We start from the raw sequence: 42948 nt of genomic DNA, 5'->3' as shown, positions 1-42948 counted from the left end.
CACGGTGTGGAATATAAACTATCAGATTATCAAAAAAAATAATACAACAACGCAAAAAAAGGCATCGGGGTGGTTTTCCCCGATGCTTTTCTTATGACCGGCATTTCGTTGTACTGCAGGATCATTGCAAGCGCGGTGACTTCGCAGCCGAGCAGCAGGGCAGGCGAATCCAGTTGATTCAGGAGCGGCACATCCAGCCGCACAGCAACAGAAGGTTCGGTTTGCAGCGTCATGCCGGATTCTGCGGTCACTTCTTCGGATTCATCGGGTTCCATGCGAATGAGACTCAGCGGAAACAGACTGAGTAATATGCCAGAAAATAGCGTTATGTTGTTGAGCCTGCCTTTTTTCATATGGATTCTCCTTATCCGGCATGCCTGGCTGTGCATTTCAATACTCTATACGTTTATATTTTAGCATATTCTGCGGTGCAGCCCGATTGAAATGTCCTGACGCGACAGCGTGACGGTAAAGCATATGGGCCATGCGATCGCCGGATGGCAAAGACCAAAAAAAAGATGATTCGCATGCCTAAAAGGCTTGACCCAGCCTGGTTTTTTTGGCAATAATGAAAGAAGTCAGATTGAAGAGGAATGGACAACAGAAAGGTTGTCTGATGGAGGATATAAAATATGATTTGGAGCAAAATGAAGCAGCAGTTGGAGAATTTCCTTGCGCCGGCGTTGGCGGGAAGAGTGGGGTACTTATCCACCAGCTACCGCTATACACCCGATAAAAACGGCCAGTGCTGCATCGCAGTGGACAATAAAAAAATCTTCAATATGAAGGACGTAACGACAGGGATGAAGTGGTACCAGTCGGAACAGGATATCAAAAATGATTCCGCTGTCGTAATTCCACTCAGTGAAGCCGAAATTGAGCATATCCGGATGGAAACTGGCGGAAAAGTGCCGGAAGAACGGTTGGCAGTGATCGCGAGGGACCGCAAACTGTTGGCCTACGCGAAGGAAACGATGGCCGCCCAGGTGTCCTTAAGCAAAGCCGATTTCTACAAAACCGCAAATGTTTTTCTGACCCAACCCATTGAAGCCAGCCTTGCCAGCACGGACATCCTGTTGAACTGCTTGGCTTTGGTGGACAGGCGCGTCGGCAAAAAGCGGATCATGGATATGGAAAAATCAGTGAAAATGAAGCATCCGATTGTGCAATACTTCTATAGGTTAAGGCGCAGTGCTATATAGTGTCAGCTGAAGAATCCGATATCCCTGCATGCGTGAGCTATCTGCTGTTTACTTCGCCAGCCCATCGGCATGGAAAAGATTCCTTTCGGTCTACAACAAAACCGAAAAAAAGCCGCTCGTTTTCTATGCCATCGGTGATACGACAAAAAAATCCATTAATGACAGCGGCTATGAGGCTGTTCTGCTGCAACGATAAGCAAGCAGGCGCGAAGATCGGGATGATCTTTGCACCTGCTTTTTTTTGTCGACTCAGCCCGATATCCGTATTCCCTAACTTGAAAAAAGGCCTTCGTGCTATACGTTGCGGTGAGGAAGTTGTAGAATGTAAGTAGAAGGTATATGGGCATAGCATAGGGAATACGTTACGCAGGAGGGGAAATCAAGATGGGGAATCTGTACAAAGATAAATTAAACGGTAGCCGGATCGGTATCGTTTTCGGAGCTTTCGCACCTTGTCATATTGGGCATTTGGAAGTCATCTTGCAGGCCAAGAAAGAGAATGATGGTTGCGTCGTGATCGTCTGCGGCCAGGAGGGTGACTTCGGCGAGCCTGTTGGTCTGGATGTCTACAGAAGATTCCGGTATATGCGCGAATTGTTTGCGGATGATAATCAGATTTATGTCGTAATGGTAGCCGGACAGGGCATTCCACAAAAAGAAAGCGAGTGGGCACCATGGTTGGAAATCGTTGCCATTAAAATAGCTGATTCGCTTCAACGGATCGATGCGCAAAAGATCTGGTATACCGGAAAAACGATACAAGCAGAGGCATTGAAAAACGAATCATCCGACGAAGTCCATTTGGTGGATACAAGTCTGTATCCGATAACCGGCCTGAATATCCGCAATGATGCGTTGCGTCATTTTAATGCCATCGCTTTGCCTTTCCGACGGATATTCACGAAAAAAGTGCTGGTTTTGGGAGCTCCGAGCGGAGGCAAAACGACATTGGTCAAGGATCTGGCAAAGCTGTATTCCTGTCCCTACAGTTTCGAATATTCACGCCAGTACCAAGAGGAATCAAATGTGAATGATTTTGAACTGGATGGCATGGATTATCAACGGTTGGTTACCGGTCAGTTCCAGCTGAACCGGGATACGATCGCGGATCCCGCCAGTCAAGGGATGGCAATTTTGGATACGGATGTGATGGTCACAAAAGTCTACGCACGCCTTGGCGCTGAGGATGAGGATTATGCGATCACTTCGGAAGAGTATGCAATTGTAGAGCAGTCGGCCAACGCATTTATTGCGCGCCAATTATGGGATTTGATCCTCGTTGTGCCCCCGACTCTGAAATATGTCGATGACGGCTACCGCAATATGGAATTTTCTGAGGATGCCTTTTTGACGACCATCCACGAGATGATGATGGAGGAAATCGCAAGAAGCGGAAACTTGGGTAAAGTCGTCATGTTGGATGCAAAAGGCATCGGCGATAAGGATGAATTCAGTTATTATGCCCGTTACAAACAAGCGAAAGAAGCGATAGATCGATTGATGGGGCACAGCTAATAAGACAACGATAATTGAAGGCAAAGGGTGTTCGGGAAAACCGATCACCCTTGTTCGTTTATGTCTGATTTTCACGAAACCTTTTGCATGTTATGCTACCCCTATCACCAAGTTCTGAGAAGGAACATCTTTCTCGAATTTTGACACATGTATACATAAATAACAAACTTAATGGAGGAATTCAGCATGGTTAAAATAGTATCGTCTGTAGCAGAATTGATCGGAGAGACACCGGTCATTAAATTAAGCAAAATCGTACCGGAAGGCTTTGCCGATGTGTATTTGAAATTAGAGGCGTTCAATGTCGGCGGCAGCATAAAGGATCGCATCGCTTTGAATATGATCGCGACAGCGGAAGAAGAGGGAATCTTGAAGCCGGGAGACACGATTGTAGAGCCGACCAGCGGAAACACTGGCGTAGGTTTGGCGATGTTGGCGGCAGCGAAAGGCTATAAATCCATCTTTGTGATGCCGGATACGATGAGCATCGAACGACGTCTGTTGCTTTCGGCTTATGGAGCCGAACTCGTATTGACGCCAGGAGCTGAGGGTATGCCTGCAGCGATTGCGAAAGCCAAAGAAATCGCGGCGCAACCCGGCTACTTCCTGCCTTTGCAGTTCGAAAACCCGGCAAATCCGGCTATCCATGAAACGACAACCGGTCCGGAAATTATCGCAGCTTTCGACGGCGTCGGCCCGGATGCCTTCTTATCGGCTGTCGGAACAGGCGGTACGATCACAGGGATAGGGAGAGCCTTACGAAAAGCGAATCCGGATGTCGGCATTTATGCGCTTGAACCTTCCGAATCCGCAGTGTTGAGCGGCGGCCAAAAAGGACCGCATAAGATCCAGGGAATCGGTACCGGCTTCATTCCGCAGGTATTGGACACTGCTGTTTACGACGGCGTGTTCCAGGTTTCAAGTGAAGAAGCATTCGCGATGACCCGCAGGCTTGCCAAAGAAGAAGGCATACTGGTGGGCATCTCCAGCGGTGCGGCAGTGGCAGGAGCCATCGCCTTGGCTGGTCAACTTGGTGCTGGCAAGTCGGTAGTGACCATCGCACCGGACAACGGCGAGAGATACCTTTCCACACCCGTTTTTCAAAATTAAGCGATATACCGAATAATGATAGTGCCTCAACCACAGCAGGAGCGGTTCCTGTGGTTGAGGCACTTTTTTGGGTACCTTACTTGGAGACGATTTTTATTTGTGTATGTTTCGCTACTTTTTTTCCGTAACTCTTCGTATGGATTTCGAGGAATTCAGTGGGTGCGTTCTTTTCAAATGATATCAGCACCAGAAAAGGAGCAAAGGTTGGCCGGACTGAATAAATAGGAGGCATCAATATGAACCCAGTCGGAATCGTTCCACCGCTCTAAATAGTGGCGCTTCCGGTCTTGGAGAACTATAATATAGGTAATGGATTCAGTGAGATGAGGTGTAGTGCATGTTTACAGATAAACGGCTGACAGAGGCCTATGAGAAAGCCAGAGTAGAATACATCGATGATACATCCAATTATGTTTTTTTGAGTGACTGCCATAGAGGCGATGGGAGCCTTTCTGATGAATTCGCACGGAATAAAAACATTTTTTTGTATGCGTTGGAATACTATTATAAAAATGAATTCATATACGTTGAAAACGGTGATGGTGATGAACTGTGGGAGCATCACGAATTCAAGCACATCAAAAATGCCCATCCGGAGGTATTCGCTATCCTGAAACGTTTTTATGATGAAAAGCGTTTGATCATGATTTATGGAAACCACAATATCTATCTGAAAAACCAGTGGTATGTGGAACGAAATTATTTCCGGAACTACGATGAATATACCGAGTTCTTCTATGATTTTCTCCCTGGGATCCGACCGATCGAAGCATTGGTTTTGAAGGACCGGAAAACGCAGCAGGAAATATTCGTCGTCCATGGCATGCAGGGTGATCTTCCGAACGACCAACTGTGGTACCCGACGATGCTTTCCCTGAAGTATTTTTGGCGGTTCCTGCACGCATTCGGCGTCAAGAGTCCGACGAGCCCCGTGAAAAACATGAACAAACGGCACAAAATCGAAAAAAACTACGTGAAGTGGATCCAAAAGCATGAAAAAATGCTGATCTGCGGCCACACCCACCGCTTCAAATATCCGAAGACCAAAGATTTGCCTTACTTCAATTCGGGTTGCTGCATCTATCCGACTAGCATCACAGCCATCGAGATTACCGGTGGTCAGATCCAACTGGTCAGATGGAAAACACGGGTGAATGAGGATGGCTTGCTCCAGATCAAACGGGAAGTCATGCGCGGACCGGATCCGATCGGAAAATTCGATATCCGGGCGAGTGTCAAAAATGAAACAGCAACTGAATAATATTGCCTAACCGACTTTTCTGGCCTTACAGAAGAGTCTTTTTTATTTTCAAAACAAAATACTGAAAAAGCAAAAAAGAATGTGTGCGCTCGTTGACAGAATTTGGTTTGCACTCCTAATGGTTGACTGATAGAATGAAGGAATGCGTTCATTGGATGAAGCCATTCTTTATCTATATGGATCGATGTTACTATCCTTAATAGTGGGGGAAGAAATGGCAAAAAGAAAAACTTCGGGCAAGCACAAACTGTTGCGACTGCTGTTGCTGCTAACATGGTTTCTCATCCTTACCTGGATCGAGATACATGAAGGAGTCGATCCGACTTCAAATCAGGACGGTACAACCACTACTTCAGTAATCCTGTCCACGGATGATGCGCCACAATATACAGGTCCGGATACGATTGAAATAAACGGTGGAAAGAGTACCTTTGATGATTCAGAATTGCACTTTGAAGGGGAAGGCTGGATCAGTTACGGCGATTTGGATGAGCTGAACCGTGTCACCACAATGAACGCCATGATCACGCCGGAAATGTACCAGACGGGTACCGATGCAAACAGCAGCATCCTGCCGACGGGATGGTCAAAAAGCAATCAGAATGAATCGAATCCAAAACAGCTGAACCGCGGACATCTATTGGCGGATGTGCTCGGAGGAAGCGGTGAGGACTGGCGCAATCTGGTGACGTTGTACCGAAACGCGAACTATCCGGCCATGTACTTTGCTTCGGAGTTCATTGTCAGTGAAGCGATCCAAGCAGGCACTACGGTCCGCTATCGGGTAACGCCCCTATTCAAAGGTGATGAATTGATTTGCGAAGGGCTGCACATCATGGCAAAAAGTGTCAATGATGATTCAGTCGACCTGAACGTCTATGTCTTCAACGAGCCCAAAGACACTGTCGAATAGTTATGCGCTATAGAGCTCCTATAATTTTAAAACAGGCATCCATCAAAAATGACGGATGCCTGTTTATTTTTTACAGTAAATCGGATTTTGAGGCTCCATCATTCTCTGCTTCCATTCATAAAGCATGATGCCGGTCAGTCCCCCTGCTGTATCGATCAATACATCGGAAAAGGCCGGACCTCTTCCCGGAATGAAGGATTGATGGAATTCGTCCGATGAGGCATACAGAAATACGAACAGCAACGCAAAGAAAGCTGATTTTCCCGATGATCCTTGTTGCTTCCGATAACGCAAAAACAGGACAGCCAAAATCAAATATTCGCTGAAATGGCCTGCCTTACGGACCAGGTAACTGAGTGCACCCTGAATGGAACTGCCGGGCCCGATCCCAATAAATTTCAACAATTCCAAAAGGATGCCGCTTGTTTCGGATGACTCCTGACCATTTTGGTGCGACAGGAGAAAAATGACGCCCATCCAGAGGCATAAAACTGTAAATTTGGTGTTAAAAGTAAAACGCATGCTCGTGAGTCCCTCCATCCTATTGCATCAGTATAGCGCAGCAATCTTTGACTGAAAAGCGGATAATGATAATTTTTCAGTAATAGCTAGTGAACAATCGAATCAAAAAGGAAAACATTCCACATCTCATCAAAATTGTTATACAATAGAGTTGGAGATTGATAGCGCTTACTGTAAGTCGGGCGGAAAGATCTATTGCCGTCGCATCCAGCGCAATCCAACAGTAAAGGAGTCCTTCGCATGTCGCTTGAAGAAAAATACCGTATTCCGGTCGAGAAGTTGCGCTGGAGTTATCTGCATACGGGCGAACTGAATTTTTGCGAATCATCAAGGGATGTCCCTCCCTTGCAGGGCATCATCGGTCAGGACCGGGCTGTGAAATCGATGGATTTCGGTTTGGGAATGGCGGTGCCCGGCTACAATATTTTTGTTTCCGGACCACCAGGAACCGGAAAGAGCACCTACGTCCAGACCGTAGTAACCCGATTGGCCGAGAAAGGCAATACACCTGATGATTGGTGTTATATCTATAATTTTGCGGATCGGGACAAACCGATCGCGGTGTCTCTGCCTGCAGGACAAGGGAAAATATTCCGCAATGACATGACCGAGTTCGTAGAGGACATGCGCAGCCTCATTCCGAAAACGTTCGAGAGCAGTGATTATGATCAACAAAAAGGCACCATCATCCAAGTGGTCCAGGAAAAGGTTGATTCTGTTTTTCAGAGCATCGAACAGGAGGCTCTCAAAGCGGGATTCGTCGTCAGACAAGCACCTGGACGCGTCGCTTTGATACCGATCAAGGATGGCAAGCAGCTTTCCCCGGAAGAATATAAAGTTCTTTCGGCTGATGAACGCAAAATCATTGATGAAAATACCTATAAGCTTGAAAAGAGGCTCGATGAAATCATCCGCGGATCCCGCGCGCTCGAAAAAGAGGCCGACAAACAGCTCAAGGAATTGGACAGGCAGATAACCCGATTTGCGACAGAGCCTCCCATCGTCAGATTAAAAGAAAAGTACGCTTATTCGGAAAAAATCCTGGATTATCTCGATAAAGTGCTGACGGACATCACCGAAAACAACATCATCTTCCGTTTGGCTGATGCACCGCAAGCGCAAAATCCTTTCCAAATGCCGGAAAACGACGGTGACCCCTTCATAAAATACAAAGTCAATCTCTTTGTGAACAATGAAAACAGCAATGGCGCGCCAGCGATCATCGAACCATTTACGAATTATTATAATATCTTCGGGAAAATCGAATACAAAAACCAATTCATGTACACGACGACTGACTTCACGATGGTGAAAGCCGGCGCCATCCATCAAGCCAACGGTGGGTATCTGGTGCTGCAGGCGAAAGATGTCCTGTTCGATCCGTTCATGTGGGATGCCTTGAAAAAGGTTCTGAAGCATCAACAAGCCCTGATCGAGAACATCGGCGAGCAGTACCGCTATGTGCCGACCTTGACGCTGAAACCGGAAACGATTCCCTTGAACGTCAAAATCATTTTGATCGGTAGTCCGATATTCTACAAAGTGCTGACCTATGATGAAGATTTCAGGAAACTGTTCAAAGTCAAAGTCGATTTCGATATCAGTATGGACCGCAATGGAGAGAATATCCGAAAGTATGTCTCATTCATCAGCTCAATCTGCCAGGAAACGGGAATCCTCCATTTTGACCGCAGCGGCTTGGGTAAAATCATTGAGTACGGATCACGTCTTGCGGGAAATCAGACCAAATTATCCACTCAATTCAACGAAATTACGGAGATTGTCCATGAATCCAGCGCCATCGCCAAATACGAGGGGGCAACAATCGTTTCAGATGTCCACGTGCAAACAGCGTTGGCTGACAGGAAATACAGGGCCAATATGATCGAAGAAAAATTCCAGGAAATGGTGTTGAAGGACAAAATCATGATCGATATTCAGGATGCCATCGTCGGCCAGATCAACGGCCTTTCGGTCATTCAGACCGAAGAATATGCCTTTGGCCATCCGACCCGGATCACAGCCCGTACCTACATCGGTTCGAACGGTGTGACCAATATCGAACGCGAAACCAAAATGAGCGGCAGCAGCCATTCAAAAGGGGTTCTGACGCTGGCAGGCTTTCTGGGCGGGCAGTTTGCGCAGGAAAAACCGCTGGCAGTGAGCGCCCAATTGACATTTGAACAAAATTACGGCGGCGTCGACGGAGACAGTGCCTCCAGCGCTGAACTGTATGCGCTCCTATCCAGCCTAGCCGATGTGCCGCTTAAGCAGAACCTGGCTGTCACCGGATCCATCAACCAAAAGGGCGACATCCAACCAATCGGTGGCGCCACCGAGAAAATCGAAAGCTTTTTCGATCTGTGCCAAGCGAAAGGCTTGAGCGGAGAACAAGGAGTCATCATTCCGAATCAAAATGTGGACGATCTGATGCTGAAGGAGGAAATTATCGAGGCAGTGAATGCTGCTAAATTCCATATCTATTCCGTCAAAACAGTTTCGGAAGGAATCGAGCTGTTGACGGGGCTGAATTCCGGAAAACGCGAACCGGACGGAAATTTCACGGAAGGCAGCGTCTTCCGTAAAGTCCAACAGAAACTTGAAAAATACAACAAGAGTATCGAAGCCGCTCAGGCTCCAAGTGACCGGTACGGCAACGGCAGTAGCGACGAGTATGACTTAGAATGATGTATCCTTGGCAGGATGGATGCGTGGTTTTTAGCTGAAAGGAAGAGTTGAGCAGGGACCCAAATGGTTTCAGCTCGGCTCTTTTCATATATCCGGCGGCCAATTTTCCAATAAAAATCAGGAATTAGATTATATATATTGAAGATAAAAAATATATTGATATAATAAAAGTATGAATGAATTTACGAATCGCTATCACCAAATTTTTTGCATAAAAATATGTAAACCTTTACAATATCGAACAGATTGGTGGGGTAAGTCATGAAAAAATTGCGTAAAGTCAAATCTCAATGGTGTGCCGTTATGGTTTGCGGTCTGTCCGCAGCCATGCTTATAGCGGCACCGGCACCCTCAGTTTTTGCGGAAACTACCGGCGCGAATGCAAGCAGCACCATCGGGAGCGAGTCGTCCCAAACAGAAACACCGGATATGATCGAGCAATCATCCAACCTCTATGAGGATACAGACAACGCTGCTGTTCCGCCAGCGGAACCAGTGACTGGATCAGCGGACCTTACAGAGGGTGCACCATCGGATAACTCTTCGGAAGCATCTGAAGAAGTGGTGCCTGCAAGCAACGAGGGGATTACCCAAGAGAGCGGATCGCTACCGGTTTCCGGCAATCCCGTTTCTCAACCAAGCGATGCCACTCCGCTTGAGTCTGCACCCGCAGTGGAAATGACTGCAGCGGCAACAACTCTTCCCGAAGTGAATGAAAGTTCTTCTGACGTTGCCGTTTCCTACACAGCTGTCATTGCCAAAGGGGACTTTACGCTCGACAGTCTTCCTTGGGGCTATTCCGGCTATGCTTTCCGCTACATGACGAACGATTTTGTAGGTCAAAAAATCGAGGTGATCAGAGAATCGCAGAACGGTCTTTACGCATTGGTAGTGCTGAACGGAGAAAAGTTGGGTTGGGTCGACAAGCGCGCCTTATCCGATATTGTCATCATCCCTAAGGTACAGGACCTTGCTTCAGCGATTGCCGTTGATTACACGGCACGCATAAGTGGAACTAATTTTTCGCTCGACAGTCTTCCTTGGGGCTACGCTGGCTACATGTATATGGAAACGAGCACAGCTTATTTGGATCAGAAAATACAGGCTGAAAAAGAAACCGCAAATGGTCAGTACGTGCTGATTTCCCTAAATGGAGAAAAGCTGGGGTGGATCGACAAGCGCGCTCTGTCGGATATCTACAGTCAGCCTAAAGTGCAAGATATTACTTCAGCGTTGACGGTGGACTATGCTGCCCGAATCGGCGCAGCCGGCTTTTCCATCGACAGTTTACCTTGGGGTTATGCCGGATATGCTCAAATGACAACAAGTTCGGCTTACTTGAATCAAAGCGTACAGGCAATCAAGGAGACCGCCAACGGCCTCTATGCGCTGATCGCACAGAACGGCAACAGCTTGGGGTGGATCGATAAACGGGCACTGACGGATATCTATATCGAACTCAAAGTACAGGAGCTGGCAACGGGGATAACAGTGGATTATAAAGCGACTATAGCAGCAGCCGGCTTTTCTATAGACAGCTTGCCTTGGGGCTATGCCGGATACGGGCAAATCGACACGACAAGCAACCATACCGGGGAACGCATCCAAGCTGTCCAAGAGTCGCCGAACGGACTTTATGTTTTGATTTCTTCCAACGGGACCCGATTGGGATGGGTCGATAAACGAGCACTCACAGATATCGCCGTTCCGCCAAAACTACAGGATGTAGCTTCCGCAGTCGTTGTCGCCTACACGGCAGCCGTCACTTCGCCGGGATATTCGATTGATAGTCTGCCCTGGGGTTACGCCGGCTATCAACTGATGGCCACTTCAACCGATTACCTGGGGCAGCGGGTTGAGGCTGTGAAAGAGACAGCAAATGGAGCGTATGTGCTGCTTTCAATGAATGGGAAAAAAATCGGTTGGATCGATAAGAAGGCTTTGGGGGATTTCAGCTACAGATCCCAGGCACAGAACATTTCCGGTGGAACCGTCGTGAGCTATTCACCGACAATCGCGAAAGCCGGTTTTTCGGTCGACACGTTGCCTTGGGGCTATGCCGGTTACCAGTGGCGGACAAGCACGGACAGCTATGTCGGACAAAAGGTCGATGCCATCAGGGAATCAGCCGATGGTCATTATGTGCTCATTTCCCTGAATGGCAACTACATCGGATGGGTGGACAAAGCCGCACTATCGGGATTGCCGACTTATGCTAAAGGTCCGGATTGGACAGTGATCAACGGGTATTTCCGCAGCAACTCGGGAGTCACTTACTACATCGGCAACAGCTACATCATCGTCAGCTTGAGCCACCAAAGCGTCTGGGCCTATAAAGGCGAGACGATGCTCGTTTCCGCTCCGGTCATCACTGGCAAACCATCGGCGAATAACGCTACACCGCGAGGCTTGTTCTATATCCAGCCGTTTAAACAATCGCCATCCGTCCTGATAGGTGCGGACTATGCTTCGCCCGTCAGCTTCTGGATACCTTTCGTGGGCAATATGGTTGGTTTGCATGATTCGTCTTGGCAGACGCACGGCTATGGCGGTGATGTTTACCTTTACTATGGCTCGCACGGATGCGTCAACACCCCGTACGAAGCTGTCCGCACACTCTATTATAGTTATCCGGTCGGCACACCGGTCGTAGTCTATTAAAATCGAAAAGCAGGGACGGCCACACTCAGGCGTCCCTGCTTTTTGTGACACTTCATCAGTAAAACGTTATACTTATGAAAACGAACAGGAAGGTGATTGGGATGGAAATAGCCTTGCTTCAGATGATGGTCACAGCGGATAAGGAAACAAACCTAAAACGTGCAGAGGAATTGGTCAAGAAAGCGGCATGTGGTGGAGCGGATATGGCGGTGCTCCCGGAAATGTTCAATTGTCCGTATGATAACGCCTATTTCAGAGAATACGCTGAGCCGAAGGGCGGGGCAACCTACAGAAGGCTCGCGGAGATGGCGAAAGAACATGCCATCTATGTGGTCGGCGGATCGATTCCCCAGATCAAGGAAAATAAAATATACAACACAAGCTATACGTTCGATCGGCAAGGCAAGGAGATCCTCGACTACAGCAAAACCCATTTATTCGATATCCAGGTCGACGGCGGACAAGCGTTCAAGGAATCCGATACGTTGACTGCTGGGGACGGACTGGGCGTGTTCCAGACCGAATTCGGCCTGTTCGGCTTGGGTATCTGTTTTGACATCCGTTTCCAAAGCGACTGGGAACTGCTCCAAAAACAAGGGGCCCTTGTCTGCATTGTGCCTGGAGCGTTCAACATAACGACCGGCCCGGCGCATTGGGAATTGCTGTTCCGGGCGCGCGCGGTCGACAACCAGCTGTTCATGGTGGGGGTCAGTCCCGCCCGCGACCTCGATTTCAGTTACCATGCGTACGGCCATTCGCTTGTTGCGGATCCATGGGGAAGCGTTCTGGCCCAACTTGGTTTTGAGGAAGAAATGGCGATTGTAACAGTGGATCTCGAACGCGTTGCATCCGTCAGAAGGCAAATTCCTATTCTCAACCCGCCAGCGTTGGAATGAAAAATTTCATGGATAATGCCAAATGAAAAAGATGATGAATACATAAAGAAACTTAAGCTTTGGGGAAATTCGGGAATAAATGCCTTTCTTTGTGTACCGGAGCACTTACTATTTTGCTATAATGAAATCATGCAAATGCATCAGCTCGTCATTTTCTGAGACTTTTTGTCGAATAATATCAGAAAAACAACCCGCTGTATGTGAACTATACGATTTGAGAGAAGGAATCCTTTATGTCCAACGAGAAAATGTATATGACTGTCGATGGCAATACTGCCGCAGCCTATACATCTTACGCTTTTACAGAAATTTCCGGGATTTATCCCATTACACCCTCTTCCCCGATGGCCGATGCTGTCGATCATTGGTCTCAGGAGGGCCGCAAGAACATCTTTGGCCAAACCGTGAAAGTCACCCAAATGCAATCCGAGGCCGGAGCAGCGGGCACTGTTCACGGAGCGCTGCAAGCTGGCGCTTTGGCGTGTTCCTATACCTCATCGCAAGGATTGTTGCTGATGATACCCGACCTATACAAAATGGCCGGGCAACTGTTGCCCTCCGTCATCCATGTTGCCGCTCGTGCGCTGGGGGGCCATGCGCTTTCCATCTTCGGCGACCACTCGGACGTGATGGCCTGCAGACAGACGGGCTATGCTTTATTGGTATCCTCCAGTGTACAGGAAGCGGCGGATTTGGCAGGTGTAGCCCATTTGGCGGCTATTAAAGGTCGCGTGCCGTTTCTGCATTTCTTTGACGGATTCCGGACTTCGCATGAAATCCAAAAAATCGAGGTTCAATCGTATGACGACCTAGCGGAAATGCTGGATCAGGATGCTTTGAAAGCGTTCCGTGACCGCAGCCTTAGCCCGAACCATCCGACATTGCGTGGAACGGCTCAGAATCCCGACGTCTTTTTCCAGACCAAGGAAGCCGCGAACAGGTATTATGATGCTGTTCCGGGAATTGTCGAAGGCTACATGGAAAAAATGAACCAATTGACCGGCCGGGACTACCGCCTGTTCAATTATTACGGTGCTACGGATGCCGAGCGGGTCATCATCTGCATGGGCTCCGTGTATGAAACAGCCTGCGAAACGGCGGATTACCTGAATCGGTTAGGGGAAAAAGTGGGTGTCCTCAATGTGCATCTTTACCGACCATTCAGCGTCGGGCACTTTATGAAGGCTTTACCGGACTCCGTAAAACGGATTGCGGTTCTCGACCGCACGAAAGAAGCCGGCTCCATCGGCGAACCGCTCTTTTTGGATGTCGTAGCGGCCTTCAACAATCGCCTTGACCGTCCGATGATCATCGGCGGCCGTTATGGCTTGGGTTCAAAGGACACAACACCGGAGCAGCTGTTCGCAGTCTATAAAAACCTGAAGCAAGAGGAACCGAAGCATCCATTCACGATCGGCATCAACGATGATGTCACACACTTGTCGCTTGCGATTGATGAACAGATCGACGTCCGCAAGGAAGGCACATTCGAAGCACAGTTCTGGGGATTCGGTTCCGACGGGACGGTCGGTGCCAACAAAAATTCGATCAAAATCATCGGGGACCATACCGATATGCATGTTCAGGCTTATTTTTCCTACGATTCGAAAAAATCGGGGGGCGTAACGATTTCCGATCTGCGCTTCGGCAAGGAACCGATCCATGAGCCTTATCTGATCGAAAAGGCTGATTTTGTGGCTTGCCACAACCATGCCTATGTAAAAAAATACGACATGCTGAAGAACCTGAAACCGGGCGGCGCGTTCCTGTTGAACACCAATTGGCGCGCCGAGGATCTTGAAACGCGTTTGCCTGCCAAGATGAAGCGGTACATCGCAGAAAACAAGATTGACTTCTATATGATCGACGCCATCAACCTCGCCAAGGAAATCGGGCTGGGAGGACGGATCAACACGATCTGTCAAGCGGCTTTCTTCAAAATCCTGCCGGTCATACCTGCTGAAGAGGCAATGCAGTACATGAAAGACGCGGCCCGCAAATCATACGGGCACAAAGGCGAAGCAATCATTTCCATGAACGAGCAAGCGATCGACGCCGGCATGGAAGGTGTCCAAAAAATCAGTATTCCGGATAGCTGGAAGGATGCGCAAGATGAGCCGGAAGTATTGGGGGATGAACCGGATTTTGTCCGCAACATCGCCAATATGATGGAGCGGATGGAAGGCAACCAATTGCCTGTCAGCGCCTTTTTGGACCGGGCTGACGGGACTTTCCCACAGGGGACGACGCAATACGAAAAACGCGAAATCGCCGTCCAGATCCCGATCTGGAACCCTGAGGAATGCATCCAGTGCAATCAATGCTCCTTCGTTTGTCCGCATGCCGCTATCCGACCGTTCCTGGCCACCGAAGACGAAGCAGCCCATGCCCCTGAAGGCGTGGAATTCCTGGATGGGATGCGCCCATACAAAGACTACAAATACCGCATTCAAGTGTCCGCTGCCGACTGCACGGGCTGCGGCATCTGCGTCTTGACCTGTCCTGCCCGCAAAAAAGCGATCGAGATGAAAAACCGCGAGGATCATCTGGAGGAAAACAATAACTGGGATTACATGATCCGTCTGCCGCACAAGCAAAATCCTGTCGGCATCAGCACGGTGAAAGGCAGCCAATTCGAAAAACCGTTGTTCGAATTTTCAGGCGCCTGCGCCGGCTGCGGCGAAACGCCATACATCAAATTGGTCACCCAAGTGGTGGGCGATCGCATGCAGATCGCGAATGCGACGGGCTGCTCGTCCATCTACGGGGGCTCTGCTCCTTCCACACCGTATACGACAAATGAATCCGGCTGCGGACCGTCTTGGGCAAACTCCTTATTGGAGGATAATGCGGAATTCGGCCTAGGGATGCACCATGCGACGAAACAACTGCGCCAACGGACGCTGGCATTGACAGGGGAGCTCTTGACCCTGCAAATCGACGATTCGCTCAGAACTGCTGCTACAGCCTGGACTGAGGGATTCAACGACAAAAACAGTGCCCGCAAATTAGCCGAAGCGTACATCAAAGCTTTGGAAACTGCGGAAACAACGGATCAGAAAATCAAACAAGCGGTAAACGATCTGCTTGGCTATAAGGACTATCTGATGAAGCGTTCCACTTGGATGATCGGCGGCGACGGCTGGGCGTATGATATCGGCTTCGGCGGGATCGACCACGTTCTAGCAAGCGGGGAAGATGTGAATATCCTCGTGCTGGATACCGAAGTCTATTCCAACACAGGCGGACAGGTTTCGAAATCATCGAACCTGGGTGCCATCGCTGAGTTCGCTTCCGGCGGCAAATCCGTCCGCAAGAAAGACTTGGGCATGATGATGATGAATTACGGGTACGTCTATGTCGCCCAGATAGCGATGGGTGCGAATCCTCGGCATACCTTGAAAGTCATCTCCGAGGCGGAAGCCTACGACGGCCCTTCCATCGTCATCGCCTACTCGCCTTGCATCAGCCACGGCATCAAGTGCGGGTTGACCGTATCGCAGGAACACGAAAAAGATGCAGTGGATGTCGGTTATTGGCACCTTTACCGCTTCCACCCTGAAAACAAACTGAAAGGGAAAAACCCATTCAAATTGGATTCCAAAGAACCGCAGTTTGAACGTTTCCAGGATTTCCTGATGGAAGAAGTCCGCTACTCTTCGTTGTATAACCAGTATGATGCTGAGCATGTACAGGCGATCTTCGACGAAAGCCTCTTAGCTGCTAAAGACCGTTACCAATCCTATGCACGATTGGAATCCTATACCGACTAACTTATTTTGGACCAGTTACCGTTCTTTAATGGTGACTGGTCTTTTTTGTTCTCTCCATGCGTTATTCTAAGTGAATCGCGCCCGTAATATTTTGAGAAAAGGTGTATGGAAGGCTATAATGAAGGAAAGGAAGCGCTTTTTCAAGGCGGGTTTGTAAAGAAAGCGAGGAAACGCCATGACGGCAGAGGTAGGGGTATTGAACGCGAACGGATTGGTGCTGGCGGCGGATTCTGCTCTGACGATGGGGAACAGCGAACAAATGAAAATATTCAATTCCGGCAATAAGATTTTTTCTCTCGGGCCGAGCCATTCGATCGGCATCATGATGTTCGGCAATGTTCAATTCATGGGAATCCCCTGGGAGATCATCGTGAAAGGCTTCCATCAGAAAATAGGGGCTCGACCGTTGGATGCGGTCGGGGATTACTGTACCGAATTCTTCAATTATCTTGAGAGCGTGGATGAAATCTACTCTTCGATCTACACAGAAGTGCTCATCATCGGGTATGCGGAAAATGTCTGCAATATTTTGGAGAATACGACTTATGTACCGTCACCCGGCGCTTTCACTCTGGCGGATTACCAAAAAGCTGTCGAGGAAAAGATTCCCGCCTTGCTGAAAGAAAGCGAAAAAATGAAGAGCATCACCAAAAAGGCGCCGATCAAAATTTTCTCCGATCGTTACGGAGAGAAGCTGGATGAGGTTTTTAAGGAGCTTTTCGATACCGTGTTCCTGGGTTTAAACCTCTATGATAAATTTAAGCCGGATCTTTATAAAATCGTGCGGAATTATGTATACAGCGACAGTTACTATCCCGACACCTATTCCGGACTGGTGATTGCCGGCTTCGGCTTCGATGAGCTGTTCCCCAGCATCTATCAGTACGACATATCTGGTGTCATCGATAAAGTGATTAAGAAACGGCTGAATGTACGCCAGATTGTGATGAACGATTTTGCTGAAGACAGATGTTCTTCGGCTATTGTCCCGTTTGCGCAACAGGACATGGTCCATACGGTCATAAACGGCATAGCGCCGGATTTGGAGGCCGACCTTGGGGAATTGCTCCGCGCCACACTCGAAAAACTTATTTCGGAACTGACCGAGAAAAAGTTACTGAAGGAAAGCGATGCTCCGGAAATCAACAAACTGAAGGCGACGCTGATCGAATCTGGTCTGAATGCCTTCGACAATATGAAGCAGGAACGGCATTTGACCCCCGTATTGATGACGATCGATTCGATGCCGAAGGAGGAACTTGCTCTGATAGCGGAAACGCTGGTCAATATCACGTCCTTCAAAGGGAAAATCTCCTTTTCGATGGAAACGGTCGGCGGGCCGATCGATGTGCTCCTGATCACGAAAGGGGATGGTCCGGTCTGGGTCAAGCGGAAAAACTCCTTCAATCCCGACATCAATCGCCTACGCTGATTGGGCAGAAAATTTTTCCCAAAATTTCCGGAATTGGTGTAAAATGAATGAAATGAGCTATATGGAAGGTGTTATTATGTATCTGAATATTCAAGAAACGGCCGATTATCTGGAAGTGCCGATCAGCGAAATCCAGCGTTTGATCCGCGAGCGCCAAATCCGTACAATTTGCGTGGATGATGACATACTGCTGAACCGCGATCAGTTCAATTTTTTCATTGAACAAAGGGAAAAGTACAAACACGAATTGGAGGCCTATTTGAATACACCGCTTCCGGAAGATCCCGACATCAAGGATGAGGATTGAAAAAAGCAACGAACGCTCTTATTGATGAGAGTTCGTTGCTTTTTTCGTTTAGGAAGGTAATGATTTGGGAGTTTACGTGTTTTGTTTTCGTCTGTATTCACTCCGCGAGAGGCCGTTTGTTTCCGCATTCTCGATTGCTGGCTGATCCGAGGTGAAGACAGCTTTCGTTTGTTTGGCATTCTGCTTGGCGGGCTTTTTTTTGTTTTGGAATTTGCCCGATTTGAACAGATCCAGCGCCAGGAAGATTGCGGCTGCGATGAAGAGACCGAACGAAAGGGTGCCCATCCACCCGGAAACACCCAAAAGGTCATCCAGCGTTGTCCGGAGATGGATGTATCTAAACAGTGCCCCCAAACCTGCGCACAGGATCGCCCGTTTGGTGTTGCCGCTGGCCAGTTTCAAGCGTTTGTTGCCCTCCATAAGAATACTGAAGACAGCAATCGCATAACTGGCGAGTGCGGCATACAAAAGCAGGCCGTTCTGCCCGGTGGTGTTCGCCAAAAAGTCGCCGGCCACCGTTTGCGTATCCAGAAAAAGAAATAATGTGCCGAACAGTGCGCCGAGCACGCCGTTTCTGAAATGCGTGCCTTGCTTCTTCAGGAGTTTGTTCAGATTGGCTGAAAAGGACAAGGCCGCCAGAGTGTAGCAACCGATAGCCAAATAGAGTGTCAAATCAGAAACGCCTGTTCTGGCAGCTATGAATTGATCGCTGGCTGTTTGGGTGTGCAGATAGAGGAAACCGGTCCCCAGAATCAAGCCGGATACGCCGCTGCGGAATCGGGCATTCGCTTCGCGTTTCTGCTTGCTTTTTCCAACCAGGACCTTGAGAGTGGCAAGGCCTAAAAATGCGACCGAAAGGTAAAAGCCAAGGTCAGGAATGCCGATGATGCTGCCGATAGCAGTAGCCTGCTGCAGGTATCCGAATAGCACGCCGAGAAATACTGATGTGAATGGAAAAATGGATTCCTTGCCGTTGCGTTTTTTTATGATATGGACAAACGTCAGGACAAGAAGAAAAACGATGATGATCGGGTAGGTCATACAAATCCCCCTTGCATGTCAATTTACTCAGAACAACCGTTGCAATGAAACTGCTTTTGTTGTTCAGGAGCATTCAATGGACATCATAACACAGATTTATGATGCATTTGTTTCGGAATGACGATTCTTTTGTTAAGAAAGTATGACCGGGCAAATGTATTGTTTAAAATAAAGCGCGCATAAAATAGCAATTGACACAGAAACAGCAGGCCACCCATAAAAAAGGGCCTGCTGTAATTTTTTGAACTTTCAATATTCGGGGGGCGAATCTTCCGTATCATCAGGCAACGCATCATCCCAGCTTGTATCGATCGCATATTCTGACCCAAAGTCTTCATATTCCGTGTCGAAAATATCGGAGTCGCCCAACTGAGATAATGCAAAGTTGATCAAACGGATCAAATCTTGTGTGTCCGTCAGTTTCAATTTATCCCGATTCTGCAGAATCGTGGTGCGGTCCTCCATTTCATCGGGGCTGGCGTTTTCCGCGGCTACACAAATCGGATAGCTGCAATCTTCTCGAGGCGCAACCATTTCCTTGAGTTGAATATCCACTTCTATGACGGCATCCGTGAAATAGATGTAGGTAGCTGCATCATCGATGTCAGTGAAATATTTCTGCAGCGTTTGGTCTTCATTTTCCGCGCTGTCGTTTTCATCGTAATTGTCGTAATCAGTTTCTTCGAGTTCATTCACTTCTTCACGGTTCTCATCGTAATATTCCCCGAAGTCGCTTTCGTCCGTATAATCTTCCACGATGTCCAAAGGCGTCTCCTCGATGATGATGGGAAGGAGGTCTGTGCCGCCGGAGCGCGTGATTTCAAAACGGTGTTCGAAAAATCCGCTCCAACTGAAGGCTGCCTGGATGATGCTGTTGAAGTCGTAAAAAGTCTCATCGCTGTTCACCTGGATATCCCGCCATATAGGCACGCCGATGTCGCGAACAGCAATCCTGAATTCATAAATCATCTTGACCACTCCTATTCTCTTATTTATTCCAGTATAACGCTTTATTGAGGGTACGGGCAAAGAATACCGTATGGCTTTTAATAGAGAAGTGGACACACGAGGGTATAGTGAGGATCAGGGGAAATCAGATAGCTTACGATCCCGATAGGCAGACTTGCAATTACTCGTATGGAAAATAATACGGATCCGGTAAAACTATATGAGCCACATTACGGTCGAGCAATCAATATTCCATCTCCGAAAATCTATGGTACACTGATATTGTTGTTTGAATCAGCCTTCATTTATTCAAAATTACTAAATCGTCATCAATTTTTACTTTCAGAAACGGAGAGGATCAGTTGCAGAATTTTTCCATTGCGTTGAATGCGGTAATGCCTTTATTATTGTACATGTTGATCGGACAGGGATTGCTGCGTGCCAACCTATTGGATGGCACGACTTATCAAAAATTGAACAATGCCATTTTCCGGTTCTTTTTGCCGATCAATCTCCTGATGAACGTTTACGAAGCGGACGTGAGAAGCACCTTCAGAGTGGATGTGCTCTTGTTCGCTGTCGGCCTCACCTTAAGCGTCTTCCTCCTTTTTGCTATATTCATTCCGCGGATCGAAAAGGACAATGCCAAACGCGGGGTGATGCTGCAAGGGACATTCCGTTCCAATTTTGTCCTGTTCGGCTTGCCTATCGCTACTTCATTGTTGTCGGAAAGCCAATTGGGGATGACATCGATACTGATTGCGGTCATCGTTCCTTTGAATAATGTTCTGTCGGTTGTGGCGCTATCCATCTATTCGGATCATAAAATCCAACCCGTTCGGATACTCTTGGATATCCTTAAGAATCCGATGTTCCTCGGTACAATCATCGGAATACTGATCAGCTTTTCCGGATTGAAATTTCCTCTGTTCCTCGACGATACGCTGAGCGGAATCAGAGGGCTAGTCACACCTTTGGCACTGATAGTCATGGGCGGCACTTTCCGCTTTGATGCCTTGAAGAATGCGCGGATCCAACTGGCAATAACTGTATTCTTCAAATTGGTTTTGATCCCGATAATCGGTCTGACGCTGGCTGTCTTTTACGGATTGACCGGAGAAAATCTGGTGCCGATGATGACGTTGTTGGGTGGACCGACAGCCGTATCCAGCTACACGATGGCGCAACAAATGGGTGGGGACCCGGATTTGGCGAGTCAAATCGTCGTTTTCACTACCATCTTTTCGATGTTTAGTTTGGTCGTGTTCATAACGGTCCTGAAATCATTATTTTTGATTTGAATAAAATGTAAGGAAACAAGAGCCTGCGGCAGAAGCAGATTCTTGTTTCCTTTTTTGTCCATTCGCGTTCGCCTATGGCCCGGTGAAAGCTTATAATGGATGTAGAAGGACCACGACCACCTTAGGACAGGAGACGATAAAGATGATCATCATCGGAATAACCGGCGGATCGGGAGCCGGCAAAACAACCGTAGCAAAAACGATTGCGAAAAGACTGGGCAAGGGCAACGTTGTCTATGTGTCGCAGGATTGGTATTACAAGGATCAGACGCATCTGAGCGTAGCAGAGCGTGTAAACCTGAATCTAGATCATCCTAACGCGTTCGATAACAAACTGTTGATTTCAGATTTGGCAAAACTCCGTTCAGGGCAAGACATCGAGGCACCCATCTACGATTTCAGTATCCAAGCGCGTTCGAAAAAGACGACCCCGATCGAGTCGAAGCCAGTCGTCATCCTGGAAGGAATCCTGATTTTGGCCATACCCAAACTGGTTTCCATGATCGACATCAAGGTATTTGTCGATGCGGAACCGGATATACGTCTGATCAGGAGAATCGAACGGGACATCCGTGAGCGCAACAGCACGTATGAAAGCACGATCGCCCGCTATCTGACGACCGTCAAACCGATGCACGATGCCTTCATTGAGCCATCGAAAATCCAGGCGGATATCATCGTTCCGCGCGGGGGCCAGAATGACATCGCCACCGACATGTTGGGGGATTTGGTGGAACACTATAGCCATCACCATGTCTAAAGAGCGGGACGGTCCCAATAGATAAATCTCAAAAAAACATTTCATGAAAAAAGCATTAGAAATAGACAAGAAAACAGAAATAGTATATAGTGTTCCTATGCAGTAATACTACTGTCAAAAAAGCAGAACACGCATCGAAATGAGAGGATCTATTCAGTGGATAACACAGAATTGTTGACCCGATTTAACCTTACCAGGCATGAAGCGACCATCTACTTGACTTTGCTTGCGGATGGGGACCTGAATGGCTATGAAGTATCGAAAATAACCGGCATTTCGCGCTCGAACGCCTATGCATCATTGGCTTCGTTGGTCGAAAAAGGAGCAGCCTTCATCATTGAAGGCGAGACAACCCGGTACACCCCCGTGCCCGTGGAAGAGTTCTGTGGAAACAAAATCCGCTCTCTTCAGGAAACGAAGCAGGAATTGATAAAGAACATCCCCCAAAGGAGAGAAGATGCCGAGGGTTACATAACCATCACAGGCGAACACCGCATCATGGATAAAATGCGCAATATGATATCCGAATCAAAGTCCCGCGTGTACTTGTCCGTCTCGGGGAATATCCTGCCGGCTCTTTTGGCTGAAATGCAGGCAGCACATCAGCGCGGCATAAAATTGGTCGTCATAACCGATACGCCGTTTCCTCAAGAGGGGATGACTGTCCATCTTCTGGAGAAGCCGAAGAAGCAAGTCAGGATCATCGTGGATTCCACGACGGTTCTGACTGGAGATATCGATGAGGGCGAGTTTTCCACTTGCCTGTACTCCGGAAAGAAAAATGTAGTTGATTTATTGAAAGAATCGTTGCAGAACGAAATCAAAGTAGTCGAAATGATGAGAGGATTTGAAGCGAAATGACAAAAAAAGTATTTGTTGAAAAAGAGCAATTGGAAGAAATCGTGCAACAGTATCCGACACCCTTCCATTTATATGATGAAAAAGGTATCCGTGAGAATGCGCGCAAATTGAATGCGGCTTTCTCCTGGAACAAAGGCTTCAAAGAATACTTCGCCGTGAAAGCAACACCTACCCCGGCCATTCTGCAGATTCTTAAGGAAGAAGGCTGTGGCGTTGACTGTTCAACTTATACAGAGTTGATGATGTCCGATGCGCTCGGCTTCAAAGGCGAAGAAATTATGTTTTCCTCAAACGTGACGCCTAAGGAAGATTTCCAATTCGCCCGCGAACTGAATGCGACCATCAATTTGGACGACATTACCCACATCGATTTCTTGGAAGAAGCAGCCGGATTGCCGGAAACGGTCAGCTGCCGATTCAATCCAGGTGGCGAGTTTACGATCAATAATGAAATCATGGACAAACCCGAAGACGCAAAATACGGATTCACACGCCCACAATTGACGGAAGGCTTCAAAAAATTGATGGCAAAAGGCGTGAAACACTTCGGATTGCATTCGTTCTTGGCCAGCAACAACGTAGCGGATGAGTATTATCCGATCCTGGCAGGCATCCTGTTCCAGACGGCTGTTGAACTGAAGGAAGAAACCGGAGCGGATATCACTTTCATCAACCTTTCAGGCGGAATCGGAATCCCTTACCTTCCGGAACAAAAAGCTGCGGATGTAGCAAAAATCGGTGAAGGTGTCCGCAAGGCATTTGAAGAGATCTTGGTCCCTGCCGGTCTGGGTGATGTTGCGATCTATACGGAGTTGGGCAGATATATGCTTGGACCATATGGTTGCTTGGTGGCAACGGCTATCCATGAAAAACACATCTACAAAGATTACATCGGCTTGGATGCCAGCGCAGTCAATTTGATGCGTCCGACGATGTACGGAGCGTACCACCATATTTCCGTGATGGGTAAAGAAGAGCAACCGGCTGACCACATGTATGATGTGACCGGCGGCTTATGCGAAAACAACGACAAATTTGCCATCAACCGCATGCTGCCTAAAATCGACATCGGTGACTTGGTCGTGATCCATGACACCGGCGCGCACGGCTTCTCGATGGGGTACAACTACAACGGAAAATTGCGCTCGGCCGAAATCCTCTTGAAGGAAGACGGCGGTACGGAAATGATCCGCCGCGCTGAAACGCCTGCAGATTACTTTGCAACGTTCGACTTCACAGGCCTTTTCAAAGACGTAAAATAAACGGAATCAAATAAGAGGGGCCAACGAGCACAGAAAATGTTCGTTGGCCCCTCTTATTTTGGCTTCGCTTCAAGAAATTGATCTGACTGCATGATATAATGTTCCTTGGATGAAAAAGCAAGGAGTGAAGGATATGTTCCGAAAAGAAACGATCAAGGAAAGCATTTCGGCGCTTCCGTTGAAGCCGGGAGACTATTGCGTCATCACTGGGACTGCCCTGGTGATGCATGGCATAAAAGAGGAAACAAAAGATATCGACATCAGCTGCACAAAGGAAGCGTTCCATACTTTAGCGGATCAAGGATACCAGATCAAACAAGGCGACTTTGCCCGCAAAGTGATCTACAGCGATGATGTGGAAATTTTCGAGGATTGGCATAGAGGGGATATCACGATGATCGAGGAGGTTCCGATTGCGAGCCTGGAATCAGTCATCGTTATGAAGAAACAGCTGGGCAGAGAAAAAGATTGGATCGACATTGCCAAAATTGAAGCGCATCTGGCCCAACAATAAAACCAACCAAAAAGCTGACGAACCGCCCTTGTGCAGGTGATTCGTCAGCTTTTTTGACTATAGGATTTCAAACCAACAATAGTTGCAGCCAAGATGGGGCGAAATAGGCTCCGCCCATTGCAATGAGAAAGATGCCTTTCCAAACGACGGAGGGGATATACGTTTTTGTTGCCAAGGCCGTTCCGTCCCAATGGCTGTCATTCTTCAAAAATAATACGATGAAAAACTGATGGGCCAATCCCAGCATATACCAGATGACGAAACCGGTTGTGATGACATCCACTGATTGATACATCCGCAAGAGAAAGCTGTAGTTGTTCCGGTATAGCAGAACGGCAGCCCCAATGACAATCAGAATGATCAGGTTTTGCCAAAAGCTCTTCTCTATCGCCAACAAATTCGTTAGCAAATAGATGGCCAGGAAAAGCGGAATGATCCATAGCAGCTGTCCTTGCAGATGCAAATAAGCAATTGCCACAAAGAACAGCGCCTGCGATACATAACCGCCCAACAAACTGAATATCATTCCAAACCAACTGCGGTTTCCTATTTCGGCTACACCGAGGATACCGCCGCTTTTGACGATCGAGGGAAGGACATTGAATTTTACCGACTGGATGCTTCCGCCCCATAAGCGCGCAGTCAGAGCATGGCCGCATTCGTGGATGATGACGTTGGGGAGGTCCAGATAAATGCCGAACGTATACGCAAGCATGCCGCGGCTGGAAAATGTGAAATAGGCCACCGCAAAAAAGAGGACAAGCAATACAGGAAAGTCCATCATAATATTATCCTCCTTTCAACAAATGCAGTGATACTCATTCAGAGGATAACATGCAAATTGGATTATTTTGTGAAGATGAAAGGGAGCTATCATAGTTGTTACGAATGAGTCGCTAATAGCGAGAAGCCTTCCTTTCGATGGATCAGAAAGGAAGGCTTCTTATTGTGTGCAGTTAAAGGCGCTTCAGTTATTCGGCTTCAGTCGTAGTGCTGTCATTCCCGCCGAAAAGGTTGGTGAAGAATTGGACGATGGATTCCCAGATTCCCATGCTGTCTTCCTTAAGTTGTCCCTGATCGACATTGCTCCAGGCTGTTTTTGCCTGCTCGAACAATTTCCCGCCAGTGGCTTGCAGTTCTTCACCGAAAGCGGCGATCTGTTCCTTTTGCGCAGTGGTCAGATTGATGTCGCCGAAATTGATCATCAGGTTTTGGATGTTTGCAATGTTGTCGGAGGAGAGGATGGTGTCAAGATTGTAGTTCTTCAGTACATCTTCTACAATCTGGCGGATCTCATCAGCGCCGAGCGAACCGTTATTCGCATCCTTCGCTTCCTGGATATCCTGTTTCATTTCCACGATTGCCGCGTTCATCAATTCATCCGAATAGCCGCTGTTGTCTTGGTTTTCCTCGGTTACAGCAGAAGTGACGGCCAGTTCTTCCTGGGCGACTTCCACAGCTGCTGCATCCAACGTGTTCCCTGAATCAGCAAAAGCCTTGTAAACACCGGCTAATGCTCCTGATCCGTCAACTGTGACTGCGGATGCCACTTTGATGTCCACATCCACTGCACCTGCTGTGATGGCTGCATTCTTATATTGTGCCTCCGTGATGGCGGTAATGGTTGCAGGAGTCAGAATCTCTACCGAAACAGCACCATCGCTGTCGGCAGGTGTGATGTAAGTGCTCGAATAGACTTGACTATAAGGATAATCATCCTGCAGCAAGCCGTTCAGTTCATTGACTGCCACGACCAGCTCGTTCGTTCCCTCGGCTACTCCCAGTGTTTCTCTGGTTTCCTCCAGTTGGGAGGCATTCAGACTTTCGCCGTATGTGAAGATCGGTTCGATTGCGATTTTATCGGCGAACGCTGCCGGAGCGGTAATTCCTAATAAGGTCAACGAAGCCAGACCTACTGTCATCATTTTTTTCAGTTTCATGGTTTAACCTTCTTTCTTTCGTAGCATGCTAGCATTGTATCAAAGATAGGCTACGAAAAGTATTATGATTTCTTTAATTTATTATGAAGTTTAAGCGTCGTAAAGTCAAAGTATTCCGCAAAAAGAGTCTATCGTGCAGCTTCACGCACAGTTGGCCGCAATCTTGCCCGAAATCGTCTGAAAAGTCGTTTCTGCAGCTGGCTAAATGATGAGAATGGACACCAAAATAGGGAACACATGTATAATTGTGTTCCCCGTAAAACGTTGATTTATCAATGCCGAAATGGTATGCTTTTTTTATCGAATTCTACAGAAAACAACCCGATTTTAGCGGGTAAAAAATAGAGGAAACAAGAGGACATTCCATTGAATACCACCCATGCAATCAAAGACATCAGCCAAATCCAAATATTGATGGACGTTTATCCGCCTCAGTCGAAAAATCGCCTACTGCTGGAGTATGCCATCCGCACAGGACTGCGCATCAGCGATATCCTGAACGTGAAGGTAGGGCAAGTGCTGGGGAAAGAGTCGTATCAGATCGTGGAAATGAAAACCGGCAAGAAAAAAGAGTTGGCCATCCATGACCGCTTGAAACAATCCATTTCGGATTATGTGGAAAAGGAGGGACTGGAGGCGTCTGATTATTTGTTCTATTCCAATGCCGACAGGAGCAGCCATATCAAGCGCACGCAGGCACACCGCATCATCGCACATGCCGGTGATATGATTGGCATCACCTTGAGCGCCCATTCGCTTCGGAAGAGCTTCGGTTATCATTCCTACAAGCAGGGCGTCGACATTTCCTTGCTCCAAACGATTTTTCAGCACTCTTCACAAGCGGTCACGCTCCGCTATATCGACATCACCCAAGAGAACATCAACAACGTATACAAACGCGTCGATTTCGGGTTTTAACTCCCATAAAAAAATAACGCATTTTGAGAGAGTTTCGTGATGGTGGGTACGTCATCCTGTTTGAAATCGCCTCAAAATACGTTTCCGCAAAATCAGCAAAAATACCGGAAATCAAGCATACAAAAAAAGTGCACCTCGCCATCCAAATCGGCAGGGTGCACTTTTTGTGAATGTGATATGACTTTATAATCCCATGTCTTTTTTCATTTGCTCGAGTTCATCTTCGACGGATGCCGATCCTTGGCTGGCATATTTTTCTTCCAGCGCTTTTGCTTCGTCGATAGGCGTCATGTTCAACTCGGACATCGCATTCGCTTCGTCCAACAGTTTGTCGGCTTTTTCTTCCATCCGTTCGAAGGAGCTCATGGCACCTTTCGTACTGGCGATGGAATCCGTCGCTTTGTTCAGGGTTTCCTGGGTTTTGGCGACAGCCATCTTGGACTTGATCATTTCACGGCGGGATTTGAGCGTTTCGATGTCGGTTGCCAATTTATCATGCATCTGGCGCATCTTGACAGCATTCTCATGCGCTGAGGCATACGAAGTTGCTAATCCTGCACCGACATTTTCCAATTCCTGCTTTTTGGTCAGGAAGATGCGGGCATCGTTCTCATTGCCGGCTTCCAAGGCTTTTTTGGCATAATCGGTGTATTTGATGACTTCCGCCTGATTTTCATCGACTAAACGCTTGGTCCGGGTCTCTTCCGCCATAACACCGGCCGTGCTTCTTTTGACCTCAGCCAAATCTTCCATCATGTCGCGCAAGTATTGGTCAATCATTTTTGCCGGATTTTCCATTTTGTCGATCAAAGCATTGATGTTTGCGCTGATGATATCCGAAAATCTCTCTAGTATTGCCATTTCTGTTTCCTCCTTATGGGTTCGTGTCTTCCTTGGTTTCGTCTTCTGCCTGCGGGGTAGGGCTGGTATCGACTTGCTGCGGGACATCTGCATCATATTTTTTCGTCAATTCTTCCGTCTCGGTATTGCCGAACGTATCCAACGGTGTTTTCAGAATGTCTTCCGTTTGCTGCGCTTCCAGATTCTTCTGTTTTTTGGCATGCCGCCACCATAAGAACAGCAGGGCGAGCAGAATAATAACACCGAAAATGATCAGAACAGCTATCCATGGGGAACGCGTCACTTCCATGATGCGATCCGCGGAATCCCGGAAAGCATGGCTGAAAAATTCCTCGTCCGTTTTGTTGTCATCATAGTAATAGGAGTCGATATAGTCGAGCAAGACGTCACCGGCTTCTGTATCAATCACGGTGGCCGCTTGCGTGCCGACCACATAATAATCCATGTACATGCTGGACTGATATTCGAAGAAGACCAACAGCAGATGGGCTTCGTCCGTGAAAAGTTCGTCATACAGATTATTGGAGAAGCTTTCCAATTCCTCCATCGAGGGATTCGTCGAACCGTTGACGTCATCCGTCAAGTATAGATAGGGTTGCACGCCGGTTTTCTCGTAGAAATGCTTCATTCCGGAGGTCAATTCCGAGCGATTTCCGATCCATCCGATCGTATCCGTGTAATAATCCGTTTCAGTGACAGAACCGCTTGGTAGGGGCTCCCGTGCCACTGTAGAAAGTGTGATTTCATTGCCACCGCCCGAACCAGAAAGGGAAGATCCCGTATTGAAAGAGAAAATCAAACCGAATACGACAGCCAGAATGATCACGACCAGCGCAATCGTACCGCAGCCTAAACCGCAGCCCGGAGCACCTCTGGGACCTCCACCGGAATAATTGGGACCGCCAGATGATGGCCCTCTGATAATGGGGCCACTCCGCAAAATCGGACCACTTGAACCGGAACGGGGGATATTAAAACCGCCGCCCCCAAACGATCCGCCACCTCGACCGCTTTTGCTGCCACCGAAGGATCCGCCTCCAAAAGAACTGCCGCGACCACCGCTACTGCGGCCTCCGCCACCACGGCTCCCGCCGAAAGAACCACCACCTCCCCGTGATCCGCCACCGCCACCTCTTGCCATAAATACACCTCCTTGAGTACTTATTCGTCTCATCAAAGTCAATCTATCACAGTGCGTAAGCGCTGTCAATTTAAAGCCATTGGATAAATATGACAACACTTACACCCCTCAGAAAAATGCATGTCAGATTTTCTGACGAATAATGTAACAATATCATCGACAAATTCAGAAAGAAACGATAAGATATTCTTACATAGAGTCAACAAATTGTGTGAAGGGAACGGCAGGCTGCATCAGAAACGACCTGTTGCGGGAAAATGCGGAAGGGGTGGGCCAAGTGAAATTGACCGAAGGAACAGAAATAGACGATTTTTTATTTTTGACGATGAATGGGAATTGCGAAAGTTTCCGATCTCAGTTGAAACGCGATTTCACTGCGGTGATTTTCCTGAGACATCTTGGGTGCGGCATGAGTCAGCTGGACATGCTGAAATACCGTGATGCCTATCATTTCCTCAAAAATCAGGGGATCGAGATCATGATGGTGATTCAGGGGACGGAAGCCGCCGTTTCCGAAAGAACTGCGAAAATGAAAATTCCATATACCGTCATAGCAGACCCTGACCAAGCCTTGTACGAACACTTTGATATCCCATCATCGGATTCGATGCGCAATCTTGTTTACGGCGTTTCCGAAGAAAAACTGCTGGAATTCGAATACTACGGGATCGAATGCCAACGTTTTGAGGGGAATGAACTGCAACTGCAAGCGACAATCGTCGTCGACAGGAAAGGGCAAGTTGTTTTGAGCCATTACTCTGAAAACATAAGCGACGTGCCATCTCCATCAGAATTGTACCAAATGCTGCAGGCTGTGCCCGTAAGAAACTGAAAATAGAAAGACAGAACCGAATGCGACCATTTCCCTGGAGAAGGAAAGGGCGCATTCGGCTTTTTTAATGCCTATCATCCAAACGCTATCATTCGTCCAATCCGCTCTCAAGGTGGTAATATATAGGTGTAAACGACACTGGTAGCCTATCTGGAGCGAGGAGTGAATGGTGCTATGAAAAACGTAACAGTCAACAGATTGAAATTGGAGCAATTTTTGCTGGTTCTGAAAGAAAGGGTGACTCCGGAATTCAAGAGTCAAACGGAACAAGAAATCCTGACCTTCATGGAAGAAATCATAACAGAGCAAAGAAAAAATGTGAATTATGATGATTTAATCAGGAAGGTTCAGTCCTATTCAGGTTGTAATCGTGCTTATCTGGAATCTGAGCTGGACATCCGTATGAACAAATTTCCCCATGGTTCTTTAGCCGAACTGGTCGTCAACAGCGTGGATACGGATGATTATCTTACATTGCTGGAAATCGAAAATCCTACTGCATCGGATTTGGAATTTCTTGAGGAAGTCAAAGATAAGCTTTTTGAATATTTCGACTGACAACTGTGATGCTTAATGAGGCTTATCTGTGATTCAGGCGGGATTTTATCCCGTTCGTTCAACGCAGATAAGCCGATTTGTATTTCAGGCTTATAACTAAGACCCGTTATATGGGAGCTCCCATTATTCAAGCCAAATGACTCAAATACCATCGCAAACCTTCCTGTGACTTAAGATTCCTTCAATCGCGGCTCAATAACTTTTATCAGCTGCCCCTTCAACAATAATTATCTGCAGCGACCTGATTATGTTCATGTCAATCTAATCCATAAATGCTTGTTTGTACTGGCTGATCGTCCAGCTAATTATTTTGTTGGATTGCCAGCATTTATAATTTGATTAACCCTAAAGCAACGAATCCAACGGATGAACATGAAAAGTAATGCCTTTGATGCCAATAATTATAAATAGATAACCTGAGGCGATTTCGGACCTACAAAAACGTGAAAAACGGGGGATTATGGCCGCATTAGATCGTATCTGGGAAAATTCTACATTCTAGTTTACATAATATATATTATACAAAGTTAAATATAAAAGTTATAAGAAACCGCAATAATCATATTCATCCTGACAGCACCACGTAAAAATAGCAAAATTGCGAAATAATCAGTATTATCGCAATTTTGCTACATTATGATATTTTTTTGTTATTTATAACTCAGTCCGTGCCAACTTCATCATGCATCGAATCGATCGCTGCGTATAATATTTCCTCCGCAATCAAATCTTTTGAACGCACCGAAATTTGGATCGGTTCTTTATCCGCTTGGTAAATGATCACTTCGTTTGTATCTTTGTTGAATCCTGCATATTCTTTTGAAACGTCATTTGCTACGATCATGTCCGCATTTTTGCGTTTCAGCTTGTCTATCGCATAATGTTCGACTTCATGCGTTTCAGCCGCAAAACCGATCAAAAATTGACCCGTTTTTCTTTTTCCGAGTTCAGCTAAGATATCCGTCGTTTTCTCCAAAACCAGAGTCAAATCCTCGTTCGTTTTCTTGATTTTGATTGTCGCTTGCGTTTTGGGTCTGTAATCAGATACAGCCGCTGCCATGATGACCATATCGACATTGTGAAATTTATCTAAAACTGCTGATTCCATTTCTTTGGACGATTGTACGGATATTGCTTCGACCCCAAAAGGAATCGGCAACAGATTCGTTGCGGTGACCAATGTCACTTCAGCGCCTAAGTCACGGGCAGCTTTCGCCAAACTATAGCCCATTTTACCGGAAGAATCATTGGTGATGAATCTGACCGGGTCTATGCGCTCTTTTGTTCCTCCTGCTGTGATGAGCACCTTTTTGCCTTTCAAAGGCAGTTCTTTGGCGTTATTCAGAACGACCAGCTGCGCTGCCTCTACAATTTTTTCAGGTTCAGGCATGCGCCCTTTCCCTTCGTATCCTTCAGCCAAAAAGCCTGTGTCAGGCTCCATGAGTTCATAGCCATAACTTTTCAGAGCTTCCATATTCCGCACAGTAGCCGGATTCTCCAGCATATGCTGGTTCATGGCAGGCACGATCAGGCGTGGAGCCGTCGTCGCCAACAGCGCGGTCGACACAAAATCATCGGCAATGCCGTTCGCCATCTTGGCGAGGATGTTTGCTGTTGCTGGCGCTACAACGGCAAGCTCCGTCCAGTCAGCCAAATGGATATGGCTGACGAACTGCGCATCTTTTTCATCAAAGGTGTCTGTGTAGACGTCATGCTTGCTCAATACCTGAAAAGTCAACGGTGTAACGAATTCCTGGGCTGAAGCAGTCATCGCAACTTTAACTTCGGCACCCGCTTTGATGAATTTCCTGACGAGATCGGCTGCTTTATAGACTGCAATGCCGCCCGTTACATAGATGGTTACTTTCTTGTTTGTTAACAAATTATACGCCCCGCTTACATTCGACTATTTTCCTTGCTTGTTGCCCTCGCGGCTATCGATGAAGGCTCTTGCCCGGCTGATGAATTCTTTCAACACCTTGATCCGGGCATATTCTTTCTGAGTCCCTTCGACAATAATCCACGGAGCGTCTTTCGTGTCCGTTCTGGCGACCATTTCGTTCATTGCTTTTTCGTATTGCTCGAATTTTTCGTGGTTCCGCCAATCTTCATCGGTCAGTTTGTGATTCTTATCCGGATCATTTTCCCGGTCTTTGAAGCGCTGTTTTTGCTCCTCTTTGTCTATCACGATCAGGAACTTGATGATCAACAAGCCATCATGAACCAAATTATGTTCCATTTCATTGATTTCTTCGTAAGCAGCGGCCCAGCGGTGCTCTGGCGTGAAACCTTCCACCCGTTCCACCAATACGCGGCCGTACCAGCTTCTGTCATAGATGGTCATCTTTCCTTTTACCGGGAAAGTCTGATAGAAACGCCAAAGATAGTTATAACGGCTCTCATTTTCCGTAGGTGCTGCTGTCGTAGCGACATCATAACTGCGGGGATCGATCAACCTTGTCAATCGGCTGATTGCACCCCCCTTGCCGGCTGCATCCGTCCCTTCGAATACAAGGATACACGGGATCTTTTTCAGCCACATTTCGTAGACCAATTCACCCGCTTCTGCCTGTAGTTTCGCCAGCTGCGCCTCATACTCTTCTTCCGTTATGGTAGCTTTCAGATCGACTTTGGCCAATAGCTTTTCCTTCAAGCCGGAGCGGATCGGCACCGGAGGTTTCTTTTCGGTTTGCTCAAGGTGGCTCTTCAAAGTGCTGCTCGCGATGCTTATCGCTTCTCGGGAAGCGTCTTTCAGATCCTCTGAAGAAATCACGTGCCAGGGTGACGCCTCAAAATTGGTCATTCCCAATATTTTGTCGAAGTGTTTCAAATATTTAGTGTACTTTTTGAGTTGTTTCTCATCGTCTTTCGTGATCAAAAATTCTCTGTACGGATCGTCTTTTAGTTTCTCAATCCGTTTTTCCATCGTGTTTTCCGAGTGGTGCAGAAATAATTTCAGGACAATTGTGTTGTCGGCAATCAGCATCCGCTCCAGAAAACTAATATAGCCGAGGTGATGTTCCAGACGTTCATCCTTCACTTTCAAATCGTTCATGAGTTCAGAATAGAAACTGCGATCAAAAAAAGCGATCCGTCCTTTGCCGGGTAAATCCCTCGCGAAGCGCCATAAAAAAGGATGCTTATCATTATCATCCATTGCGTCATCGAAGACGTTTACTTCAAAATAACGCGGATCCAGTTCCCTCGTCAGATCTTTCAATATATGGCCCTTACCAGAGGATTCCCAGCCATCGACAATGATAAGCATGGATGAATCGCTGGTGACCAGTTTCCTTTGCAAAGCGGCCAATTCGCTGCCGAGTTCAGATCTTTTTGTGCCGGATAATGTCGTGTCCTTTTTGTCAAAATCGAAGTCTTTTAACATATGCTACGCCACCTTTTCTGCTTTTCACTATTTTATCACAAAACAGACCGAAGCAAAGTGATACGGATGAGCCGTTACTTGGAATAGATGACTTGAGGGGCTTATTCTGTATAAGGGACAACTTCCAGGGTCACATGATTGTAGTCACCGATGATCTTTGAAACCGGACAACGATTGTGAGCGGATTGCGCAAGTTTCTCGACGTCCGCCAATTCCATGCCTTCTACGGAAACATAAGCCTTCAAATCGAAATAAAAGCCCTTGCGATCGTCTTCCCTGCTGAAATCGACATGCGCTTCCACTTTGCTGCGTGCCGCGGCTCCCCTTGCATTCAGCAAAGCCTCGATAGTCGCATTCAAGCAAGTCGACCAAGCTAAGCCGAATAATTGTTCCGGGTTGAAACCCGGTGAATCCTTCAATGGATCTGATGTCTGCAGAGATGCCCCATCCTTGACATAAGCCGTTCCATTCAATCCCTCATCATTGATGACTTCCGTATGATATAACGAGTTCTTCATATTGAAAATCTCCTTTCCAGCTGCAAAATTATTGGTTCTTTCCTCTATTTTAACATGATTCACCATTTTTAGCTGAAAAAACAGCACCAGAAGTCCACTGAGGGACAATCTGGTGCTGTTTGGGTAGTGCACGATTAAGCTGTGATCAGTTGTTCCAGCAAATCAGGCCGGAATCCGAAAAACGGCTCCACGCCATCAAAGACGACTACCGGCAAAGCTTGGAAACCCAACTCTTTGACTTCCGCCAAGGCCACTTCGGATTCCTGGATATCTTTGATTTCATAACGGATGCTGTTATCATCCAAAAATTTCTTTGTGAAATTGCATTGCATGCAATTTGGTTTCGTGTATACTGTGACATTCTTGTTCGACATGATGGTTCCCTCCATTGATTATCCGATAAAAATCTTATATTCGGATAAAGCTTATGGATACATCATACAGTATTATCGATCAAAAAACAAACCATATCTAGTGGTTTGCGACGAAATGAATCAGTCCAGATCGATGGATAGTTCCTGCGCGGCGGCCAAGGATCTGATTTTTTCATAAACGAAATTCATGCTCGTCGGGAAGAAAAGCATGCTGATGATGGTCCCTTCGCGTACGGTAATGGCTGTGCCAGTGGAGAATGTGATCAGCAAAGCGGCTACAATCAGAAACACATCTACCATTTGGCGCACTTTCCCGAAGTTGAAGCCAAAACGGTTACTAAAGGCCATACAAGCGCCCTCCAAAGGCATATTGATGTAATTCAAGGCCATCATTGATCCGACCCCAATGGCGGCTATGATGCCCCCTAAAATGACCATCGCGATCTTCACCCAATACTGTTCGATCGTCACGCCGGAAAATACCGTATAAAGCATCAGGTTCATCACTTGTCCGAGGATCAATGTGACCGGAATCTGAAACAATTGTCTGAGCGAAAAATCTTTTTTCATCAAAAGCCATTGGATCACTACACATATGATATTCAGTATGATTGCCAGCGTCCCGATTTTGATGCCGGAAAGTTGGTTGATGCTCATGTTAAGGGCTTCGTAGGCACCCACGCCGACGTTGGCTTTTACTGTTATGCTAGCTCCGATAGCGGTTATGATTACCGCCACGATGACCAATAACATGTTCTTTAAATGTTTCGTCATTTTTTCACCTATCCATTCATTATTCTGCCTTGTCATTATAAAGAAAGAAGCAACGAATTGCAATTCGTTGCTTACTTCGGAGCTTCTATTTATTTTGAGTAGACGACTTTTCCGTCCACTAGTGTATAAAGCGTTTCACCTTTGACTTTCCAGCCGGTGAACGGCGTATTTGTCGCTTTGGAAAGGAAGTCTTCGCTGCGGATTTCGTATTCGTTGGACAAGTCGAAGATGGCGATGTCCGCTTGGGAGCCGATATCCAGTGTTCCTGACTCCATACCGAACAATGCCGCTGGCTTGACGGTCATCCAATCAACCAGTTGTTTCAAGGTGAAGACGCCGCCTAAGACGAAGTTGGAATACATCAATTGGAAAGCCGTCTCGATGCCGACGATGCCGAATGGAGCGCCGACCATACCGCCTTGTTTTTCTTCTTCGCCGTGCGGTGCATGATCGGTTGCGATGCAGTCGATTGTGCCATCCAACAAACCTGCGATCAAGGCTGCGCGGTCTTCAGCGCCGCGCAAAGGCGGGTTCATTTTGTAGATGGCGGTATCCGACGGGATGGAACCATCCACCAAAATCAAGTGATGCGGAGCGACTTCGGCAGTGACATGGATCCCAGCACGTTTGGCATCACGGATGACGCGTACGCTTTCTTTCGTGGAAACATGGCAGACATGGTAATGACAGCCTGTTGCTTCCGCCAAAAGCACGTCGCGGGCGATTTGGGTCGATTCGGTAACGCTCAAGATGCCCGGCAGATCCAATTCTTCGGAACGGGTGCCTTTGTGCATCACGCCACCGAACAACAGCGAGTCGTCTTCTGTATGCGCAACAAGAGCGACGTTATTCTTTGCGGACTCCTTCATTGCCAAATACATCGTTCCGGCTGTTTGGACACCCACTCCGTCGTTGGTGAAGGCGAAAGCGCCGGCTTCCAATAATTGCTTCTGATCGGTCAGGACGTCACTGCGCAAGTTCTCGGTGATGGGCGCGTACTGTTTGACTTTGATGATGGCTGTGTCTTTGATCAGCTGTTGGATAGCAGCGAATTTATCAGCCGTATCCGGTACCGGATTCAGGTTCGGCATTGCGCAGACTGTCGTGAAACCTCCGCGGGCGGCTGCCTGTGTCCCTGTTTCGATCGTCTCTTTATAGGTGAAACCCGGTTCACGCAAATGCACGTGCACGTCGACCAATCCTGGAGTCACCAGACCGCCCTTGGCATCGATGACTGTCGCATCCTCAGCCGTTCCTTGCAGATCCTGGCCGATTGCGGCAATTTTATCGTCTTTCACATATATCTCTACAGGAATGAGTTCCTCTTTTTGACCCAACATTTTCGCATTTTTTATCCAAACTGACATGTTATCCCTCCACTGGTGAATTGTTATGATTATATGATTATAGGTTCGCTGTTCTTCCGTTCAGGATAGCTTCCAATATGGCCATTCTGGCAAAGACGCCATTCTTCATCTGTGTCACGATCCGTGAGCGATGGCATTCCACGAGGCTGTCCGCCAATTCCACGTCGCGGTTGACAGGCGCGGGATGCATGATGATGGCTGATTCCTTCATAAGGGCTTCGCGTGCAACTGTCAGTCCGAATTGATCGAGATACTCTGCTTTTGTATAGCGCATTGCTTTTCCGCCATGGCGTTCCGTCTGGACACGGAGCAGCATCATGACATCGACTTCTCCGATGATGTCATCGATTTCCTTGTGCGTGCCGTATTGATCGAAAGTGGGATCGTACCATTCTTTAGGACCCGTGAAATAGACGGTCGCTCCGAGTCGCTGCAGCATCTGCATGTTAGTTTTGGCTACGCGTGAGTGCGACAAGTCGCCGCAGATGGCCACTTTTACGCCGCTGAAAGTATGGAACTCTTCATAAATCGTCAACAAGTCCAGCAAGCACTGGCTCGGATGCTGGCCGGCGCCGTCTCCGCCATTCACGATGGACGCGGTAACGCCCGGGCTTTCGATCAACTCTTTATAGTAGGCTTCTGCACTGTGGCGGATAATGACCACATCCACACCGATTGCCGACAAGGTCAGGACTGTGTCATACAGTGATTCGCCTTTGCTGACGCTGCTTGTCGAAGTGTCAAAACTGATGACTTGCATCCCCAATTTGAGTTCCGCCATTTCGAAACTTTTGTGTGTGCGTGTGCTGTTCTCGAAAAACAAGTTCGAAGCGTAGATTCCAGCAGTCAAATTTCTGTCCGGTAGGACGCCATTTTTGAATTCGGATGCACGCAGGATCAGGGACATGATTTCCAGATTCGTGAGTTCCTCGACACTTACAAAGTTTTTTAATGCGATCTGATTTGTTGTCTGCATCATTTTAAAGCCCTCCAATTAGTTTTTTTGTGAATGGAGGCAAAAAGAACCCGAAGAATTTGTAAGCTCTTCAGGTTCTAGGCCAGCCGCTCCCGGATTTGGATACAGAGAGCGGCCATCTAGTGACCTTGCGGGCCTCACAGGACCCCCTTAAAGTCTCACATTCGCTATTCAGTTGTGCGATAGGATAAATCTCCAGAAAAAAAGCCCATGGTCAAAGAGACAATGGGCATAAAGTCATGATGAAGGCGCAGTACGCCTGATATGCTCCTTAGTAGTCTCTCTGGACTCTCGTTAAAGGAAATTCATTCTGTTGCTAAAATAATAACGCGCACAGGCGCTTTTGTCAATGCTGGTTAAGCGGATGCTGTGTTTTTTCTCGATCAAACATGAAAACAGCCATTAGCCGATGCGCACCGGCTTTGAACGGTCATCATGTCCGATGAAGTCCGTTTCCCATAGCGGGAACCCGTACCGCGAAGCGTAATTGCGGCACACAGCCAGAAAAGCAGCCGTTTTTCCGTCCAACTCGATCTGGGTGAATTGCCCGATAAGCATACCGTTGATTTTTGCGAACGCGCCCAATTGTTCCAGTTGCGCCAACCCGCTGCACATCGCTTCGTACCTGCCGCCTGCCGATTCGAGGACCAACACTTTATTTTCCAATTTCGGCCAATAAGGGGTCCCTGCAAGCTTCAGGAAGCAGCGCAGATTCCCGCCAGTAAAAACTGCCGCGGATTGTTCGGAGGCGCGTTTTCCGCCTATTTCGATAGTTCCAGTCCAGTCTGCTTCGATTTGGCTGACAAAATCACGGAGGGCTTGTGTTTGGAACGCTTCCTCCCGGCTCACGAGCACCTTGGGATTGTAGAGGACATTCTGGATGCCGGTCTTTGCCTGGATAGCATTCACGATCACGGTATTGTCGCTGTAGCCGAAGTAGGGTTTGGAATTCTTTTTGATGATTTCAAAATCGAGATAAGGCAATATTTCGTTGGCCAAATCCCCGCCGGACAAATCAAATATCGCTTTTACGCTCGCGTCGGAGTAAAGGGACAACAAAGCCCCTGCACGGGATGCAGGGGCCTCGGTTTGTTGTGTCTCTTTATTCAGGAAAAGGACCTCACTCCTTACCGTCTCAAGGCCAAAATCATCCTTGAGTTTCCGGCTGAGTGACGAAACCATTTCCAGCGAGCGATCATTATTCGTCAATCCGTTCGAACAGCTGATGAAGCCGATCGCATCTCCCGGATGCCACATAAAGATCACTACCTTTCTGTCAGACCAAGATGTCTTGGATGGATAATTCCTGAAGTTCAGCAAATATTTTTTCGGGCGTCAATGATTTTTTCATTTCAGCGTCATAATCCTTCATGATTTGGCCGTGGTGCAACACCAGCATGCGGTTTCCGTACTGGATGGCATCCTGCAGGTTATGGGTGATCATGATGCTGGTGAGGTTGTTATCGATGACTTGTTGATTCGTCAATTCCAGGACCAATTTAGCCGTTTTCGGATCCAAGGCTGCCGTATGTTCATCCAACAGCAGGATGTCCGGCCGTTTCATTGTTGCCATCAGTAAAGCGATGGCTTGTCTCTGTCCGCCCGACAACAGCCCGATTTCAGAGTCCATCCGGTTTTCCAGGCCTAAGCCCAATTTTTTCAATTCCTCTTTGAAGAATACTTTTTCTTCATGCGAAGTCCCGAAGCGCAGTGTCCGTTTTTGACCTCTGCGGTATGCTAAAGACAAATTTTCCTGCACAGTCATCCGTGGTGCGGTCCCCATTTTTGGATCCTGGAAGACCCGGCTGATGTAAGGAGCACGTTTGTCTTCTTTCAGGAAGGTAACATTTTGTCCGTTCACGATGATGTCGCCTGTATCAGGCAAGAAGTTTCCGGAAATGGCATTCAACAAGGTTGATTTGCCGGCTCCGTTGCCTCCGACCAAAGTGATGAAATCGCCTTGTCTGACCGTCAGATTGACGTCCTGCAGTGCGTTGACCTGATTGGGCGAACCAGGGTAGAACGTTTTGGAGACATGTGACATCGTCAACATCGCTTCCTGATTAGTCATTTCTCTTCACCTTCTTCCGCAATGAGTACATGTAATAGGTTTCCTTGATTTTCGGCAACGCCAAGAAGAAGGTCAACAATACAGCTGAAATCAACTTAAAGTCATTCGGGTTCATGCCGGCTTCCAATACCATTACCATGATCAAACGGTACAGGACCGAACCCAGCATCAGGCAAACCAACCGAATCTTGAAAGAGACATTCGTGAACAATACCTCGCCGATGATGATTGAAGCAAGACCGATGACGATTGTTCCGATACCCATGCTGATATCGGCGTAGCCATTGTCCTGGGCGATGATGGATCCCGCCAAAGCGACAATCCCGTTCGAAATCATCAAGCCGACGATTTTCATCGTGTTCGTGGAAATACCCAATGAGCGGGCCATCGCTTCGTTGTCACCCGTTGCGATGATAGCTTGACCGAATTCCGTTTTGAAAAAGACGACGTAGAGTCCGATGATGAGGACGACTACCAGCAAGCCCACCGTAATCGTGTCGAAATGTCTGGGAAGGTTCATATCTTTGAAAACCGTGAAAATCGTATCCTTGCCCAAGAGACTGATGTTTGCTCTACCCATTACACGCAAGTTGATGGAATAGAGACCGGTCATCGTCAGAATACCTGCCAAAAGACTGGGAATCTGCAGTTTTGTGATCAGAAAACCAGTGATCAGCCCGGCTGAACTGCCGGCAATGATGGCAAATATAATAGCGATATAAGGATTGGCCCCTAAAGTGATGGCTTGGACAGCCACAGCCGCACCGAGGGGAAACGCACCCTCGGTAGTCATGTCGGCCAAATCCAAAATACGGAAACTTACAAACAAACCCAGTGCCAGAATACTCCAAAGCAACCCTTGGGAGACGGCGGAAATAATCATGTTCATTAAATCTACTCTCCTTCACCTACAAAGATGGCATTCTGTGCGATATCATCGGGAATCTTGATGCCCAATTGGTCCGCTTTCGCTTGATTGATGACCAATTGAATACCGGTCGCGTATTGTACTGGGTAAGTAGCGGGATCGGCTCCGGCCAGGATATCGGCTGCCACAGCACCAGTCTGGGTACCCAATGCATATTGATTCAGACCGATAGTTGCTAATCCGCCTTCTTCAACCATCGTGTCCACAGCCGGGAAAACAGGAATATTGTAAGCATCCGCAACCGGGATCAATGTCGCTAAACCGCTTGCGATGGTATTGTCTGTCGGTACGTAGATGGCATCCACTTCAGAAGCAAGGCTTTCAGCGACTTGCGCGATATCGTTCGTGGAAGTGACCGTTTTCGTGACTGTCTTCAAGCCTAATGAAGCGGCAATTTCCTCAGCCTCTTTAGCGGAGCTGATTGAATTGTCCTCTGCGGATGAATAAAGGATACCGATCGTTTTGGCTTCAGGAAGCAGCTGTTGAATCAAAATAAATTGATCGCGGGCAGGAGTCTTATCGCTGACGCCGGTGATGTTGCCGCCCGGTTTTTCCATTGACTCCACAAGACTGGCAGCTACCGGATCCGTGATGGCTCCCAAAATGATTGGAATATCGCTGGATGCATTCGCCAAAGCTTGTGCTGCAGGGGTAGCGATGCCGATCATGATATCCGCGTCATTCGATACGAACCGCTCCGCTATCGACTGCATATTTGACTGGTCGCCTTGCGCATTTTGGAAATCGATCGTAGCCGTTTCGCCGTCCACATAGCCGGCTTCTTCCAATTGGTCGATGATGCCTTCCCCGATCTGATCGAGTGCCGGGTGGGTCGTCAATTGCATGATGCCGATGTACGGCAAATCCGGATTGATGCTGTCGGTGGAGCTTGCCGCGGAACCGTCCGAAGAGGTGTCCGAATTATTGCTATCCGTATTGCCACATGCCATCAATACTGTCGCTGCCATAAGGGTCAAGATGCTTGCGCGTGCTCTGAATAATTTTTTCATTTCTGATTCCTCCAATTTTTCTGCTTCTTATTCTGTAAAAAAGTGATAAAAAAAGCCGCCATCTGAACCAAGTATGGCGGCTGAATACAGAAAACGCCACACAGACCGATATTGTCTATGTGGCGGCTTAAATATCTTTAGTAATCCACATAGATACTGTTCAGATGTTTCATCTGAGGCTGTATCTACGGACAATCAATACGTCACAAAGAACAACCTACTCCACGTGGCTTTGCCAATCGAAAAAATTCACTTTGGAAACGCGTGTATGTGCTGACATGCTTGATTGCTCCTTTATGCTTGATAATTTAATAGTAACCAATGGGAA

General features: G+C 47.6%; 38 protein-coding genes. 19 read left to right on the top strand and 19 right to left on the bottom strand.

Translation table 11 applies throughout. From position 1 onward, the window contains the following. Positions 1 to 29: 29 nt before the first annotated feature. Positions 30 to 353 (bottom strand): hypothetical protein, encoded by a 324-nt coding sequence (locus C8U37_RS07210; protein WP_108032585.1) that lies wholly within the window; start codon positions 351 to 353, stop codon positions 30 to 32. Positions 354 to 632: 279 nt separating this feature from the next. On the opposite strand from C8U37_RS07210, the gene C8U37_RS07205 reads away from it, so the two are divergent. The 5 genes from C8U37_RS07205 (at position 633) to C8U37_RS07185 (ending at position 6001) form a co-directional block, all read left to right on the top strand. Beyond that, positions 633 to 1202 (top strand): SF0329 family protein, encoded by a 570-nt coding sequence (locus tag C8U37_RS07205; protein WP_108032584.1) that lies wholly within the window; start codon positions 633 to 635, stop codon positions 1200 to 1202. 384 nt (positions 1203 to 1586) lie between these two features. Beyond that, positions 1587 to 2717, top strand: coding sequence for an AAA family ATPase (locus C8U37_RS07200; RefSeq protein ID WP_108032583.1), 1131 nt, complete (start codon positions 1587 to 1589; stop codon positions 2715 to 2717). A gap of 186 nt (positions 2718 to 2903) precedes the next feature. Beyond that, on the top strand, positions 2904 to 3827 hold the full coding sequence (gene cysK / locus C8U37_RS07195) for a cysteine synthase A (RefSeq protein ID WP_108032582.1): 924 nt from the start codon (positions 2904 to 2906) through the stop codon (positions 3825 to 3827). 337 nt (positions 3828 to 4164) lie between these two features. Then, positions 4165 to 5088 (top strand): metallophosphoesterase, encoded by a 924-nt coding sequence (locus tag C8U37_RS07190; protein WP_108032581.1) that lies wholly within the window; start codon positions 4165 to 4167, stop codon positions 5086 to 5088. 214 nt (positions 5089 to 5302) lie between these two features. Then, the gene (locus C8U37_RS07185; protein ID WP_170100216.1) at positions 5303 to 6001 is read left to right on the top strand and encodes a DNA/RNA non-specific endonuclease; all 699 of its coding nucleotides are present in this window, start codon (positions 5303 to 5305) and stop codon (positions 5999 to 6001) included. 63 nt (positions 6002 to 6064) lie between these two features. Here the strand turns inward: C8U37_RS07185 and C8U37_RS07180 are convergent, their stop codons facing one another. Then, the gene (locus tag C8U37_RS07180; protein WP_170100215.1) at positions 6065 to 6523 is read right to left on the bottom strand and encodes a VanZ family protein; all 459 of its coding nucleotides are present in this window, start codon (positions 6521 to 6523) and stop codon (positions 6065 to 6067) included. A gap of 240 nt (positions 6524 to 6763) precedes the next feature. Between C8U37_RS07180 and C8U37_RS07175 the strand changes: the two genes are divergently transcribed. From C8U37_RS07175 to C8U37_RS07150, 6 genes are all read left to right on the top strand, one after another. Continuing rightward, complete coding sequence (locus tag C8U37_RS07175) at positions 6764 to 9211, top strand: AAA family ATPase (protein ID WP_108032578.1); 2448 nt, start codon at positions 6764 to 6766, stop codon at positions 9209 to 9211. A gap of 261 nt (positions 9212 to 9472) precedes the next feature. After that, a complete protein-coding gene (locus C8U37_RS07170; RefSeq protein WP_108032577.1) occupies positions 9473 to 11872 on the top strand; it encodes a GW dipeptide domain-containing protein in 2400 nt (799 codons plus the stop codon). Between the two features lie 101 nt (positions 11873 to 11973). Then, positions 11974 to 12768: a carbon-nitrogen hydrolase family protein gene (locus C8U37_RS07165; RefSeq protein WP_108032576.1), complete on the top strand. Its 795-nt coding sequence runs from the start codon at positions 11974 to 11976 to the stop codon at positions 12766 to 12768. Positions 12769 to 13001: 233 nt separating this feature from the next. Then, positions 13002 to 16541: a pyruvate:ferredoxin (flavodoxin) oxidoreductase gene (gene nifJ, locus C8U37_RS07160; protein WP_108032575.1), complete on the top strand. Its 3540-nt coding sequence runs from the start codon at positions 13002 to 13004 to the stop codon at positions 16539 to 16541. 175 nt (positions 16542 to 16716) lie between these two features. After that, a complete protein-coding gene (locus C8U37_RS07155) occupies positions 16717 to 17973 on the top strand; it encodes a hypothetical protein (protein ID WP_108032574.1) in 1257 nt (418 codons plus the stop codon). A 76-nt stretch (positions 17974 to 18049) separates the two neighbouring features. Next, the gene (locus tag C8U37_RS07150) at positions 18050 to 18280 is read left to right on the top strand and encodes a MerR family transcriptional regulator (RefSeq protein ID WP_108032573.1); all 231 of its coding nucleotides are present in this window, start codon (positions 18050 to 18052) and stop codon (positions 18278 to 18280) included. Positions 18281 to 18352: 72 nt separating this feature from the next. Here C8U37_RS07150 and C8U37_RS07145 read toward each other — a convergent pair whose 3' ends face one another. Together C8U37_RS07145 and C8U37_RS07140 are read right to left on the bottom strand one after the other, a co-directional pair. Continuing rightward, entirely contained in the window at positions 18353 to 19321 is a 969-nt protein-coding gene (locus C8U37_RS07145; RefSeq protein WP_108032572.1) for a hypothetical protein, read from the bottom strand. 249 nt (positions 19322 to 19570) lie between these two features. Then, positions 19571 to 20290, bottom strand: a complete 720-nt coding sequence (locus C8U37_RS07140; RefSeq protein ID WP_108032571.1) for an IS1096 element passenger TnpR family protein — start codon at positions 20288 to 20290, stop codon at positions 19571 to 19573. 341 nt (positions 20291 to 20631) lie between these two features. Between C8U37_RS07140 and C8U37_RS07135 the strand changes: the two genes are divergently transcribed. From C8U37_RS07135 to C8U37_RS07115, 5 genes are all read left to right on the top strand, one after another. Next, positions 20632 to 21570 (top strand): AEC family transporter, encoded by a 939-nt coding sequence (locus C8U37_RS07135; RefSeq protein WP_108032570.1) that lies wholly within the window; start codon positions 20632 to 20634, stop codon positions 21568 to 21570. Positions 21571 to 21712: 142 nt separating this feature from the next. Continuing rightward, on the top strand, positions 21713 to 22330 hold the full coding sequence (gene udk, locus C8U37_RS07130) for a uridine kinase (RefSeq protein WP_108032569.1): 618 nt from the start codon (positions 21713 to 21715) through the stop codon (positions 22328 to 22330). 156 nt (positions 22331 to 22486) lie between these two features. Then, entirely contained in the window at positions 22487 to 23191 is a 705-nt protein-coding gene (locus tag C8U37_RS07125) for a TrmB family transcriptional regulator (RefSeq protein ID WP_108032568.1), read from the top strand. Further along, on the top strand, positions 23188 to 24453 hold the full coding sequence (locus C8U37_RS07120) for a diaminopimelate decarboxylase family protein (protein WP_108032567.1): 1266 nt from the start codon (positions 23188 to 23190) through the stop codon (positions 24451 to 24453). Before C8U37_RS07125 ends, C8U37_RS07120 begins: the two co-directional genes overlap by 4 nt. 133 nt (positions 24454 to 24586) lie before the next feature. After that, the gene (locus C8U37_RS07115; RefSeq protein WP_108032566.1) at positions 24587 to 24967 is read left to right on the top strand and encodes a hypothetical protein; all 381 of its coding nucleotides are present in this window, start codon (positions 24587 to 24589) and stop codon (positions 24965 to 24967) included. Positions 24968 to 25034: 67 nt separating this feature from the next. Here C8U37_RS07115 and C8U37_RS07110 read toward each other — a convergent pair whose 3' ends face one another. Together C8U37_RS07110 and C8U37_RS07105 are read right to left on the bottom strand one after the other, a co-directional pair. Then, positions 25035 to 25751 (bottom strand): M50 family metallopeptidase, encoded by a 717-nt coding sequence (locus C8U37_RS07110; protein WP_108032565.1) that lies wholly within the window; start codon positions 25749 to 25751, stop codon positions 25035 to 25037. Between the two features lie 187 nt (positions 25752 to 25938). Next, on the bottom strand, positions 25939 to 26907 hold the full coding sequence (locus tag C8U37_RS07105; protein ID WP_108032564.1) for a DUF1002 domain-containing protein: 969 nt from the start codon (positions 26905 to 26907) through the stop codon (positions 25939 to 25941). A gap of 366 nt (positions 26908 to 27273) precedes the next feature. Here C8U37_RS07105 and C8U37_RS07100 point away from each other — a divergent pair, with 366 nt between their 5' ends. Continuing rightward, on the top strand, positions 27274 to 27825 hold the full coding sequence (locus C8U37_RS07100) for a tyrosine-type recombinase/integrase (RefSeq protein ID WP_108032563.1): 552 nt from the start codon (positions 27274 to 27276) through the stop codon (positions 27823 to 27825). A gap of 183 nt (positions 27826 to 28008) precedes the next feature. Here C8U37_RS07100 and C8U37_RS07095 read toward each other — a convergent pair whose 3' ends face one another. Beyond that, entirely contained in the window at positions 28009 to 28686 is a 678-nt protein-coding gene (locus tag C8U37_RS07095) for a PspA/IM30 family protein (protein ID WP_108032562.1), read from the bottom strand. A gap of 13 nt (positions 28687 to 28699) precedes the next feature. After that, positions 28700 to 29827, bottom strand: coding sequence for a hypothetical protein (locus tag C8U37_RS07090; RefSeq protein ID WP_211306149.1), 1128 nt, complete (start codon positions 29825 to 29827; stop codon positions 28700 to 28702). Positions 29828 to 30038: 211 nt separating this feature from the next. Between C8U37_RS07090 and C8U37_RS07080 the strand changes: the two genes are divergently transcribed. Continuing rightward, a complete protein-coding gene (locus C8U37_RS07080) occupies positions 30039 to 30659 on the top strand; it encodes a redoxin domain-containing protein (protein WP_108032561.1) in 621 nt (206 codons plus the stop codon). Between the two features lie 174 nt (positions 30660 to 30833). Beyond that, positions 30834 to 31217, top strand: a complete 384-nt coding sequence (locus C8U37_RS07075; protein WP_108032560.1) for a hypothetical protein — start codon at positions 30834 to 30836, stop codon at positions 31215 to 31217. A 661-nt stretch (positions 31218 to 31878) separates the two neighbouring features. Here the strand turns inward: C8U37_RS07075 and coaBC are convergent. From coaBC to trpX, 11 genes are all read right to left on the bottom strand, one after another. Beyond that, positions 31879 to 33099 carry a bifunctional phosphopantothenoylcysteine decarboxylase/phosphopantothenate--cysteine ligase CoaBC gene (gene coaBC, locus C8U37_RS07070; RefSeq protein ID WP_108032559.1) on the bottom strand — a complete coding sequence of 407 codons (1221 nt, stop codon included), beginning with the start codon at positions 33097 to 33099 and terminating at the stop codon, positions 31879 to 31881. Positions 33100 to 33123: 24 nt separating this feature from the next. Continuing rightward, positions 33124 to 34602, bottom strand: a complete 1479-nt coding sequence (locus C8U37_RS07065) for a phosphate:AMP phosphotransferase (RefSeq protein ID WP_108032558.1) — start codon at positions 34600 to 34602, stop codon at positions 33124 to 33126. A 101-nt stretch (positions 34603 to 34703) separates the two neighbouring features. Beyond that, positions 34704 to 35120: an OsmC family protein gene (locus C8U37_RS07060; protein WP_108032557.1), complete on the bottom strand. Its 417-nt coding sequence runs from the start codon at positions 35118 to 35120 to the stop codon at positions 34704 to 34706. A gap of 134 nt (positions 35121 to 35254) precedes the next feature. Beyond that, positions 35255 to 35494, bottom strand: coding sequence for a glutaredoxin-like protein NrdH (gene nrdH, locus C8U37_RS07055; protein WP_108032556.1), 240 nt, complete (start codon positions 35492 to 35494; stop codon positions 35255 to 35257). Positions 35495 to 35614: 120 nt separating this feature from the next. Further along, on the bottom strand, positions 35615 to 36268 hold the full coding sequence (locus C8U37_RS07050; protein WP_170100214.1) for a YczE/YyaS/YitT family protein: 654 nt from the start codon (positions 36266 to 36268) through the stop codon (positions 35615 to 35617). 89 nt (positions 36269 to 36357) lie between these two features. Then, a complete protein-coding gene (locus C8U37_RS07045) occupies positions 36358 to 37635 on the bottom strand; it encodes a dihydroorotase (RefSeq protein WP_108032554.1) in 1278 nt (425 codons plus the stop codon). A 37-nt stretch (positions 37636 to 37672) separates the two neighbouring features. Next, positions 37673 to 38614: an aspartate carbamoyltransferase catalytic subunit gene (locus C8U37_RS07040; protein WP_108032553.1), complete on the bottom strand. Its 942-nt coding sequence runs from the start codon at positions 38612 to 38614 to the stop codon at positions 37673 to 37675. A 399-nt stretch (positions 38615 to 39013) separates the two neighbouring features. Continuing rightward, on the bottom strand, positions 39014 to 39868 hold the full coding sequence (locus C8U37_RS07035) for an LD-carboxypeptidase (RefSeq protein WP_108032552.1): 855 nt from the start codon (positions 39866 to 39868) through the stop codon (positions 39014 to 39016). Between the two features lie 19 nt (positions 39869 to 39887). Further along, entirely contained in the window at positions 39888 to 40682 is a 795-nt protein-coding gene (locus C8U37_RS07030) for an ABC transporter ATP-binding protein (protein WP_108032551.1), read from the bottom strand. Continuing rightward, positions 40675 to 41571: an ABC transporter permease gene (locus C8U37_RS07025; protein ID WP_108032550.1), complete on the bottom strand. Its 897-nt coding sequence runs from the start codon at positions 41569 to 41571 to the stop codon at positions 40675 to 40677. The genes C8U37_RS07030 and C8U37_RS07025 overlap by 8 nt, the downstream gene beginning before the upstream one ends. 5 nt (positions 41572 to 41576) lie before the next feature. Then, complete coding sequence (gene trpX / locus C8U37_RS07020) at positions 41577 to 42620, bottom strand: tryptophan ABC transporter substrate-binding protein (RefSeq protein ID WP_245879781.1); 1044 nt, start codon at positions 42618 to 42620, stop codon at positions 41577 to 41579. Positions 42621 to 42948 lie beyond the last annotated feature (328 nt).

The organism is Trichococcus patagoniensis (genome assembly GCF_003051085.1).
Taxonomy (GTDB): Bacteria; Bacillota; Bacilli; order Lactobacillales; family Aerococcaceae; genus Trichococcus; species Trichococcus patagoniensis.
This window is presented reverse-complemented; position numbering and strand designations above follow the sequence as displayed.

What these genes read in the sequence shown, in the direction of transcription:
- C8U37_RS07210 (WP_108032585.1), bottom strand. Translation starts at nt 353, where the DNA reads ATGAAAAAAGGCAGGCTCAACAACATAACGCTATTTTCTGGCATATTA.
- C8U37_RS07205 (WP_108032584.1), top strand. Translation starts at nt 633, where the DNA reads ATGATTTGGAGCAAAATGAAGCAGCAGTTGGAGAATTTCCTTGCGCCG.
- C8U37_RS07200 (WP_108032583.1), top strand. Translation starts at nt 1,587, where the DNA reads ATGGGGAATCTGTACAAAGATAAATTAAACGGTAGCCGGATCGGTATC.
- cysK (WP_108032582.1), top strand. Translation starts at nt 2,904, where the DNA reads ATGGTTAAAATAGTATCGTCTGTAGCAGAATTGATCGGAGAGACACCG.
- C8U37_RS07190 (WP_108032581.1), top strand. Translation starts at nt 4,165, where the DNA reads ATGTTTACAGATAAACGGCTGACAGAGGCCTATGAGAAAGCCAGAGTA.
- C8U37_RS07185 (WP_170100216.1), top strand. Translation starts at nt 5,303, where the DNA reads ATGGCAAAAAGAAAAACTTCGGGCAAGCACAAACTGTTGCGACTGCTG.
- C8U37_RS07180 (WP_170100215.1), bottom strand. Translation starts at nt 6,523, where the DNA reads ATGCGTTTTACTTTTAACACCAAATTTACAGTTTTATGCCTCTGGATG.
- C8U37_RS07175 (WP_108032578.1), top strand. Translation starts at nt 6,764, where the DNA reads ATGTCGCTTGAAGAAAAATACCGTATTCCGGTCGAGAAGTTGCGCTGG.
- C8U37_RS07170 (WP_108032577.1), top strand. Translation starts at nt 9,473, where the DNA reads ATGAAAAAATTGCGTAAAGTCAAATCTCAATGGTGTGCCGTTATGGTT.
- C8U37_RS07165 (WP_108032576.1), top strand. Translation starts at nt 11,974, where the DNA reads ATGGAAATAGCCTTGCTTCAGATGATGGTCACAGCGGATAAGGAAACA.
- nifJ (WP_108032575.1), top strand. Translation starts at nt 13,002, where the DNA reads ATGTCCAACGAGAAAATGTATATGACTGTCGATGGCAATACTGCCGCA.
- C8U37_RS07155 (WP_108032574.1), top strand. Translation starts at nt 16,717, where the DNA reads ATGACGGCAGAGGTAGGGGTATTGAACGCGAACGGATTGGTGCTGGCG.
- C8U37_RS07150 (WP_108032573.1), top strand. Translation starts at nt 18,050, where the DNA reads ATGTATCTGAATATTCAAGAAACGGCCGATTATCTGGAAGTGCCGATC.
- C8U37_RS07145 (WP_108032572.1), bottom strand. Translation starts at nt 19,321, where the DNA reads ATGACCTACCCGATCATCATCGTTTTTCTTCTTGTCCTGACGTTTGTC.
- C8U37_RS07140 (WP_108032571.1), bottom strand. Translation starts at nt 20,290, where the DNA reads ATGATTTATGAATTCAGGATTGCTGTTCGCGACATCGGCGTGCCTATA.
- udk (WP_108032569.1), top strand. Translation starts at nt 21,713, where the DNA reads ATGATCATCATCGGAATAACCGGCGGATCGGGAGCCGGCAAAACAACC.
- C8U37_RS07120 (WP_108032567.1), top strand. Translation starts at nt 23,188, where the DNA reads ATGACAAAAAAAGTATTTGTTGAAAAAGAGCAATTGGAAGAAATCGTG.
- C8U37_RS07115 (WP_108032566.1), top strand. Translation starts at nt 24,587, where the DNA reads ATGTTCCGAAAAGAAACGATCAAGGAAAGCATTTCGGCGCTTCCGTTG.
- C8U37_RS07110 (WP_108032565.1), bottom strand. Translation starts at nt 25,751, where the DNA reads ATGATGGACTTTCCTGTATTGCTTGTCCTCTTTTTTGCGGTGGCCTAT.
- C8U37_RS07105 (WP_108032564.1), bottom strand. Translation starts at nt 26,907, where the DNA reads ATGAAACTGAAAAAAATGATGACAGTAGGTCTGGCTTCGTTGACCTTA.
- C8U37_RS07095 (WP_108032562.1), bottom strand. Translation starts at nt 28,686, where the DNA reads ATGGCAATACTAGAGAGATTTTCGGATATCATCAGCGCAAACATCAAT.
- C8U37_RS07090 (WP_211306149.1), bottom strand. Translation starts at nt 29,827, where the DNA reads ATGGCAAGAGGTGGCGGTGGCGGATCACGGGGAGGTGGTGGTTCTTTC.
- C8U37_RS07075 (WP_108032560.1), top strand. Translation starts at nt 30,834, where the DNA reads ATGAAAAACGTAACAGTCAACAGATTGAAATTGGAGCAATTTTTGCTG.
- C8U37_RS07065 (WP_108032558.1), bottom strand. Translation starts at nt 34,602, where the DNA reads ATGTTAAAAGACTTCGATTTTGACAAAAAGGACACGACATTATCCGGC.
- C8U37_RS07060 (WP_108032557.1), bottom strand. Translation starts at nt 35,120, where the DNA reads ATGAAGAACTCGTTATATCATACGGAAGTCATCAATGATGAGGGATTG.
- nrdH (WP_108032556.1), bottom strand. Translation starts at nt 35,494, where the DNA reads ATGTCGAACAAGAATGTCACAGTATACACGAAACCAAATTGCATGCAA.
- C8U37_RS07050 (WP_170100214.1), bottom strand. Translation starts at nt 36,268, where the DNA reads ATGACGAAACATTTAAAGAACATGTTATTGGTCATCGTGGCGGTAATC.
- C8U37_RS07045 (WP_108032554.1), bottom strand. Translation starts at nt 37,635, where the DNA reads ATGTCAGTTTGGATAAAAAATGCGAAAATGTTGGGTCAAAAAGAGGAA.
- C8U37_RS07040 (WP_108032553.1), bottom strand. Translation starts at nt 38,614, where the DNA reads ATGATGCAGACAACAAATCAGATCGCATTAAAAAACTTTGTAAGTGTC.
- C8U37_RS07035 (WP_108032552.1), bottom strand. Translation starts at nt 39,868, where the DNA reads ATGTGGCATCCGGGAGATGCGATCGGCTTCATCAGCTGTTCGAACGGA.
- C8U37_RS07030 (WP_108032551.1), bottom strand. Translation starts at nt 40,682, where the DNA reads ATGACTAATCAGGAAGCGATGTTGACGATGTCACATGTCTCCAAAACG.
- C8U37_RS07025 (WP_108032550.1), bottom strand. Translation starts at nt 41,571, where the DNA reads ATGAACATGATTATTTCCGCCGTCTCCCAAGGGTTGCTTTGGAGTATT.
- trpX (WP_245879781.1), bottom strand. Translation starts at nt 42,620, where the DNA reads ATGAAAAAATTATTCAGAGCACGCGCAAGCATCTTGACCCTTATGGCA.